General features: G+C 52.7%; 55 protein-coding genes and 1 tRNA gene (2 of these 56 running past the window's edge). 32 read left to right on the forward strand and 24 right to left on the reverse strand.

Going from position 1 to position 57,157, the window contains the following annotated elements; genetic code table 11:
* Positions 1 to 1,059 carry the 5' portion of a tyrosine--tRNA ligase gene (gene tyrS, locus HCH_RS28115; RefSeq protein ID WP_011399941.1) on the reverse strand. 144 nt of this gene lie to the left of the window's left edge, so the window shows 1,059 of its 1,203 coding nt (coding positions 1-1,059); the start codon lies at positions 1,057 to 1,059; its stop codon lies off the left edge, out of view.
* A 293-nt stretch (positions 1,060 to 1,352) separates the two neighbouring features.
* Here tyrS and HCH_RS28120 point away from each other — a divergent pair, with 293 nt between their 5' ends.
* A complete protein-coding gene (locus tag HCH_RS28120) occupies positions 1,353 to 2,705 on the forward strand; it encodes an OapA family protein (RefSeq protein ID WP_238384939.1) in 1,353 nt (450 codons plus the stop codon).
* Positions 2,702 to 3,808 carry an anhydro-N-acetylmuramic acid kinase gene (locus HCH_RS28125; protein ID WP_011399943.1) on the forward strand — a complete coding sequence of 369 codons (1,107 nt, stop codon included), beginning with the start codon at positions 2,702 to 2,704 and terminating at the stop codon, positions 3,806 to 3,808. Before HCH_RS28120 ends, HCH_RS28125 begins: the two co-directional genes overlap by 4 nt.
* 23 nt (positions 3,809 to 3,831) lie before the next feature.
* On the opposite strand, the gene HCH_RS28130 is transcribed toward HCH_RS28125, so the two are convergent.
* From HCH_RS28130 to argC, 5 genes are all read right to left on the reverse strand, one after another.
* Entirely contained in the window at positions 3,832 to 4,293 is a 462-nt protein-coding gene (locus HCH_RS28130; RefSeq protein WP_011399944.1) for a hypothetical protein, read from the reverse strand.
* 11 nt (positions 4,294 to 4,304) lie between these two features.
* Entirely contained in the window at positions 4,305 to 4,658 is a 354-nt protein-coding gene (erpA, locus tag HCH_RS28135; RefSeq protein WP_011399945.1) for an iron-sulfur cluster insertion protein ErpA, read from the reverse strand.
* Positions 4,659 to 4,762: 104 nt separating this feature from the next.
* A complete protein-coding gene (locus tag HCH_RS28140) occupies positions 4,763 to 5,272 on the reverse strand; it encodes a bactofilin family protein (RefSeq protein ID WP_011399946.1) in 510 nt (169 codons plus the stop codon).
* Positions 5,273 to 5,274: 2 nt separating this feature from the next.
* Positions 5,275 to 6,000 carry a DUF6776 family protein gene (locus HCH_RS28145; protein WP_011399947.1) on the reverse strand — a complete coding sequence of 242 codons (726 nt, stop codon included), beginning with the start codon at positions 5,998 to 6,000 and terminating at the stop codon, positions 5,275 to 5,277.
* Between the two features lie 167 nt (positions 6,001 to 6,167).
* The gene (gene argC, locus HCH_RS28150) at positions 6,168 to 7,199 is read right to left on the reverse strand and encodes an N-acetyl-gamma-glutamyl-phosphate reductase (protein ID WP_041598982.1); all 1,032 of its coding nucleotides are present in this window, start codon (positions 7,197 to 7,199) and stop codon (positions 6,168 to 6,170) included.
* Positions 7,200 to 7,424: 225 nt separating this feature from the next.
* On the opposite strand from argC, the gene HCH_RS28155 reads away from it, so the two are divergent.
* The 3 genes from HCH_RS28155 (at position 7,425) to hemL (ending at position 11,066) form a co-directional block, all read left to right on the forward strand.
* Positions 7,425 to 9,230, forward strand: coding sequence for a chloride channel protein (locus HCH_RS28155; protein ID WP_011399949.1), 1,806 nt, complete (start codon positions 7,425 to 7,427; stop codon positions 9,228 to 9,230).
* A 39-nt stretch (positions 9,231 to 9,269) separates the two neighbouring features.
* Positions 9,270 to 9,692, forward strand: a complete 423-nt coding sequence (gene hemJ / locus HCH_RS28160; protein ID WP_011399950.1) for a protoporphyrinogen oxidase HemJ — start codon at positions 9,270 to 9,272, stop codon at positions 9,690 to 9,692.
* A gap of 93 nt (positions 9,693 to 9,785) precedes the next feature.
* Entirely contained in the window at positions 9,786 to 11,066 is a 1,281-nt protein-coding gene (hemL, locus tag HCH_RS28165; RefSeq protein WP_011399951.1) for a glutamate-1-semialdehyde 2,1-aminomutase, read from the forward strand.
* Positions 11,067 to 11,188: 122 nt separating this feature from the next.
* Here the strand turns inward: hemL and HCH_RS28170 are convergent, their stop codons facing one another.
* Both HCH_RS28170 and mrcB read right to left on the reverse strand, forming a co-directional pair.
* Positions 11,189 to 11,674 carry a tetratricopeptide repeat protein gene (locus tag HCH_RS28170; RefSeq protein ID WP_011399952.1) on the reverse strand — a complete coding sequence of 162 codons (486 nt, stop codon included), beginning with the start codon at positions 11,672 to 11,674 and terminating at the stop codon, positions 11,189 to 11,191.
* A gap of 18 nt (positions 11,675 to 11,692) precedes the next feature.
* On the reverse strand, positions 11,693 to 14,020 hold the full coding sequence (gene mrcB / locus HCH_RS28175; RefSeq protein WP_011399953.1) for a penicillin-binding protein 1B: 2,328 nt from the start codon (positions 14,018 to 14,020) through the stop codon (positions 11,693 to 11,695).
* Positions 14,021 to 14,209: 189 nt separating this feature from the next.
* On the opposite strand from mrcB, the gene HCH_RS28180 reads away from it, so the two are divergent.
* The 4 genes from HCH_RS28180 (at position 14,210) to HCH_RS28195 (ending at position 17,510) form a co-directional block, all read left to right on the forward strand.
* Positions 14,210 to 15,784: an AAA family ATPase gene (locus tag HCH_RS28180; RefSeq protein WP_041600019.1), complete on the forward strand. Its 1,575-nt coding sequence runs from the start codon at positions 14,210 to 14,212 to the stop codon at positions 15,782 to 15,784.
* Positions 15,785 to 15,982: 198 nt separating this feature from the next.
* A complete protein-coding gene (locus tag HCH_RS28185) occupies positions 15,983 to 16,324 on the forward strand; it encodes a pentapeptide repeat-containing protein (RefSeq protein WP_011399955.1) in 342 nt (113 codons plus the stop codon).
* 15 nt (positions 16,325 to 16,339) lie between these two features.
* Positions 16,340 to 17,131, forward strand: coding sequence for a Crp/Fnr family transcriptional regulator (locus tag HCH_RS28190; RefSeq protein ID WP_011399956.1), 792 nt, complete (start codon positions 16,340 to 16,342; stop codon positions 17,129 to 17,131).
* A gap of 7 nt (positions 17,132 to 17,138) precedes the next feature.
* Positions 17,139 to 17,510 carry a Rieske (2Fe-2S) protein gene (locus HCH_RS28195; protein WP_011399957.1) on the forward strand — a complete coding sequence of 124 codons (372 nt, stop codon included), beginning with the start codon at positions 17,139 to 17,141 and terminating at the stop codon, positions 17,508 to 17,510.
* Here HCH_RS28195 and sfsA read toward each other — a convergent pair.
* Positions 17,496 to 18,221, reverse strand: a complete 726-nt coding sequence (sfsA, locus tag HCH_RS28200) for a DNA/RNA nuclease SfsA (RefSeq protein ID WP_011399958.1) — start codon at positions 18,219 to 18,221, stop codon at positions 17,496 to 17,498. The genes HCH_RS28195 and sfsA overlap by 15 nt on opposite strands.
* Positions 18,222 to 18,440: 219 nt before the next feature.
* Between sfsA and dksA the strand changes: the two genes are divergently transcribed.
* The 10 genes from dksA (at position 18,441) to pgi (ending at position 30,766) form a co-directional block, all read left to right on the forward strand.
* On the forward strand, positions 18,441 to 18,881 hold the full coding sequence (dksA, locus tag HCH_RS28205; RefSeq protein ID WP_011399959.1) for an RNA polymerase-binding protein DksA: 441 nt from the start codon (positions 18,441 to 18,443) through the stop codon (positions 18,879 to 18,881).
* 21 nt (positions 18,882 to 18,902) lie between these two features.
* The gene (gluQRS, locus tag HCH_RS28210) at positions 18,903 to 19,808 is read left to right on the forward strand and encodes a tRNA glutamyl-Q(34) synthetase GluQRS (RefSeq protein ID WP_011399960.1); all 906 of its coding nucleotides are present in this window, start codon (positions 18,903 to 18,905) and stop codon (positions 19,806 to 19,808) included.
* 155 nt (positions 19,809 to 19,963) lie between these two features.
* Complete coding sequence (locus HCH_RS34505) at positions 19,964 to 20,140, forward strand: hypothetical protein (RefSeq protein ID WP_041598984.1); 177 nt, start codon at positions 19,964 to 19,966, stop codon at positions 20,138 to 20,140.
* Entirely contained in the window at positions 20,130 to 23,096 is a 2,967-nt protein-coding gene (locus tag HCH_RS28220; RefSeq protein WP_011399962.1) for a sensor histidine kinase, read from the forward strand. The genes HCH_RS34505 and HCH_RS28220 overlap by 11 nt, the downstream gene beginning before the upstream one ends.
* Before the next feature lie 3 nt (positions 23,097 to 23,099).
* Positions 23,100 to 24,488, forward strand: coding sequence for a sigma-54-dependent transcriptional regulator (locus HCH_RS28225; RefSeq protein WP_011399963.1), 1,389 nt, complete (start codon positions 23,100 to 23,102; stop codon positions 24,486 to 24,488).
* Positions 24,489 to 25,476: 988 nt separating this feature from the next.
* Positions 25,477 to 26,850, forward strand: a complete 1,374-nt coding sequence (pcnB, locus tag HCH_RS28230) for a polynucleotide adenylyltransferase PcnB (protein WP_011399965.1) — start codon at positions 25,477 to 25,479, stop codon at positions 26,848 to 26,850.
* Positions 26,847 to 27,329, forward strand: a complete 483-nt coding sequence (folK, locus tag HCH_RS28235; protein WP_011399966.1) for a 2-amino-4-hydroxy-6-hydroxymethyldihydropteridine diphosphokinase — start codon at positions 26,847 to 26,849, stop codon at positions 27,327 to 27,329. The genes pcnB and folK (HCH_RS28235) overlap by 4 nt, the downstream gene beginning before the upstream one ends.
* Before the next feature lie 87 nt (positions 27,330 to 27,416).
* The gene (gene panB / locus HCH_RS28240; protein WP_011399967.1) at positions 27,417 to 28,211 is read left to right on the forward strand and encodes a 3-methyl-2-oxobutanoate hydroxymethyltransferase; all 795 of its coding nucleotides are present in this window, start codon (positions 27,417 to 27,419) and stop codon (positions 28,209 to 28,211) included.
* Complete coding sequence (gene panC, locus HCH_RS28245; protein ID WP_011399968.1) at positions 28,208 to 29,059, forward strand: pantoate--beta-alanine ligase; 852 nt, start codon at positions 28,208 to 28,210, stop codon at positions 29,057 to 29,059. Before panB ends, panC begins: the two co-directional genes overlap by 4 nt.
* A 33-nt stretch (positions 29,060 to 29,092) precedes the next feature.
* On the forward strand, positions 29,093 to 30,766 hold the full coding sequence (gene pgi / locus HCH_RS28250) for a glucose-6-phosphate isomerase (RefSeq protein ID WP_011399969.1): 1,674 nt from the start codon (positions 29,093 to 29,095) through the stop codon (positions 30,764 to 30,766).
* A gap of 15 nt (positions 30,767 to 30,781) precedes the next feature.
* Here the strand turns inward: pgi and folK (HCH_RS28255) are convergent, their stop codons facing one another.
* Positions 30,782 to 31,282 (reverse strand): 2-amino-4-hydroxy-6-hydroxymethyldihydropteridine diphosphokinase, encoded by a 501-nt coding sequence (gene folK, locus HCH_RS28255; protein WP_041598985.1) that lies wholly within the window; start codon positions 31,280 to 31,282, stop codon positions 30,782 to 30,784.
* Entirely contained in the window at positions 31,275 to 31,637 is a 363-nt protein-coding gene (folB, locus tag HCH_RS28260; RefSeq protein ID WP_041598986.1) for a dihydroneopterin aldolase, read from the reverse strand. Before folB ends, folK (HCH_RS28255) begins: the two co-directional genes overlap by 8 nt.
* Before the next feature lie 134 nt (positions 31,638 to 31,771).
* Here folB and plsY point away from each other — a divergent pair, with 134 nt between their 5' ends.
* On the forward strand, positions 31,772 to 32,356 hold the full coding sequence (gene plsY / locus HCH_RS28265) for a glycerol-3-phosphate 1-O-acyltransferase PlsY (RefSeq protein WP_011399972.1): 585 nt from the start codon (positions 31,772 to 31,774) through the stop codon (positions 32,354 to 32,356).
* Between the two features lie 13 nt (positions 32,357 to 32,369).
* Here plsY and tsaD read toward each other — a convergent pair whose 3' ends face one another.
* Positions 32,370 to 33,401, reverse strand: a complete 1,032-nt coding sequence (tsaD, locus tag HCH_RS28270) for a tRNA (adenosine(37)-N6)-threonylcarbamoyltransferase complex transferase subunit TsaD (protein WP_041600021.1) — start codon at positions 33,399 to 33,401, stop codon at positions 32,370 to 32,372.
* Between the two features lie 348 nt (positions 33,402 to 33,749).
* Between tsaD and rpsU the strand changes: the two genes are divergently transcribed.
* The 5 genes from rpsU (at position 33,750) to HCH_RS28295 (ending at position 38,708) form a co-directional block, all read left to right on the forward strand.
* Positions 33,750 to 33,965: a 30S ribosomal protein S21 gene (gene rpsU / locus HCH_RS28275; protein ID WP_011399974.1), complete on the forward strand. Its 216-nt coding sequence runs from the start codon at positions 33,750 to 33,752 to the stop codon at positions 33,963 to 33,965.
* A gap of 135 nt (positions 33,966 to 34,100) precedes the next feature.
* The gene (locus tag HCH_RS28280; RefSeq protein ID WP_011399975.1) at positions 34,101 to 34,544 is read left to right on the forward strand and encodes a GatB/YqeY domain-containing protein; all 444 of its coding nucleotides are present in this window, start codon (positions 34,101 to 34,103) and stop codon (positions 34,542 to 34,544) included.
* Positions 34,545 to 34,676: 132 nt separating this feature from the next.
* Positions 34,677 to 36,479 carry a DNA primase gene (gene dnaG, locus HCH_RS28285; RefSeq protein WP_011399976.1) on the forward strand — a complete coding sequence of 601 codons (1,803 nt, stop codon included), beginning with the start codon at positions 34,677 to 34,679 and terminating at the stop codon, positions 36,477 to 36,479.
* A gap of 123 nt (positions 36,480 to 36,602) precedes the next feature.
* Entirely contained in the window at positions 36,603 to 38,522 is a 1,920-nt protein-coding gene (gene rpoD / locus HCH_RS28290; protein WP_011399977.1) for an RNA polymerase sigma factor RpoD, read from the forward strand.
* Positions 38,523 to 38,631: 109 nt separating this feature from the next.
* Positions 38,632 to 38,708 (forward strand) — tRNA-Ile (locus HCH_RS28295).
* A gap of 223 nt (positions 38,709 to 38,931) precedes the next feature.
* On the opposite strand, the gene HCH_RS34025 is transcribed toward HCH_RS28295, so the two are convergent.
* From HCH_RS34025 to HCH_RS34510, 6 genes are read right to left on the reverse strand one after another with little or no spacing between them, the layout of a single operon-like run.
* A complete protein-coding gene (locus tag HCH_RS34025; protein ID WP_148212681.1) occupies positions 38,932 to 39,516 on the reverse strand; it encodes a hypothetical protein in 585 nt (194 codons plus the stop codon).
* Positions 39,506 to 40,177, reverse strand: coding sequence for a hypothetical protein (locus HCH_RS28305; protein WP_148212682.1), 672 nt, complete (start codon positions 40,175 to 40,177; stop codon positions 39,506 to 39,508). Before HCH_RS28305 ends, HCH_RS34025 begins: the two co-directional genes overlap by 11 nt.
* Before the next feature lies 1 nt (position 40,178).
* Positions 40,179 to 41,366, reverse strand: a complete 1,188-nt coding sequence (locus HCH_RS28310; RefSeq protein WP_011399981.1) for a nucleotidyltransferase domain-containing protein — start codon at positions 41,364 to 41,366, stop codon at positions 40,179 to 40,181.
* Positions 41,359 to 42,516: an SAVED domain-containing protein gene (locus tag HCH_RS28315; protein WP_041598988.1), complete on the reverse strand. Its 1,158-nt coding sequence runs from the start codon at positions 42,514 to 42,516 to the stop codon at positions 41,359 to 41,361. Before HCH_RS28315 ends, HCH_RS28310 begins: the two co-directional genes overlap by 8 nt.
* Positions 42,517 to 42,525: 9 nt before the next feature.
* Positions 42,526 to 42,897 (reverse strand): metal-dependent hydrolase, encoded by a 372-nt coding sequence (locus HCH_RS28320; RefSeq protein ID WP_041598989.1) that lies wholly within the window; start codon positions 42,895 to 42,897, stop codon positions 42,526 to 42,528.
* The gene (locus HCH_RS34510) at positions 42,897 to 43,073 is read right to left on the reverse strand and encodes a hypothetical protein (RefSeq protein ID WP_011399984.1); all 177 of its coding nucleotides are present in this window, start codon (positions 43,071 to 43,073) and stop codon (positions 42,897 to 42,899) included. The genes HCH_RS28320 and HCH_RS34510 overlap by 1 nt, the downstream gene beginning before the upstream one ends.
* 135 nt (positions 43,074 to 43,208) lie before the next feature.
* Between HCH_RS34510 and HCH_RS28325 the strand changes: the two genes are divergently transcribed.
* Positions 43,209 to 43,529, forward strand: a complete 321-nt coding sequence (locus tag HCH_RS28325) for a helix-turn-helix domain-containing protein (protein ID WP_011399985.1) — start codon at positions 43,209 to 43,211, stop codon at positions 43,527 to 43,529.
* On the forward strand, positions 43,529 to 44,446 hold the full coding sequence (locus HCH_RS28330) for an ImmA/IrrE family metallo-endopeptidase (RefSeq protein ID WP_011399986.1): 918 nt from the start codon (positions 43,529 to 43,531) through the stop codon (positions 44,444 to 44,446). The genes HCH_RS28325 and HCH_RS28330 overlap by 1 nt, the downstream gene beginning before the upstream one ends.
* 52 nt (positions 44,447 to 44,498) lie before the next feature.
* Here the strand turns inward: HCH_RS28330 and HCH_RS28335 are convergent, their stop codons facing one another.
* From HCH_RS28335 to HCH_RS28345, 3 genes are all read right to left on the reverse strand, one after another.
* Positions 44,499 to 45,662, reverse strand: coding sequence for a helix-turn-helix domain-containing protein (locus HCH_RS28335; protein WP_011399987.1), 1,164 nt, complete (start codon positions 45,660 to 45,662; stop codon positions 44,499 to 44,501).
* A 1-nt stretch (position 45,663) separates the two neighbouring features.
* Complete coding sequence (locus HCH_RS28340; protein ID WP_011399988.1) at positions 45,664 to 46,287, reverse strand: hypothetical protein; 624 nt, start codon at positions 46,285 to 46,287, stop codon at positions 45,664 to 45,666.
* A 225-nt stretch (positions 46,288 to 46,512) separates the two neighbouring features.
* Complete coding sequence (locus HCH_RS28345) at positions 46,513 to 47,241, reverse strand: glutathione S-transferase family protein (protein WP_011399989.1); 729 nt, start codon at positions 47,239 to 47,241, stop codon at positions 46,513 to 46,515.
* 159 nt (positions 47,242 to 47,400) lie between these two features.
* On the opposite strand from HCH_RS28345, the gene HCH_RS28350 reads away from it, so the two are divergent.
* Complete coding sequence (locus HCH_RS28350; protein WP_011399991.1) at positions 47,401 to 48,237, forward strand: helix-turn-helix transcriptional regulator; 837 nt, start codon at positions 47,401 to 47,403, stop codon at positions 48,235 to 48,237.
* Here the strand turns inward: HCH_RS28350 and HCH_RS34030 are convergent.
* A complete protein-coding gene (locus HCH_RS34030; RefSeq protein WP_011399992.1) occupies positions 48,187 to 48,492 on the reverse strand; it encodes a hypothetical protein in 306 nt (101 codons plus the stop codon). The two genes, HCH_RS28350 and HCH_RS34030, sit on opposite strands and share 51 nt — an antisense overlap.
* A 368-nt stretch (positions 48,493 to 48,860) precedes the next feature.
* Between HCH_RS34030 and HCH_RS28355 the strand changes: the two genes are divergently transcribed.
* From HCH_RS28355 to HCH_RS28370, 3 genes are all read left to right on the forward strand, one after another.
* Positions 48,861 to 50,135, forward strand: coding sequence for a M24 family metallopeptidase (locus tag HCH_RS28355; protein ID WP_238384941.1), 1,275 nt, complete (start codon positions 48,861 to 48,863; stop codon positions 50,133 to 50,135).
* Positions 50,136 to 50,396: 261 nt separating this feature from the next.
* Positions 50,397 to 51,824: an aldehyde dehydrogenase family protein gene (locus tag HCH_RS28365; protein WP_011399994.1), complete on the forward strand. Its 1,428-nt coding sequence runs from the start codon at positions 50,397 to 50,399 to the stop codon at positions 51,822 to 51,824.
* A gap of 36 nt (positions 51,825 to 51,860) precedes the next feature.
* Complete coding sequence (locus tag HCH_RS28370; RefSeq protein ID WP_011399995.1) at positions 51,861 to 53,162, forward strand: amidohydrolase; 1,302 nt, start codon at positions 51,861 to 51,863, stop codon at positions 53,160 to 53,162.
* A 26-nt stretch (positions 53,163 to 53,188) separates the two neighbouring features.
* Here HCH_RS28370 and HCH_RS28375 read toward each other — a convergent pair whose 3' ends face one another.
* Both HCH_RS28375 and HCH_RS28380 read right to left on the reverse strand, forming a co-directional pair.
* Entirely contained in the window at positions 53,189 to 55,162 is a 1,974-nt protein-coding gene (locus HCH_RS28375) for a BCCT family transporter (RefSeq protein WP_011399996.1), read from the reverse strand.
* Between the two features lie 208 nt (positions 55,163 to 55,370).
* Complete coding sequence (locus HCH_RS28380) at positions 55,371 to 56,270, reverse strand: LysR family transcriptional regulator (protein ID WP_011399997.1); 900 nt, start codon at positions 56,268 to 56,270, stop codon at positions 55,371 to 55,373.
* 132 nt (positions 56,271 to 56,402) lie between these two features.
* On the opposite strand from HCH_RS28380, the gene HCH_RS28385 reads away from it, so the two are divergent.
* Positions 56,403 to 57,157 carry the 5' portion of an SDR family oxidoreductase gene (locus HCH_RS28385; protein WP_011399998.1) on the forward strand. It continues 34 nt past the right edge of the window, so the window shows 755 of its 789 coding nt (coding positions 1-755); its start codon is at positions 56,403 to 56,405; its stop codon lies off the right edge, out of view.

Raw genomic sequence — 57,157 nt, forward strand, 5'->3', positions numbered from 1 at the left:
ATTCTTCACCAAGTCGGCTCTACGAAGAATATAAGATATGGAAAACTCCGTTTGGTCATCGCTTTCTTCTAAATGAACGACAGGAACGTTCTCTGGGATCTCTCCCAGCTTAACTTGATTGCCCGCTGATTTATGCGCACTCTGCGCAGCCTCACCACCATGAAAACGAGCAACAATCTCTTCAGCAAGCAGCCGTTTGATGTTTTGAGGGTTTTCTCCAGCGTTGACCTGCACTTTAAAATCTTCAATTTCCGCCATATCCCGAAAACTTAAGAGTTCGAAGTAGCGCCACATTAATTCGTCAGGAATAGAAAGCAACTTGCCGAACATCTCCCCAGGCAAATCATTAACGCCAATATAGTTACCTAGAGATTTCGACATCTTTTGCACGCCATCCAAACCTTCCAAGATTGGCATGGTCATGATCACTTGAGGCTCTTGATCGTAGTGCTTCTGCAGCATACGCCCCATCAATAGATTAAACTTCTGATCAGTCCCACCCAATTCAACGTCGGCGCGCAAAGCAACAGAGTCGTAACCCTGCACTAACGGGTAAAGAAATTCGTGAATCGAAATTGACTGCTCGCCGTGGTACCGCTTGTGGAAATCATCACGCTCAAGCATACGCGCAACCGTATACTGACCAGCCAAGCGAATCATATCCGCCGCAGAGAGCTTATCCATCCACTCACTATTGAAGCGAACTTCTGTTTTCTTCGGATCCAGAATTTTGAACACCTGCTCTTTATAAGTCTGAGCATTCTGGGCTACGTCTTCTTTTGTTAATGGAGGGCGGGTGGCGCTCTTGCCCGTGGGGTCTCCGATCATCCCTGTAAAATCACCGATCAGAAAAATGACCTGATGCCCCAGATCCTGGAATTGACGTAGCTTATTAATAAGAACCGTATGCCCCAAATGCAAATCAGGCGCAGTCGGATCGAAGCCCGCTTTAATCCTGAGCGGTTCTCCCCTTTTTAATTTCTCGATCAATCCTTCTTCTTGAATAATTTCTTCCGCACCGCGCTTTATCAGCGCTAAAGACTCTTCTACAGATGGCATTACAGACGCCCTATTTGCAACTTGTTACGCTATTAACACTTAGTAATCGATAATCATGACCCTTGTCACGAACGCAGCACCAGGCAACGGCTTTAATATGACCCGGGGGCGCGATAGTATAGCAGCATTTTTCGCCAGCCAAACTGTTTGATATATGCACAGTTTCCAAAAACGCTTATACTCACTAGTTAAAGTTTTTTACAAACATCTGGACTTAACCTTTGATGTTAATTAAGAAAATATTACCCAAGCTTTCACGGATACATTTCCTGGCGGTTGCGGCCGCAGGATCTATGCTCGGATCAGCGCTCATTCTTAGCCCATCTGAGCAAGCGGCGGCAGGCCGCATTACTTTAAACATTCCTTTAGATGGCCAGCCTTCCAGCCAAGTTGACTCCAGCAGCCCTCTCGCAGATTTACCTGAAGACAGCGCATCAGCAAAGATTAAACCGCTAGTTCCCTCAACAGTAGAGCAAGCCACAGAGACGCCCGCTCCTGCTGCAGCCGAACCCGAAATAGCGTGGAACGAGTTTGAGGTTAAAAACGGCGACAGCCTATCCGCTCTGTTTAAAAGAGCAGGCGCTTCCAGCGCCGAGCTGGCGCAGATGGTGAACGACATCCCTGGCAAAGAGTGGACTCAGATTTTTCCTGGAGAAAAGCTGGACTTTGCATTCAACGCGGAAAACAAACTTAGCGCATTGCGTATTCACCGTAGCCAGTTGGAGAACTGGCTGATCAACGCCACTGCTGAGAATAAATTCGAGCTGGAGAAAGTCGTACTTAAACCAGATGTTCAGACCGCCTACGCGGAAGGCGTAATTAAGTCAGCCCTGTTCATTGACGCTAAAAATGCTGGGCTACCTGATAGCCTTATTATGGATTTGGCGAACATTTTCGGCTGGGATGTGGACTTCGTTTTGGACATTCGCAGTGGAGACTCGTTCAAACTGGTTTATGAAGAGCTTTTCCTGGATGGCAATAAGATCTCCAATGGCAACATTCTCGCCGCCGAGTTCACAAACCAAGGCGAGACATTTACTGCAGTGCGCTATGAAGACCAGGAAGGCAAAACTGGCTACTTCACCCCAGATGGAAAAAGCCTGAAAAAGGCATTTTTACGCACACCAATAGATTTCGCCCGTATCTCTTCTCACTTCAACTTGCAACGTAAGCATCCCGTTCTCCACAAGTTCCGCGCACATAAAGGAACAGATTACGCAGCTGGGCGCGGCACCCCTATCAAGGCGAGTGGAGACGGCAAGGTGATTTTCGCGGGCCGCAAGGGAGGTTACGGCAATGTAGTGATTCTGCAACACGGCCAGTCCATTACTACGCTCTACGCTCACATGAAAGGCTTCGCTCGCGGCATCAAAAACGGCAAGCGCATTAACCAAGGGCAGGTTATTGGTTATGTAGGCAGCTCAGGCTTGGCGACAGGACCTCACCTGCACTATGAGTTCCGCGTCAACGGCGTACACAAAAACCCGGTAACAGTGAAGTTCCCACATGCGCAGCCTGTCGCCGGTAATGAAATGGCCCGCTTCAAGGAGCAGGCCCAAACGGCCCTGGCCCAATTGCAAGCCTACTCAGACAGTTATCAGGTCGCAAAGCGGGACAGCCTAAGTTCCGATAACGCAGACCTATGAAAGATCGGGAAATATTCGCCGGACTCATGTCCGGCACCAGCCTGGATGGCGTGGATACGGCCCTGGCGAGCTTCCAGGGCGAGCTTCCTGAAACCATCGCAACCTCCTTCACTCCATTCCCTTCTGATCTGAAATACAAGCTTCATCACCTTGCCGTCGCCGACAGTTGGCGTCCAGACGAGTTGTTCGCAGCCGAAAGTCAACTAACTCTGCTATATGCTGAAGCTATAAACGACCTACTTCAGAGCGCCGATATCGATAGAAGCCGCATTCACGCAATCGGCTGTCACGGTCAGACCATCAGGCATCGCCCAGCGATAAATTGGCCATATACATGCCAGCTCGGCAACCCCAGCCTCCTCGCGGAGAAAACCGGAATTACCGTTATTGCGGACTTTCGGCGTCGGGATATTGCTGCAGGCGGCGAAGGCGCGCCTCTTGCGCCAGCATTCCATATGCATGTTTTGCAGCATCGTTTTCCCAATTGCGCTGTCGTTAATATCGGTGGAATCGCCAACATCACTCAATGGTCGGAAAAAGCTAACGCAGTTGTTGGTTTTGATTGTGGGCCCGGCAATATTCTTATGGACGCTTGGTGCTCACAAGCTTTCCAACAGAATTGCGATCATGGCGGTCAAATAGCAAGGACGGGATCGATAAATCACGCATTACTGCAAGAAATGAAAAAGGAGCCATTCTTCTCTCTTTCCGCCCCTAAAAGCACAGGACGAGAGCTATTTAATCATGACTGGCTACAGGCGAACCTGCAAAAGACAGCATCCGTTGATGACAGAGATATTCTGGCGACACTAACTGAACTAACGGCCCAAACGATCTGCGAAGCCCTAAACACTAATACCCTCACGCACCTGTTTGTTTGCGGCGGCGGCGCGCACAACCTCTTTTTGATGGAAAGACTTAGCCGCCACCTCCCTGGTATTTTGGTAAAGGGAACAGACAGTGCAGGCATTGACCCGGATTTCATGGAGGCAATGGCTTTCGCCTGGCTGGCGATGAGAACATTAGCCAGATTACCCGGCAACATCCCAGCAGTGACTCGCGCTCAAGGGGAGAGAATATTAGGGGCGATTTACCCCGCCTGATAGCCAGCGCTGATTAGCATAGACTAGAAGTCCACGTATCCTTTCTCTTTCAGCTTTTTCTCTTCCGCGGGACCATAAGGCACGATCTCAATGAAGGGAGGCAACGCGCTACGGTCAATATTATGAATGCGCAAATAAGTGTTACACACTCTCACGTCAATGACGCGAAAAGCATCCAGTTGCGCAGCTTTATCCACGATAGATTTGAACTCCGGGTAGTTCATTTTGGCGAAATACTCGACTTCCGGTCCATGCAGGACAAAAGCGATAGGACTGCCAAGAGAGTAGCCGTTCTCGCCCTCCAGCAGTTTAGAAGCCCGTTCAAACAACTCGGCAATTTCTTCCGGCGTATGGAGCTCTATCTTCGCCAGATAGCTCAAAGAATCCGTTGCGATAGCGGGGCTGGTTTCCGGCCTTTCCGCTGCTGGTAGCGAGAGGGAGAAAACAGTCAGCCACAGTAACGTTAAATAGCGGCTGAACTGCATATATCTGACCCTTATATAGAGAAGGAGCTGCCGCAACCACAAGTGGTCGAAGCATTCGGATTCTTAATAACGAACTGCGCGCCTTCCAATCCTTCACGAAAATCGACTTCCGCACCGACAAGGTATTGATAGCTAAGCGAGTCCACAACTAAACGCACGCCGTCTTTTTCAACAATCGTGTCGTCTTCGTTTACTGCTTCGTCAAAGGAGAAACCATACTGAAATCCTGAACAGCCGCCCCCCGTGACGAACACACGCAGGCTCAGCTCATCGTTCCCCTCATCCTCAATCAGAGACTTCACCTTCGCCGCAGCGTTATCAGTGAAGATTATAGGGGTTGGTTCATATGTCTCAGCGACGTTCATAGCTCCTCCCGCCGCAACTCTCGTTGCAAGCGCTCTATACTCGGCAATTAAAAGTAGGATACAACGTGAATTATCTATTTATCCTACTTAATCGGTCAACTATATCAATGACTGGCCAAGTTAATCAGCTCAGGTTGATCGCTGGCGTCGCCCTGAGGCTTACCTGCTTTTTTATCTTCTTTCGCCGCTTTCTTCTGTTCGGATTTATCCGTAGCCGTGACCGTGGCGGCTGAAACGCTCTCTTTGCTATGAACCAGGTTTCCGTTCACTTCCGCGCCCATCGCCATTTCAATCAAATTGTAATACACGTTGCCAGTGATAGAAGCTTTCGGCGCCAGTTCGATATGCTCCGAGGAGTAAACATCGCCGTTCACTTTTCCATTGATTATGATGTGCGGCGCAATGACGTCTCCGTTCACTTCGCCGACATCGCTGACTCGCACAATGGCGTCTTCATCTGTCGTGTCGGCCTTAATCTTGCCAAGTATCTTACCGTCAATATGCAGCCCCCCAGTAAATTGCAAGTCGCCCTTGATTTCAGTACTGCGAGAAATCAGCGTATCGAAGTGCCCGCCATTAACGTTTTTTGATTTGGTTTTCTTTTTCCCGAACATTCTTACTCCCCGACCTTCCAATCGAAGGTTCTTTCTATTTTCGTTGCTTTTTTCCCGGTTGATTGCGCCACCACCTGAATCTGCTCAGGAACGAAGCCTTCCGGCAATTCCATTTCTCCAGCAATATCCTGGAAATAACGAAATCTGAACTTAACCCCCAACTCCTCGGCTCCGTCGACGTCCCGCAACGGCAATATCTCCTTTTCGCCACCTTTCACCCCGATCAGGTTTACCGCCACAACGCCCTGGATGTAGGTTTTGTTGTCAGCCACTTGCGTTAATACAAGTTTATACTGAAACCTCCGATTTTCCCGTGTAGGACGAATTTCCATCCGTTGAACCTGCAAACCAGTATCTTCATCGGAGGGAGCCATGATGTTTTTGTAGAAAGCGATATCTTCACGTAATTGCAAATTCGCGCTTTCCAATTCACGAATAGTCTTCAGTACATCGGTGCTGGCGGCCTGATCGATCGCTTTTCCCCTCTCCAGGTTAGCCACCTGTTGCGCCAACTCAGTGGCGCGCCTCTCAGCTATGACCAACATCCGGTTGAGTTCTTGATTTTTAGAGCCAAGCTTTTCCTTTCTCAGGTCAGAGAAATACCACCCCATGGCGATGCCGCCGGTAATGCTTATAATTATGGCCAGCCATGCCAGAGCCCGTTTTTTAAGCGTTTCTCCCGGGCGGTAAGGTACGACGACCAGTTTTTCGTTTGCATTGGTAGACATTGACGATTGATACCGATTCTGAAGTGTCCATAACCTTACGCGCCATCTTAGTATTCTCTACTAACTCATTGTCGGCAAAGTTATTTTTTGTGAATTTAGGTAGCAAGCCAAACACTGTCACGCATTTGGCTTGAAATACGCCTCTTCAGTGGGCGCTCAGAGCAAGATCAAGGCAATGCGGCGATGAGATTCAATCCCGCCGTCTCCGGCAACCCCAGCATAATGTTCATATTTTGTACGGCCTGGCCCGCTGCGCCCTTCACTAGATTATCGATCACTGAGAGCACAATCACCACGTTAGATTCAGGTTGTCTATGCAACGAGATGCGACACAAGTTGGAGCCTCTTACTGAACGCGTCTCAGGCAGGCTTCCGAATGGCATCACATCGACAAAAGGTTCATTCTCATAAAACGACTCAAACAGCGCTTGCAGATCGTCACTATCCTGCTTCAGTTCCGCATACAAAGTGGCTTCTATGCCTCGTATCATAGGCACGAGGTGAGGCACGAACGTCAGACCGACCGGCGCTCCAGCCGCCAGGCTGAGCCCCTGTTTAATTTCCGGCAGATGACGATGCCCTGATGCGCCATAGGCTTTGAAGCTCTCGCTGACTTCACACAGTAAATTAGCAACTTTGCCTTGCCTACCAGCGCCGCTCACGCCGGATTTGGCGTCCGCGATCAGACGTTGCGTATCCACCAGCCCCTTGCTTAACAGAGGCAAGAAGCCCAACTGGACTGCAGTAGGATAACATCCTGGGTTAGCCACGAGCCGAGCGGATTTGATCGCCGTCCTGTTCATCTCCGGTAAGCCATAAACGGCTTCAGCCAGCGCTTCAGGCGCAGTGTGAGGCAACCCATACCAACGACTCCACAATTCCGCGTCACGGATGCGGAAATCCGCGCCCAAGTCCACCACCCGCGTTCCTTTGGCCAATAATTGCGGAACCATTTCCAAAGCGACGCCATGGGGGGTGGCGAAAAACACCAAGTCGCACTTTGACAGCGCTTCGACATCAGGAGCGCTAAAGCATAAGTCTGTGAAGCCGCGTAAATTGGGGAACATTTCCGCAACAGGAACGCCGGCGTCTCCTCGCGACGTTACTACCGCCACTTCCACTTCAGGATGAGCCAACAGTAACCTGATCAACTCAACGCCGGTATATCCAGTGCCGCCGACAATGCCAATTTTAACCACGAGCTTACTGACCTCCGCTAAATGCCGAACCAATTTTCCCCGCACAGCCGCAGCTGCGTCGGACAATACTCTAATAAATTCGCTATACTAGCAGCTTTCCAACACCCGCGCAGAGTCAGCTTTCCTGAATTGCGGGCGGCGCTATTACATTCCACCCTCTGGCTGTAGCCATGGCTGCATCACCTGCCGAGCAAACTCAGCAACAAGTTTGAATGGGAGAGGTTTGTGCTCAAACCAAACGGGAAGAAAACGCAAAAACAACAGGTTTCCGCGCTGGCTCTCAAACTGGACTTGCTCTTTCAGTCTTTTCGCCGCCGCGTCGCCAGCTATGAGGCGCTGCCGCAACTGGCGCTGTTGGGCTTTCTATCCGGGTTGGCCACCGGCGTAGTGATTCTGCTGTTTCGAGCAGCGATTGAACTTCCTCTCGGCTACCTTCTGCCTGGCGACAGCGCGGAGAACTTCGAACAATTAACGCCCCTAATGCAGTTCTGCCTGCCGATTGTCGGGGCGCTTATTCTCGCCCTATGGCTGATGCGCCTGGGCGTGCAACAGCGCAAAGTCGGCGTCACTCACGTCATGGAGCGACTGGGCTATCATCAGGGTTATATTTCCCTTCGCAGCGGACTACTGCAGTTTTTCTGCGGCGTCGCCACCTTGGCGACCGGGCAAAGCGCAGGCCGGGAAGGTCCAGCCGTGCACCTTGGCGCCACCAGTTCCAGTCTGTTGGGCCAGTGGATGGGGCTACCCAACAATAGTATCCGCATGCTGGTGGGTTGCGGCACCGCTGCAGCGGTGTCCGCCTCCTTCAACACGCCTATCGCCGGCGTCATCTTTGCGATGGAGGTGGTCATGCTGGAATACACCATCAATGGCTTTACGCCGATTATTCTGGCGGCAGTGACCGCCGCCGTCGTGTCTCAGCCTATCTATGGCAATGACCCGGCATTCATTGTTCCAAACTTCAGCCTGAACTCTCTTGTGGAACTGCCTTACATTGTCGCCGTCGCCATATTGATCGGCATGTGCTCGGCTCTGTTCGTCAAAATCATCAGTCAAACCATGGAAAAGGTGAAGACGCCTATTCTTTGCCGATTATTGGCGGCAGGGTTCTTGACCGGCTTGGCCGCATTGGCCTTGCCTCAGATCATGGGCATTGGTTACGACACTGTAAATGACGCTATCGCCGGCAATATCGGCTTTCTACTGCTTCTGGCTATCGCGCTGGCGAAGCTCTTAGTCACCGCTACTACCATTGGTTTGGGTATGCCTAGCGGGATTATAGGTCCCACCCTGTTCATCGGAGCCACTCTCGGGGGGGCGCTCGGCGTTCTGGCGAACATGCTAATGCCAACCCTTGCCTCGGAGCCAGGGTTTTACGCTGTGCTGGGCATGGGAGCGATGATGGGCTCCGTTCTACAAGCGCCTTTGGCCGCTATCATGGCGGTAATCGAGTTGACGCGAAATCCCAACGTCATTCTCCCTGCGATGCTGATCATCATCGTGTCCAGCTTGATCGCTTCCCACTACTTCCGGCAGCGCTCGGTGTTTCTAACCATCCTGCAATTACAGGGGTTGGATTATCGTGCGGAGCCGCTAACTCTGGCTCTGCGACGCGTAGCGGTCGGCGCCATTATGGAAAGAAGCATCAAACGCTCACAACAGAAATTAGTCTGGGGAGAGGCGAAAGAACTGCTGCGCACAGAGCCGCGCTGGATCATCATCGAGAGTGAGGGCGGCCCGCGCGCCATTCTGCCGGCTGCGGATTTGGCCCGCTATCTGACGGAAGAAGAAGGCAAGCCCGAGTTTAACGCCGGAGAAGCGTCCCTGGATTTGCTCAGTATCCCCGCCCAGCGACGAGACGTCGCGTCTCTGCATGTCCAGGCTACGCTGGAAGAGGCGCTGGACCGACTAAACGCGACCGGGGTAGAAGCCCTCTATGTCGAACGCACGACCGCCCCATTGATCAAACCCATTATAGGCGTGATCACTCGCGCGGACTTAGAGTCCTACTATCAATATAAAAGCAAATAAACATTTACTTATGCGATCAAGCAGAACAAGGAGCACAGCATGCTTTGGATAAAAGCCTTTCATATTATCGCCATGGTGTGCTGGTTCGCTGGCATTTTTTACCTGCCGCGCTTATTCGTCTATCACGCCATGAGCGAGGATGAAATCAGCAAGGAGCGCTTTAAAATCATGGAGCGCAAGCTCTACCGGGGCATCGCCACGCCATCCATGGTCATAACGGTAGCACTGGGTCTGTGGTTGTTATCATACAATTTCTCAGGTTATCTGGCCCAAGGTTGGATGCATGCAAAACTGACGATGGTCATCGCCCTGATCGGCTATCACTTTTACTGTGGTCATCTGTTAAAAGTATTCAAAGAAGACCGCAACCAACGCAGCCATGTCTTCTATCGCTGGCTCAATGAAGCCCCTGTGCTGGTGCTGGTCGGCGTAGTCATCATGGTGGTGGTGCGTCCTTTTTAAGCGCAGGATTTCCGGCATTTGCATTCCCCATCCGGAGTTCCCACAATGCGCAGAATAATTTGTCCTTTTTAAGCCATAGATACAGGAACAGGCATGACTATCTCAGAAGAACTTTTCAGCCGGGCCCAGCAACATATTCCCGGCGGCGTCAATTCGCCGGTGCGGGCGTTTCGCGGTGTCGGCGGAGCCCCGGTATTCTTCAGCAAAGGCGAAGGGGCGTATCTGTATGATGAGGACGGCAAGCGCTATATCGATTATGTCGGCTCCTGGGGCCCGATGATTCTGGGGCACGCCCATCCCGACGTGCGTCAGGCTCTGGAGCGCCAACTTGCCAACGGCCTGGGTTTCGGCGCCCCTACCCGCATTGAAATCGATATGGCGGAGAAAGTGTGCGAGCTGGTTCCCTCCATTGAAATGGTGCGAATGGTGAACTCCGGCACTGAAGCCACGATGAGCGCCATTCGTCTGGCGCGGGGGTTTACCGGAAGAGACAAAATCGTCAAATTCGAAGGCTGCTATCACGGCCATGCCGATTCGCTATTAGTGAAGGCGGGTTCCGGCGCACTGACTCTTGGCATTCCCGACTCACCAGGCGTTCCCGCCAGCGTGGCTGAGCACACTCTCACTTTGACTTACAACGATGCAATCATGGTCAGGGAGGTTTTCGCCCGCCACGGGGATGAAATCGCCGCGATTATCGTTGAGCCTGTCGCCGGCAATATGAATTGCATTCCACCTGAACCCGGCTTTCTGGAGACGTTGCGCGCCGTCTGTGACGAGCATGGCTCTCTGCTGATTTTCGATGAAGTCATGACCGGCTTCCGCGTTGCTCTGGGTGGAGCCCAGCAGGTTTATGGCGTCAAACCCGACCTGACCACGCTAGGCAAGGTCATCGGCGCAGGTCTGCCGGTCGGCGCATTTGGCGGCCGCCGCGACGTCATGTCGCATATAGCGCCACTGGGACCGGTTTATCAGGCTGGCACGCTGTCTGGCAACCCTCTGGCGATGGCCTGCGGCTTGACTATGTTGAACAAGATCAGCGAGCCGGGCTTTTACGACGCACTGGCCGCCAAAACTGAAGCCCTGGCGAAAGGATTGCAAGAACGCGCGCAAGCAGCGGGCGTCCCCCTGACCATTAATCAGGTTGGCGGCATGTTCGGCTTCTTTTTCAGTGAAGAAAAGAAAGTTTCCCGTTTTGAACAAGTCACCCGTTGTGACCTGGAGCGTTTCCGCAAGTTCTACCACGGCATGTTGGATAAGGGCGTGTACTTGGCGCCATCCGCTTATGAGGCGGGGTTTGTCAGCGCTGCGCACTCCGACGAGGACATCCAAGCGACGCTGGATGCCGCCTCCAGTCTGTTTGCTTCAATGTAATTCTTGCGCGGCGGAGAGATCCGCCGCTATTTTCGATTCAATCCAGATCAACCAGATCAACCAGATCAAAGGATAAACAGCTAGCGTTTACCCTTTCTTATTTACGCCAAACAAACGCCGGCTTATTTGCCTTGCGCCTGGCGCGCTTGATCCAGCGAATACATAGCGGATTCCTTGAAAGCTTTATCGTCTCCCGCCAGAGACAGCGCCTTCAGACACAATTGCTCAGACTTGGCGTAGCGCTGCTGATCATAGTGCAGGCGCGCCATCATCAGATAAACATCGCCCGCCTTCGGCGACATACGTTGCGCCCGCTCCACCATCAGCATCGCCTGATCATAGCGCCCTTCGCGAGCGGCGGCCTCGGCATTCGCCAACATCTGACGAGCCGCCGGCGTGGGCTCCACCCGGGAAATACGCACCGGAGGCGATACGGGCCGCCCCGTACGATCAGGTTGCTGCGGCGCAGCAGTTTCGGTTGCGGGCGTTGACGGCTGCGCCGTCTCTTGACCAGTCTCCGTCGTCGTATTGCTGCGATAGGGGTTCACCCCACATCCGGTCATCACCGCCAAGACTCCCAGCACACAAACTCTATTCAGCAGTCGCATAATTATTATTCCCCGGTATTAACCATCCCACCAGCTACGCAGCCAACGCTGCAGTGCATTATCTCGTCCGACGCAGACGGCCTCTTCGACAGGCGCGCTACCACGCTGGAAAGGCATGGCGACAGAACCGTCACACCCTTCGTCCGACTTTTTACCTGTGGCGCTATCCACCCACACCCATTCCACCGTCTCCGGCGTGGTGGGAATGAAGGACACTTGGGGCAGTCGTTGATACAGGTTCATCCAGACTTCCAAAGCGCCGGAGGCTCCTGTCAGGCGAGTCACGCTGTTATCGTCCTTACCCAGCCACACAGTCGTCTGGTATTGGCCATTAAAACCGACAAACCAACTGTCGCGGTAGTCATCGGTGGTGCCTGTTTTACCCGCTACAGAGTAGTCTTCCGGAAAGCGCTGATATACGCGTCGCCCTGTGCCTTCGCGCATGACGTCGAACATGGCGTATTGGAGCAAATAAGTCGCTGCGGGATCAACAACCTGATGAGTATCAAAGGGATATCTTGTCAACAACTCACCATCGGGTTTTGTCACTGCGCGAATTGCCCGTAAAGGCGTATCGAAACCGGTGGAAGCCAGGTTTTGATAGAGATGAGCGACCTGAAGCGGCGTCAGATTCAATGCTCCCAACAGCACCGACGGATAAGGCGCCGCATCCGTCTCCACGCCCAGCTTGCGCACCTGGTCCAATACCGCCGGTACGCCCAGCTCCAGCCCCAAGCGAACGTTGGCCAAGTTCAGGGAATGCGCCAGGGCGTGCTGCAAGGTCACCTCGCCGTGGGTTTGTTTGTCATAGTTTTGCGGAGACCACACATCGCCATTCTCAAACTTGATGGAAAACGCCTCGTCTTTAATCGGCGACGCCAATGTGTACTTGTCTTTCTCCTGCAAAGCCGTGAGCGCGATGACCGGCTTAATCAAAGAGCCAATCTGCCGCTTCGCCTCAAGCGCGCGGTTAAAGCCGGCGAATTGCGCATCTTTGCCGCCGACGAGCGCTACCACCTCTCCACTATCCAGCGCGGTGGTCACCAAAGCGCCTTGCAGCCCCTGGTTGGCCTTATTGCGCTCCAACCCTTTCACCGTTTTACTCAAGGCCGACTCAGCCTGGGTTTGAACCAGAGGATCAAGGGTAGTGAAGATCCGCAGCCCTTCTGACTGCAGATCCTCTTCACGATAGTCTTTATCCAACTGCTGACGGACCAGGTCCATAAAAGCGGGATACATGCTGTCGGAATAACGCGGCTGCGCCACCACACCCAAGGGGCGGTTCTTAAAGCCGACGCTTTGCTCATTAGAGATCACCCCGCCTTCCGCCATCATCTGCAGCACCAAATCGCGGCGCTTTTGCGCACGTTCAGGATGTTTACGCGGGTTGTAGTAAGAAGCGCCTTTAACAATTGCCACCAGAAGGGCGGATTTCTCCGGCGTCAAATCCTGTACCGGTACACCGAAGTAGAACTGACTGGCCATTCCGAAGCCGTGTATAGCTCGTGCGCCAGCCTGCCCCAGGAATATCTCATTACAATAGGCTTCCAGAATTTCATCTTTCTCGTAATGCCATTCCAGCAGCAAGGCCATAATAGCCTCGTTGAACTTGCGCCAGATGGTCTGGTCGCTGGACAAGTAAAAGTTTTTCACCAGCTGCTGCGTCAAGGTGCTGCCGCCCTGCACCACGCGCCCAGCGCGGATATTCACCCAGGTCGCCCGCATTATGGATAGAGGCGATACGCCGTAGTGGGAGTAGAAATTCTTATCCTCTACCGCCACCAGCGCCTTTTTCAGGCTATCTGGGACTTCCTTGAGGTTCACCAACAGGCGGTCTTCATGCTGGGCGGGATATATGCCGCCAATGAGCACGGGCTCAAGTCTGGCCCAGTTCGTATCCGTTCCGCCGGCGCTCACGCGGCTAATGCCCTGTCCATCGAAGTCCAGGCGGAACTTCTGTGCTTTCTGGTCCCCATCGGGATATTTGAACGAACGGCTGTACACTTCCAGTGCGCTGGAAGGCATGGAATAGGTTCCCGGCTGTCCAGGGCGATCCGTGCGCCGGTACCCCAGACTCTTCAATTCTTCCTCAACCTGCCCTCGGGTGTAGTTCTGACCAGGGAAGAACTCCATGGGACGCGCGAACACCTGGGCAGGTAGCTGCCAGCGTTTACCCTCAAACTTCTCTCTTACGGTCGCATCCAGATAAATGGTCCAAATCACCAGTAAGACGGAGAGAACCAAAGTCACTTTAAAAAGGATGGAAAGGATGCGTCTTTTTGGTGCGGTCTTTTTCTTGCCGGGCCGCTTATTTGCAGGCTTGCGGGCTGTTTTAGGTTTCGACATGGGAATGTAGATGGTTTAAGCTCTAGTCTGCTGGCGCGGCTGCCTTTTATTCTCGTTGAAACGCGTTGTTTCAGGATGTTAGATGTGCGCCAGATGATTGTTTTTCGGGCGGTCGCGGCGGTTATCATAACCAATTTCAGCAATCAGTGGCATGAAACCCTCGCAATATTAAATAAGAAGGAGCGACGCGTGAGCGAGAGCTTAATCAAAGCGCTGCAGGATCCGGCAGTCTATGGACATCCCGTCACACAGTTTCAACTCGTCGAAACACATATCTCCTGGGTCATCCTGACCGGGCCATACGCCTACAAAATCAAGAAACCCATGGATTTCGGCTTTCTTAATTTCACAGATCTGGAGCGCCGCCGCTTCTATTGCGAGGAAGAACTACGGCTCAATCGTCGCCTTGCTCCTGAGATTTACCTGGGGTTGGTCAGAATTACCGGCTCAGAGGCGAAACCCTCCATCGACGGCAATGGCGACGTAATCGAATATGCAGTCAAAATGAAGCAGTTCAACCCCAACGATCTGCTCAGCAAACTACCCAATGATTCAGATAAACTGCCCCGCTATCTGGACGCCCTCAGCCAGCAACTCGCAGATTTCCACATGCAAGAGTCCGCCGTCGCCGACAGCAGCAGTGAATTTGGCGATCCCGAACAAGTTTTTGCGCCAGTGCAACAAAACTTCGACCAAGTCCGCCCGATGTTGTCTGACGCGGCGGAATTGCGACAACTGGAATACATCGAAGGCTGGGCGCAAAGTACTTACGAGCGCCTGCGTCCATTTCTGCAGTCACGCAAAGACAAAGGCTTTGTGCGGGAATGTCACGGAGACGTGCATCTTGGCAACGTAACCTTGTTTGAAAACAGGGTCACTCTGTTCGACTGCATCGAGTTTAACGAAGACTTTCGCTGGACAGATGTTTACAACGACCTCGCCTTCCTGATGATGGATCTGGAAGATCGGGGCATGAAGCACCTCTCCTACCGGTTTCTGAATAAATATCTGGAAATTACCGGCGACTACGCCGGCGCTGAGTTACTGCCTTTCTATAAGTCATATCGCGCAATGGTGAGATGCAAAGTGGCGCTGTTTACCCTTGGCGCGCCGGGATTGAGCGAGGAGGCGAAGGCGGAGCAGGTGCGCAAATACCGTAAGTACCTGGAATTGGCGGAAAGCTATATGGATGTTCCCACACGCTTTTTACTCATTACCCATGGCGTTTCCGGCACAGGCAAGTCCACCATCACCTCCCGTTTGCTGGAGCGGTTGAGCGCCATTCGCCTACGTTCGGACGTCGAGCGTAAGCGCCTGTTCGGTTTTTCTCATCTCGACAGCACTGGCGCCTCCGGCAGTGACCAAGGCATCTATAACAAAGACGCCTCAATTAAAACCTACTCCCATCTCGCTGACACCGCCCGCGCCCTGTTGCACTGCGGGGCAGCAGTGATCATTGACGCCACTTTCCTCCGTTATGATCAACGTCAACAAATGGAAAAAGTCGCGGAAGAGGAAGGCGTTCCGTTCGCAGTAGTGGACTGCCGGGTGCCTCTGGATGAAATCGAGCGCCGTCTAAACCGTCGCAAGGAAAAGAACGACGACCCCGCTGAAGCCGGTGTGGAAGTCATGCACAAACAACTCACCCGGGATGAACCCTTCCAGGAAGACGAGCTGCCTCACGTGTTAGTGGTTGCTACCGATAGCTCAGAGGACATTCAGACTCTGACCGAAAAGTTAGTGCAACGTCTCGGCGCAGCTTAAGCTGCGCTGACTCAACCCATATCCATTGCTATTGCGTCGTTTTATCGTTCCGTTTTGTTACGGAAGACTACATGACTTGACTTAAACCTCTGTCTATACTGCGATTATGCGTCGTTATTGTCACGGCGCCCCGATTAGCGTTTACTCAGGGCGGCCTTATCCGCCAAGTCGCAGAATTCTTTCCGGAGGTGCAGGTCAATGGAACGGGTCAAGATAATAGATCACTCTCTTTATCAACTACTTCGTTCTGAAAAGGTCGATGAGTTCAATAAGCAGAAACAGTCCACCCCTGTTCCCAGCTTTGAACTCTGCGACTTTCGCGGCCTGGATTTGCGAGGCCTTGACGCATCGGGCCTGGATCTTAAAGGCGCGTACTTTCGAGGAGCGGATCTGCGCGGCATCGACTTCCGCAAAGCGGATCTGGAAGGAGCCAGCATCGCCAGCACCAAAATATCAGGCTGTTACTTTCCTGAAGAGCTGTCTCCAGACGAAATTGTTATGTCAGTCACCCATGGCACGCGCCTACGCTACCGTCGTTGAACCGGAACCGGACCTATGTTTTTACTTGGTGAACACGTGGCCTCCGTCGAAGGCCTGCTCGAATATGTAAACAGCTCCGCGCGCAGCCTGCAAAGATTGCTTCCTCCCAGCCCGAACAATATAGAACTCTACCCCGGCACAGATTTGTTCACGCGCATTCCCCGCGGCCACTTGTGCCTGGTGCGACGCGGGATGCTCTCGGCCGTCATGGACAACCGGGTCGCCTATATCCTTCAACCCGGAGATGTCGCTGGTATTGAAGGCGGCATTAAAGCGGCGACTGTCAGCTATGTGTGTGAAGACCCAGTAGAGCTGGATTGCTTTTCTCCCGTCGCTTTTCAGGAACTGATGAAAGAAAACCAGCAACTCTCTAACACATGGCAAAGCTATGTCGTCGGTCTGATGACCCTTTTCAGCCACTCCTACGGCGATATCAGTAAAGAACAACACCGCCCTCAGGCCGGGTTTACTCGCTACAAGCCGGGGGATGTCATCATTCGCCAGGGTGAAGAAGCAGACAACGTCTACACCATGATGAAGGGCGATGCGAAGGTCTTTATCGATGAACAGGAAGTCGGTGAAGTGCATGAAGGGGAAATTTTCGGCGCTATCGCCGCGCTGACCAACGCCCCTCGCAACGCCACCGTTGTGGCGGGAAATTCATGCACTGTCATGGCGGTGCCAAAAACCCAGTTCGTCAGCCTGATTCACGCTCACCCGGAGACCTGTTTCCATTTATTGGAAAATATGGCTCGGACCATCAACGATCTGAACCGCCGCCTGACTGGCGATTCCGCTGCGCTCTAGCTATTTCATGGCGTCACGAAAACTGCTGGGCGGCGTACCGGCGCGCGAGCTGGATCAGTTGGCGGACGGCGCCTGCCGCGGCTTCCAGTTAGCCGACAACAGTGTCTTTGTGGTTAAGCAACGCAACGCCTTGTTCGCCTACGTCAACAGCTGCCCGCATTTGGGCATAGAGCTGGAATGGATGCCGGACCAGTTTCTCGACCAAGCCCGGCAATTTATCCACTGCGCTACACACGGCGCGCTGTTTTTGATCCACTCTGGAGAGTGCATCAGCGGCCCGTGCCAGGGACAATCTCTTCAACGACTGGAAATGGAGCGCGCTGACGACGAATGGCGCTTCTATATCTGCCCTGTTGACGCAGATTTAGAACGCTTCTGAATCAAACGGCGTTACCTCTAATTTTTGAGTCAGTCTTATTTCCCCTGGCGTAATCTCCGATTTATACGCCAACACTTCCACGCCCGCCTCTATAGCTTCCGATAGCAAAGCCCCGTAACGAGCATCAATGTGAGTGGCGGGACTCACTACGGAAATACCGCTATGGTTGACGCAAAATACCAGTGCGGCCCGCTTTCCATTTCTCACCACAGACATCAGCTCCTCCAAATGCTTTTGACCGCGGGTACTCACGGCATCGGGAAAATATCCACGCCCATGCAAGCAAAGAGTGACGTTTTTCACTTCTACATAACAGTCGGGAAGCTCGGAGGAACCGGAAAGCATCCAATCAGCCCGGCTGTTCTGATCCCCGAACTTCACTTCAGCCTTCTTTAAAGGATATCCCTGCAATTCCTTGATCACGCCGGCGTCAACCGCCTCACCCACAAGTTGGTTCGGACGCGCCGTATTCACGCACGCGAACTCTCCGGCTGGGGTCTCCACCAATTCCCAAGTATGTCGATACTTGCGGGCGGGATTGCCGGAGTCGCTGTAGTACACAAGACTTCCGGGCTCAGCGCACCCCGTCATCGCCCCCGTGTTCGGGCAGTGGATGGTCAGCTCAGCGCCATCGGGAAGCTGGATATCCGCCAGAAACCGCTTGTAACGTTTCAGCAATCGTCCGGGCGTTGGAACTATATCGATTTTCAAAAAATGACTCCTTATTTGCACTGATAAACACCGAAAATAGCAATCGCATTAAATTGGACTACTTTGAAATAAATAAGGGTTGGCGATCAGTTCAGTTATCTGCTATGTTTCGCTCGCTTAAATCCTGACAAATCGCGAATATTAGCAAATATGAGTCCAGTGCGGGCGCGGGAGCCTACACTACTTGGTATTGAGAAGTGACTAGACGAGGCAGAAGATATGCCAAATGAAAAAGCGGGTAGCGCTGGTAAGTTCACGAATTTTACTCCGTATGAAATTGGTGACAACGAAGAATACATGAGCCCTGCTCAGCTGGAGCATTTCAAACAGATCCTGCTGGACTGGAAACAAGAGCTCATGGAAGAAGTAGACCGCACCATGCACCATATGCAAGAAGACGCGGCCAACTATGCAGACCCCAGCGATAGGGCGACTCAGGAAGAAGAATTCAGCTTGGAACTGCGCACTCGCGACAGAGAGCGTAAGCTGATCAAGAAAATTGACCAGACTATCGATCAGATTGATCGGGAAGATTACGGTTTTTGTGAATCCTGCGGCGTGGAAATCGGCATTCGCCGTTTGGAAGCCCGCCCAACCGCTACGCTGTGCATTGACTGCAAAACGCTGGCGGAAATTCGGGAAAAGCAAACCGGCATCTAATCCGGCCTCGCCCGCGTCTTTATGCAGGCAGTCTCTTCGGATATCTATCGAGGGCGCTTCGCGCCCTCACCCACAGGCCCTCTTCACTTCGGCTCGTTGGTCGGCGCACTGGCCAGCTATCTTGACGCGCGCAGCAGACAAGGCATCTGGCTCGTTCGTATCGAAGACATCGATCCTCTACGGGAAGTCCCCGGCGCCGCTGACAGCATTCTACGAACACTCGAAGCGCACGGCATGCTGTGGGACGAAAGCATTATCTATCAATCTCACCGACTTTCCGCCTACAGCGAGCTGCTGGCGCAATTGCTTGCAAACGGCCACGCCTATCCCTGCCCTTGCAGTCGCAAAGAGTTGTCTGAGCGCCACGGTCGCCATCTGGACGCCTGCCGCTTACGTCAAACGCCCCCAGGCGCCGAGTACGCCTACCGATTCGCTGTAACAGACGCAGAACACAGTTTTAACGACTTGATACAAGGCGCCGTTCCCTACCGCCTGCATGGAGAGTTGGATGATTTCGTCATCCGGCGCAAAGAAGGCTTTTTCTCCTACCAACTGGCGGTCGTTTGCGATGATTTGGCACAAGGCGTCAGCCATATCATTCGCGGTTCCGACCTGCTCGACTCCACGCCATTGCAGTATCAAATGTATCAGGCGCTGGGTAGAGCGTGTCCGCAAGTCGGACACTTCCCGGTTGTCGTCGACGCTTCCGGCGCCAAACTCAGCAAACAGAACCTGGCCCCTGGGCTGGATAACCGGCAAATCATGAACAATCTCCGAGCCGCCGCCACAGCTCTGTTAATTGATAACATAGAGCTGATGCAAGCCGAAACGCCTCATGAGCTCTTACCGCAACTAACGCTGCGCTGGTCCCGCGACAAGATTCATGGACTGCGCAGCGTTCCTCTGCCTGACATCGCCAGCGCATAAAGCGCTTAAAAGCTGTTACCCTGTTTTCACCCGCTTATATTTAATAAGTGCGCGAAAACAACTAATTGGGAAGCCAAAAAGGTATTTTGCATGCTCCCGTTTCCTCCAGTAACATGGACAAACCTAGTCTTCCGGGTATTTTGGTAACGCGGTCTATGTATATCTATCGCTTGGTGTTTCTGCTGATTTTAGGCGTCTATATATTTTCACCAGTGATCATGGACTGGTGGATCGCGCCGGGTAGCGCCTGGTACAGGCCTTACATTATCTGGTTCCTGCTGATTGTCGTCGCATACTGGTTAGAGCGAAAGCGGGGACCGAATGAATTTTAGCGCCTGGAGCCTGTTCGCCTACGGCGCCTTGTATCTAAGCGCATTGTTTGGCTTGGCTTACATCACTGAGCGCGGCTGGATACCATTGCGCTGGGTCCGACACCCCGCTACCTATGTTCTATCGCTCGGCGTCTACGCCAGCGCTTGGGCGTTTTACGGCTCCGTCGGTCTGGCCTACGAATTTGGTTACGGCTTTCTGGCTTTCTATTTAGGCGTTTGCGGCGCGTTTCTCCTTGCGCCAGTGTTGTTGATTCCGGTTCTGCGAGTCACCAAATCCTATCAACTTTCTTCAGTGGCGGATTTATTCACCTTCCGCTACCGCAGTCAGGCCGCCGGCACCATCAGCACGCTCTTCATCAGCTTTGCTTCGCTGGCGTTGCTGGCGCTGCAGTTTCAGGCGCTCGACAATTCTCTGCATGTCCTGGCGCCTTTGGAAGATACGCGAATTGTAAGCCTGCTGTTCTGCGCCATGATTATTTTCTTCGCTATCTTCTTCGGCGCCCGAGGGCAAACTCGCGCAGAAAGACACCCCAGCCTGATCGTGGCTATCGCGCTTGAAGGCGGCCTCAAACTCGTAATCATTCTGGCCCTGGCCATATTAATCGCCTATCAGGTGTTCGGCGGCTTTGGAGAAGTGAATAACTGGCTGCAAGAGAACGCGCAGCGCATCAGCGCTATGGAGCGCCATTTGGAGGAGGGCCCCTGGCGGGCGATGCTGCTGATCTTCTTCGCCTCCGCTTTGGTGATGCCGCACATGTTTCATGTCACCTTTACGGAAAACCTGAATCCCAATGCGCTTTACAAAGCGAGCTGGGGACTACCGGTTTATCTGCTCCTGATGAGCCTGCCCATTCCCATTTTCATGTGGGCGGGCATCAAGCTATCCGTTCCCACTACGCCGGAGTTTTTTATTCTCGGCCTGGGCCAGGTGCTCAACGCCCCCTGGATTAGCATCGTCGCCTTTCTTGGCGGACTGACCGCCGCCAGCGGCTTATTGATCGTGACCTGTCTGGCGCTGGCCTCGATGATGCTCAACCACGTTATCCTCCCGGTGTATCAGCCATTGTCCCGCGGCAATATCTATTCCTGGCTGACCTGGGTAAGACGCGGTTTGATTTTGTTTATCCTCGGCTCCGGCTACCTGTTCTCTCTGTTCCTGGACAACCGCTTCTCCCTCTCCGAGCTGGGCATACTGGCGTTTTCCGCCGGCCTGCAACTATTGCCAGGAGTCATGGCCGTCATTTATTGGCCCCTGGGGAACCGCAACGGCTTCATCAGCGGCTTATGCGCCGGCGTAAGCCTGTGGTTCGTCACCATGCCGCTGCCTATCCTGTTCGGCGTGGACGTGTTCTCGGTCAATCCGTGGCGCGACAGCTACAGCTTTAATCCCGATGACTGGCATTACTATGTGATGGCGTCTCTAACGCTGAACATCTTCGTTTTCGTCATGGTCAGCCTGTTTACTGACGCCTCCCAGGCGGAAGCGCGTTCGGCCCAGGCTTGCTCCGTCGATACACTGATGCGTCCATCAAGACGCGAACTGGTCGCCACCAGCTCGGAGCAATTTAAGGATTTCCTGACGGAGTCCCTCGGCCGCCAGGCTGCGGAGAGGGAAGTCAACCACGCCCTTGCTCAGTTGCAGTTGCATGAAGTCGAATACCGCCCCTACGCGCTACGCAGATTGCGAGATCAGATTGAGGCCAATTTGTCAGGGCTGTTAGGCCCCGCCCTGGCGCAGGATATCGTCAAACAGAATCTCAGCTTCAAGCCAGCCACCAGCGTTGCGCCCGCTCAGGACATTTACTTCGTTGAGAGCAAACTGGAGGAGTACCATAACCGTCTCAGCGGTCTTGCCGGCGAATTGGACACCCTGCGCCGTTACCATCGGCAAACCCTGCAAAATCTGCCGATCGCCACCTGCTCTTTAGGCGCCGACCTTGAAGTCTTGATGTGGAATCACGCGATGGAGCACCAGACAGGGATTCCCGCTCCACAGGTCATCGGTTCGCACATCAGCGCCATCGCCAAGCCCTGGTCCACCCTGCTGTTCAGCTTCGCCAATGCGGAAGAACGCCATGTCTCTAAAAAGCGCCTGGACATTAATGGCTCGCCGCACTGGTTCAATCTGCACAAAGCCGCCATTGAAAGCGATGGCGCATCCGGCGCCGGGCAAGTGCTGCTTTTGGAGGATTATACGGAAACCCAATTACTGGAAGATGAGCTGGTCCACAGCGAGCGCCTCGCCTCTGTAGGCCGTCTTGCAGCAGGGGTCGCTCATGAGATTGGCAACCCGGTAACGGGCATCGCCTGTCTCGCCCAAAACCTCAAACTAATGACCAGCAATGAAGAAGTATTGGAGACCGCAGGCCATATTCTTGTGCAGACCCAGCGGGTCTCTAGAATTTTACAAACCCTGATGAATTTCGCCCGCTCAGGCAATTACACCCAATCCGCCCAGCATGGGCCGACGGAGTTAAAACGTTGCGTCGACGAAGCGATACACTTACTCTCCTTATCCACTAAAGAGCCACAGGTGCTCTACGTCAACGAAGTGGACGAAACGGTAAAGGTAACGGGCGACGGACAACGTCTTGTGCAAGTGTTCGTCAACTTGCTCAGTAACGCCCGCGACGCCTCCGAGGCTGAGGCCAGCATCTGGGTGAGAGCCACGCTGCAACAATATTCCATCCATGTTGAAGTGGAGGACGAAGGCAGCGGCATTAGCGGCGACCAGATAGATCACCTGTTCGAGCCCTTCTACACCACCAAAGGCCCCGATAAAGGCACTGGTTTGGGGCTGTCTCTGGTGTACAGCATTATAGAAGAGCACTACGGCCACATTCGGATAGAAAGTCCGGCGGATAAAGAATCCGGTAAAGGAACCCGGGTCATTATCGAGCTACCGGCTTATCAGTCCGACTCAGAAAGTATCTCTGCAGAGTTAACGGAAACTTAAGCTATGGCTTTAATCTTGATTGTAGAAGACGAGAGCATTATCCGCTCCGCCCTGACGCGACTCTTACAACATAACGGATACGCCGTCGCTGAAGCGGATTCCGTTGATCGCGCTCTGGAAGTTGCGGAGCAAAGCAAGCCGGATTTGATCATTTCCGATCTGCGTCTCCCGGGTCGTCCCGGCACCGACTTGATTCAGGCGACCGACACACCCGTATTGATCATGACCAGCTACGCCAGCCTGCGTTCCGCGGTGGACTCCATGAAGCTGGGCGCAGTGGACTATATCGCCAAACCTTTCGACCACGACGAGATGCTGGCGTCAATAAAATCCATACTGGACCGACGCCCCGCCAAGCCCTCGCCACCCAAGCTCGAAGCGGAAAACGCCTCAGCGCGGGCAGACATCAAGGACCTGATGTTCGGCGAATGCACGGAAATGCTGAAGCTGTTCGATTTGATCGGCAAAGTCTCTCCGACTGACACCACCGTACTGATTCAAGGCGAGTCAGGCACAGGTAAAGAGCTGGCCGCACGCGCCCTGCATATGTTGAGCCGACGACGGGAAGGCGCTCTCATCTGCGTCAACTGCGCAGCGATTCCTGAAACACTGATCGAATCAGAATTATTCGGCCATGAGAAAGGCGCATTTACCGGCGCAGTGGGCGCGCGCAGCGGCTTGATTGAGGCTGCGGACGGCGGCACCTTGTTTCTCGACGAAATTGGCGAGCTGCCACTGGAGGCCCAGGCGCGCTTGTTGAGGGTGCTCCAGGAAGGCGAGATTCGTCGGGTCGGCTCCACTCAATCCAAACGCGTTGACGTACGCCTCATCGCCGCAACGCACCGCAATCTCAAGGCCATGACGAAGGTAGGCGAGTTCCGGGAAGATTTATTTTACCGGCTCAACGTCATGCAGCTTCGCATCCCGCCATTGCGCGACCGGGAAGACGATGTCATCGGCCTGGCGAAAATGTTACTGACCAAGATGGGCGAGCGCATGGATAAGCCCAATCTTAAGTTCGATAAGGACGCCCTCACCCTCATTCGCCGGTATCAGTGGCCAGGTAACGTGCGAGAAATGGAGAACGCCGTTGAGCGCGCCGTCATCCTTTCAGACAGCGATCACATTGGGAAGGATTTACTGGCGATTGACCTGGAGGGGGAACTGGATATCCCCGAAGGCATGCTAAGCATGGATAACCCCGCCAACTCCAAAGGCGCAGATAAAGGCACGGATTTGTCATTAGAGGACTATTTCCAGCACTTTGTCCTGGAAAACCAAGACACCATGAGCGAAACCGAGCTGGCGCGCAAATTGGGCATCAGCCGTAAAAGTTTGTGGGAGCGCCGCCAACGCCTGGGTATCCCACGCACCAAAAAAAGCGCAAAGTAACACTTTCCCCAATCAGCCCGGTTCCTCCGGGCTTCAACTCCCCCACATTTTCCACCCCACGCCCAAAATCGTCCCTTATTTGATCACCTTGCCGTCAGAGACGTACAATTATTGCTCACTTCCTTAAATTGTTACGCTAAGTTGACTTGCATAATCACTAATGTGGGCCATAATTTTGATTAAAAAACAGTCTAAATGCGCTTCGCGCCCCTCTTTGTGACACCAACTGTGGTTGAGTTGTTACCCGGCGTTACTTTGGGGAACACCACGATGCCCTTTCAGTGGGCATTGGTAACACTCAGGTAAGCAAAAACACTTACGACTTTTGAACACTTTCAGCTACATTGCTGTTTTATAATGTTTTTTTAATTCTCTGGCACGCCCCATGCTCTCTTACAGTGCAAAATAAAAATAAAAATGCACCGAACTGCACAAATAAAAATAAAAAAGCAGAGTGAACAAAAAGAACAACCCAGAACAAAAATAAAAATACGGGTGGCGAACTGATTGTTTTGGATGCCGAGCTTTTTAGTGGTATTTCAAGGTATGGGTAGGGTGTCTAGTATTAAGAAGAACCACGACAGTGGACGTTCTAGACGTTAACAACACTATCCAAATCCCTATTATCACTCGAAGTATTCAAAGCGTTCCGTTTGTAACTAATCCTCTAGGCTCTAATTGTGGAGCGACCAATCGTTTGGGACCAAGACAAAAATAAAAATAAAAAATCGTCTAACCTTCTTCTCAGTGGGGGAAAGCAATATTGCTTTCCCCTTAGTTATTCTCCCTTCTTCGTATTTTTTCCTTAAATTTCCGTCTTTTGTCGACTAATGCCCCATCAACGCTATGCTTAAAGCATATCGGGTCCGAGTGCCTTCTAGCAGCATTCCAAGACGCATGAGGCACGGCTTTTGCTGTCGCAATATCCGTTACAAAAGAGTACACTCCGGCCCTCGAAATCATTGGTATTGATAGACACAAGATCGTCATGCTGAAAAAGTTAATGGGCCTGATAAAACCGGGACGCAAAGAAGCCGGCGCAAAACCTTTGAAACTGCGAATCATCCCCCGCGACAGCCATACAGTCTCACGCAAGCAGATCAGCCCTGCGGCGTTGAAAGTTCTTTACCGCCTGAACAGCGCCAACTATGACGCATTTTTAGTCGGCGGCGGCGTCCGCGACTTATTACTGGGCGAGCAACCCAAAGACTTCGACGTCGCCACCAGCGCAACTCCTGAACAAGTACGAGAGCAGTTCAACAACTGTCGTCTGATCGGCCGTCGCTTTCGCCTCGCTCATGTACGTTTCGGTCGTGAAATAATAGAAGTCGCCACATTCCGCGCCGGCCATCAAAATGCCGGAGAGGATGATGGCGACGCCGTCACCAGCGACTCAGGCCAGATCCTGCGCGACAATGTCTATGGCAACCAGGAAGAAGACGCGCTGCGCCGCGACTTCACTGTTAACGCGCTTTATTACTGCGTCAGAGATTTCAGTATTTATGATTACGCTGGCGGCATCGAAGACATCGAGCACCGGGTTCTACGTCTCATCGGCGACCCGGAAACCCGTTATCGGGAAGACCCGGTGCGAATGCTGCGCGCGGCCCGGTTCGCAGCAAAACTGGATTTTTCAATCGAAGAGCGCACCGCCAGCCCTATTCTGGAACTGGGCCCACTGTTGCTTAACATTCCCTCTGCGCGCTTGTTTGAAGAAGTACTGAAGCTTTTCTTATCGGGTAAAGCTGTACGCACATTCGAAATTCTGCGCCAATTCGACTTATTCAAGTTTCTGTTTCCAGAGACGGACCGCTTGCTGGAAAACGAACACCCACATGCGGAGAAACTGATTCTGCAGGCGCTGCGCAACACGGATAAGCGAATCGCCCAGGACAAGCCGGTGACCCCTGCGTTTTTATACGCAGCCATGTTGTGGTCTCCAATGCAAAGACTGCAGCAACGCTATCAAGACGACGGCTTGCCGCCTATGCAGGCTATGCACAAAGCGATCGACAAAGTGCTGGCGCAGCAGGTCAAACACACTGCGCTGCCCAAACGCTTCAGTCAGCCCATGCGCGAAATCTGGGAATTGCAGCTTCGTCTGCCTCGCAAACAAAGCAAGCGTTTGCAAGGCTTGGTGGAACATCCCCGCTTCCGCGCAGCCTACGACTTCCTGGTCTTGCGTGAACAAAGCGGCGAAGACCTGCAAGGGCTCGGCGAATGGTGGACGCGCTATCAGGAAGCCGATGACCAAGGGCGCAGTAAATTGCAGCATCAAGGCCCTAAAAGGGATGGCGCCGGCGGACGCAGACGCCCACGCAGACGCCCACGCCGCACCAACAACAGTGCTCCGTCGCAATGACAATCTGCTATGTCGGCCTGGGTAGCAACCTAAGCCAGCCTGAGCAACAGCTGCGCCAAGCGCTAAGCGCATTGAAAGATATATCCGGAGTTCAGTTGTTGCAGGCGTCCAGCCTGTATCGCAGTGCGCCACTCGGCGCGCCTGACCAGCCCTGGTATGTCAACGCTGTCGCGCAACTGGAAACCAGTCTGGAGCCTCTCGCCCTGTTGCGAGAGCTGCAAACGATCGAGAACAGTCAGGGGCGCGTACGCCAAGGCGAACGCTGGAGCCCCAGAACTCTGGATTTGGATTTGCTCTTATTTGGCGAACAGACCATAGACAGCGAAGCACTGACCGTTCCTCACTACGCAATGCACGAGCGTAACTTCGTTATATTTCCCTTGGCTGAAATTGCGCCGAGCTGCGTTATTCCGGGCATCGGATCGATATCCGCGCTGCTTGCGACATTGCCGCAAGAAGGCATTGAGCGTATGGAGTAAGGCGAAACGACGCCTCAACGCATCCGGGACTTTATTCACGCCAAGTTTCCATTTAGTCTATTGCCTCCAACAGTACAGGATGATTGCATGTCCATCACTCTGAGCACCCTCCTGGACCTTAAGAAGAAATCCGAGAAATTCGCGGTAATGACCGCCTATGACGCCACCTTTGCCTACGAAATGGACCAGGCTGGCGTTGAGGTGATTTTGGTCGGCGATTCGCTCGGCATGGTTTTACAGGGTCACGACAGCACCATTCCAGTTCGCCTGGAAGACATGGTTTACCATACGGCGTCAGTCAGACGTGGCGCGCGTAACGCATTTATCATCGCCGACATGCCTTTTATGAGTTACGGCACGCCAGACCAGGCTATGGCCGGGGCCAAACAGCTTATGCAGGCGGGCGCGCACATGGTGAAACTGGAAGGCGGAGCCTGGCTTTGTGACGCCATCGCCCACCTATCCCGCCAGGGCGTTCCGATATGCGCCCATTTGGGGCTAACGCCGCAATCCGTCAACAAATTCGGCGGTTATAAAGTGCAAGGGAAAGAAGCAAGCCAAGCGCAGCTGATGTTGGACGACGCAAAGGCTCTGGAACAGGCAGGCGCCGACATACTATTGCTGGAATGCGTTCCCACCAAGCTCGCCAAGCAATTGACGGAGGAAGCCTGCGCGCCGGTCGTCGGCATTGGCGCTGGCCCATATACAGACGGTCAAGTGCTGGTTATGCACGATCTATTAGGAGTTGGCGCAGGCAAAAAACCGAAGTTCGTTAAAAACTTCCTTGCCGGTTCCGATTCTATTCAAGCAGCGTTTAAAGGTTATGTGGAAGCCGTTAAAAGCGGCGCATTTCCGGCGGAGGAGCACAGCTTCAACATATGATCACCATCCACAGGGTTAAAGACCTGCGCGCCGCAATCCGGCAGCAGCGTACGCAAGGGAAACGCATTGGACTGGTGCCCACCATGGGCAATTTGCATGCGGGGCATGTCAGTCTTGTCAAACAGGCCAAGGAATTGTGCGACTATGTGGTGACATCCATTTTCGTTAACCCGTTGCAATTTGGGGCCAACGAAGATCTGGACAAGTATCCGAGAACTCTGGACGCAGACAAAGAAAAGCTGGTCGCCGCCGGCAACCACCTTTTGTTCACCCCGGAAGTCAGCCAGCTGTACCCCGAGGGCCTGGAGCGCCACACCAAGGTCATCACACCGGGGCTGAGCGAGCTTCACTGCGGCGCCAGCCGCCCCAGCCACTTTACCGGCGTGACGACAGTCGTATCCATGCTGTTCAACATGGTGCAACCGGATGTCGCCATATTTGGCGAAAAAGACTTTCAACAATTAGCGGTCATCCGCAAAATGACCCGTGACCTGTACCTCCCCATCGTCATTGAGAGCGGCCCAACCCTCAGGGAAACGGACGGTCTGGCGATGAGCTCACGCAATGGCTACCTTTCAGCCGAACAACGCCAAACGGCGCCATTGCTGTACAAACTCCTGCAGGAAAGTGCGGAGCAGATCGAAAATGGCGACAAGGACTTCGCCGCGATAAGCGCAGAAGCCAACAATAGACTGACAAAAGCCGGCTTCGTTCCTGACTACTTCAATATCGTGAACAGCGACACTCTGTCTCCGGCTGTCCCCAGCGACAGTGATATCACGATACTTGCGGCGGCCTATCTGGGAACGACAAGGCTTATCGACAACATCAGCGTACACCTAGGTTGATATCCATCATCAATCCCAAGGAAATTCAAAACAATGCAAGACACGCCTCAAACGCTTAACGATAAGGCTAAAGAAAGTTGGCGGGCGTTGCAGCAACATGCTGCAGACACCGCCAACGACCATATTCTGGACTACTTTCACAGTGATCCCTCCAGAGTCCAAAGCTACTCTCTTACCGCGGCAGGACTCACTCTGGACTACTCCAAGAACAGAGCAAACTCCATCACTCTGGAAAAGCTGGTAAAACTGGCCGAAGACGCGGGGATGAAAAGGTCCATCGACGCCATGTTCGCTGGCGAACCGATCAACCATACGGAAGGTCGCGCGGTTCTTCATACCGCTCTGCGCGACAGTTCAGATACGCCAGTACTGGTGGATGGCCAGGATATCAAACCTGAAATCCGCAGCGCTCTGGCGCAAATGGAGCGATTCGTCAGTAAGGTGCATCGCGGCGAATGGTTAGGTTACAGCGGCAAGCCAATCAATGATGTCGTCAGCATCGGCATCGGCGGTTCCTACCTGGGACCTCGCGTTGCTGTGGAAGCACTGCGCCCTTACTGGCAGGAAAACATCCGCTGCCACTTTGTCTCCAATGTAGACGGCTCTGATATCGCCTACACCTTGGAGAATCTGAATCCAGAGACCACATTGTTCATCGTCCAGTCCAAGTCTTTCACGACTCAGGAGACACTGGCGAACTCCATGACTGCTCGCGAATGGTATTTGCGCGAAGGCGGCTCTGAAGCGGGACTGAGCAAGCATTTTGTCGCAGTTTCCAGCAACGTGCAGCGCGCCCGCGATTTCGGTATCGATGCGGAAAATGTCTTCCCAATGTGGGACTGGGTGGGTGGACGTTACTCTTTGTGGTCCGCTATCGGGTTGCCCATCGCGCTGCAGGTTGACATGAAAGCCTTCAGAGAGTTGCTCGCTGGCGCAGAAGCCATGGACCAGCATTTCAAAACAGCGCCGCTTGAGCAAAATATGCCGGTCTTGATGGGCATGCTGGGCATCTGGTATCACAACTTCCTGGGTGCGGACAGCTACGTTATCCTGCCCTATGACCAAACGCTCGAAAATCTGCCTGCGCATCTCCAGCAGGTAGATATGGAAAGCAACGGTAAGGGCGTCAATCGCGCAGGAATTGGCGTTGACTACGCCACTGGACCTATTATCTGGGGCGGCGCCGGCACTAACGGTCAGCATGCCTATCACCAGTTACTGCACCAAGGCACACGCTGGACGCCGGCGGATTTCATCCTGCCGCTGAAAACCCACAAACCCGCCGGACGCCATCACGCCATGCTGGCCTCCAACTGTTTCGCACAAAGTCAGGCGTTGATGTGCGGCAAGTCTCTTGAGAAGGCCCGACAGGAACTGCTCGACGCAGGCATGTCATCAGAACGAGCGGAAGAGCTGGCGCCTCACAAAGTGATTCCCGGCAACCGTCCCAGCAACACATTGGTGATGGACGAAATTAATCCACACACTCTCGGCGCACTGATCGCCTTGTATGAGCAGAAAGTTTTCGTGCAGGGAGTTATCTGGAATTTGAATTCTTTTGATCAGTGGGGCGTTGAGCTGGGCAAACAACTCAGCGACAGCATATTGCCCATGCTGCTGGATACCGGCGCGTCGACGGATGCGCTTGACCCGTCCAGCGCCGCGCTGGTTGAGAGGTTTCGTAGAGCCAACGGTTCCGGGAGCTAATCCTCCCGGTCACCGCTAGAAGGTCCGATCGCGCCAGCTAAAGGCGACTCTGTGCAGTTGCTGGGTGCGATCGTACTTTTCCCACAACTCCGCATAGGAGACGTTTAAGGCTGGGTGGCGCTCATTCGGCTCAAGTTCCGCCAATGGCAACAAAACATAAGCGTTCTCGGTTATTTCACCCCGCGGAAGCGAAATCCCCTCCACTTCCCCCACAACATCCCCATAGGTAAGGATATCGATATCCAGGGTACGCCCAGAGTGTTTGGACTCCAATCCCGTTCGCCCGCTACTCGCTTCAATCTGTTTCAAGGTGCGCTGCACTGCGCCAACCGGCTCCTCTGTGTGAAACGCAGCCACCAAATTGATGAAGGCGTCGCCGGCGAAGCCAATCGCTTCCGACTCGTAAACGGGCGATAAACGCAGGTCCTGAAAGTGCATATCCAACGCGTCCAGCGCCAGAGCAATGTTCTTGTCCGGGTCGATATTGCTGCCAATACCAACAACCACTTTAATCACTCTTGCGAGCTCCTCTTTCAATTCTTACTCCCACGCTGCGCGCTTCTGCGACAGCGCCAGGCTTTCGGATCGTCAGGCGCAACCAGGGCGCGCCAAACTCTTTCTGCAGTAATTCAGAAAATCGCTCCGCCAGAGTCTCAATGAGCTGAAAGCGACTGGCTGCGGCGTATTCACGCAAACGCTCGCTGACGGCTGCATAATTCAAGGTGAGATCAAGGTTATCCTCACGCGCTGCGCCAGAAATATCGCATCCCAGCTCGATATCAACAAAAAGCCGTTGTTGATATCCCTTTTCAAATTCGTAAACGCCGATTATGGCGTCTACCTGCAAACCTTCAATAAGTACTGTATCCATGGCACCTAACATTCGCCCGTCATCTAAACGCCAGGGAAGAAGCGATCCCTAGCGACCAAAGGGGTGTAGACAAGCAGCCTCTATTATGGCTCATAATCTACTCAGTCTGATCTATTTTAAGCCGCAGGGGACCCATGGAGCATCCTTTTCAACTTCTCATGGCGACATCCATCGCCTACCTGCTCGGCTCCATCATGGGCGCCTATTGGGTTTGCCGTTACTTCCAACTCCCCGACCCTACAGAATCAGGCTCCGGCAATCCCGGCGCAACCAATATATACCGGCTCGGCGGCCCTGTTCCCGCTACGCTTACTTTATTCTGGGACGCGGCCAAGGGCGCCGCCGCCGTCTGCATCGCAGCAATGCTGGGGCTCTCGCCTTACGAACAAGGCGTCACCGCAGTAGCGGCGATTGTCGGCCATATGCTGCCAGCATTCCATCATTTCAAGGGAGGCAAAGGCGTCGCTACGGTTCTGGGAGCAGGGCTGGCGTTGGCCTGGCAGACAACCCTCGCTTTGACGCTGGTGTGGGCGGCGGTGGTATATTGGAAGCGTATATCGTCTCTCGCATCACTGACGGCTGCGCTAATGGCGCCCTGGGTCGCGTGGCGACTTAATCCCGAGCATCTTGCGCTATTCCTTATACTATCGCTGTTCATTCTGATCCGTCACAGAGAGAACATCATCAATCTGGCTAAAGGCAAAGAGCGCTCGCTTTAGACTCTTGCTGAATTCAGCCTTTTATCGAAGGCAACTCCACCAAAGGCCACCGTGGCGTGGCGAGAACACTCAGGTCTCCCCTTTGTCCGACAGCCAAACGCTGATGGCCCGCGTAAGCGATCATCGCGCCGTTATCCGTACAAAATTCCGGCCGGGCGTAATACACCAGCGCTTTCTCACCTTTGACCATTTGTTGCAGTTTTTCACGCAGACGGCGATTGGCGCTGACTCCACCAGCCATAATCAACCGCTTGAGACCTGTTTGCCTCAGCGCTCTACGGCACTTGATCACCATGGTCTCCACCACAGCCTCTTGAAAGCAGGCCGCGACATCTGCGCGCAAATTGTCGTCAACGCCACCGCTGGCTTCCGCTTCCTGAAGGGTATTCAACGTAAACGTCTTGAGGCCGCTAAAACTGAAATCCAAACCAGGACGGTCCGTCATCGGTCGAGGAAACTTAAATCGCTGCAGATTCCCCTCCTCCGCCAGTTTGGCGACTTGAGGACCGCCGGGGTAGTCCAGGCCTAGCATTTTGGCTACTTTATCGAAGGCCTCCCCTGCGGCGTCATCCACAGATTCCCCCAACAGCTCATATTCGCCGACGCCATCGACCCGCACCAATTGCGTATGGCCGCCAGAGACCAAAAGGGCGACAAACGGAAATTCCGGTGGGTTCTCCTCCAGCATCGGAGCCAGCAAATGCCCTTCCATATGATGAACGCCAATAGTGGGAATACCCAATGCGTACGCCAGCGCCGAAGCGATAGCGCCTCCCACCATTAATGCGCCAACCAAGCCTGGACCCGCTGTATAAGCGATAGCGTCGATATCGCTTTTGCCGACGCCTGCCTGGTTTAATACCTCTTCGATCAAAGGAATCACTTTCCGCACATGATCGCGAGAGGCCAGTTCCGGCACTACACCGCCATAATCAGCATGCAGCTTGATCTGACTGTACAGCGTATGAGCCAACAGTCCGCGCTCTCCGTCATACAACGCAATTCCGGTCTCGTCGCAGGATGTTTCTATGCCCAGTACTAACATGTTCCGTTCCGCCATCATCAAATCGCCGCACAGGTCGGCCACCATACTTATCGGGGCGCTCTTGATTCTCGTCTACGTCAGGACAGTACAATAAAAGCCAGCTAAGCGCCCAGACGTCTGACAGCAGCGACCAGCAGGGCCGCTCGCCCAAGCCGGGCATCTTATAGCCATCGTGGCAACTATTCCATTCCAAATCGCCTTTAAATTGAGCGCCGCTCGCACAGATTTGTTAGAATTTATACAGGCCAACACCTTTACAAGGACAACCTAACGGGATTACAATGCGCGCCCTATTTGTGTTGACACAATTTTAACCAATTCGGTTTTTACAGATCATAGAGAGGGGATATGCCTTCCGTAAAAATTAAAGAGAACGAGCCATTTGACGTTGCACTTCGCCGCTTTAAGCGTTCATGCGAAAAGGCAGGAATCCTTTCAGAAGTACGTCGTCGCGAGTTCTACGAGAAGCCGACTTCAGAAAGAAAGCGCAAGTTGGCTGCCGCTGTAAAACGTCACGCGAAGAAAGTTCAGCGCGAACAAAGACGTTTCGAGCGCCTGTACTAATCGAATTACGCCCGCGTTGATCTGGTCTTAATACTGTTGAGGCCAGGTTGTTGGCGTTAATACGACTATTACAAGTCTCGCATTTTCCAGTTTTAGTACGTTTATATATCCAATACGGACAGAGACAATTCGATCATGTCATTGAAAGACAGTTTAACCGAAGCCATGAAATCGGCCATGCGCAGCAAGGAAAAAGACCGCCTTGGAGCCATTCGTTTGATTTTGGCGGACATTAAACGAATCGAAGTGGACGAGCGCATTGAAGTTGATGATGCTCGTGTTCTCGAAGTACTGGATAAGATGGCGAAACAACGCAAAGACTCCATCTCTCAATTTTCCGCCGCTGGCCGGGACGATCTGGTCGCTAAAGAACAGCTTGAGCTGGACGTCATTCAGGGCTTTCTGCCTGAAGCGCTCAGCGAAGAAGAACTTGATCAACTTATCCAGACTGCGGTAAGCGAATCAGGCGCGGAGTCGATACGCGATATGGGCAAGGTAATGGCGATCCTGAAACCACAAGTTCAGGGACGTGCGGATATGGCGGTCATCGGACAGAAAGTTAAAAAAGTTTTGTCCTGATCCCTTCTGCGACTATCTTAATCACCCAGAAGCTTTTCTATATTACGGCGACCTGTTTCAGGACTTCGCCAGGTCAGAGTGGTTGCAGGCGTCGCCCTGCAACTAGACTTTCTTACTTGATAGATTAAAGTCATGGCCAGTCTGATCCCTCAAGCATTTGTCGACGACTTACTTTCTCGGGTTGATCTCGCAAGCCTCATCGCCGAGCGGGTAAATCTCAAGAAATCCGGCGCAACCTATCAAGGGCGCTGCCCCTTTCATGACGAAAAGTCTCCTTCCTTTCACGTATACAACGAAAATCACCCTGCGCATTACCACTGCTATGGCTGTGGCGCTCACGGGGACGCCATCAATTTTATCAAGGAAACAGAACACCTTTCCTTTAATGAAGCCGTTGAACAATTGGCGAAACGTTGTGGCGTGGAAGTGCCTCGCGATAAAGTGGCGGAGCAAAAGGTCAGTCAAAACAAGTCTTTGTATGACGCATCCTCACATGCGGATTCGGCATTTCGACAGGCGTTGGGAAATCATCCGCAACGCGGAGTCGCCCAGGAGTACCTGAAACGCCGAGGCATATCTCCTGAAATGGCGGATTTATACGGGATAGGCTTCGCGCCAGCGCAGCGCCAATTTCTTAGCGGCACCAGCGACCGCAGTCTGGTCAAAGCGCTCAGCACGCTACGCTTAGTAATAGAAAAGGAACAAGATCGCTTCGACATGTTCCAAAACCGCCTTATGTTTCCCATCCGGGATACCCGGGGCAGAACCATCGCTTTCGGCGGTCGTACACTTGGCAATGACCGCAGCAAATACATCAACAGTCCCGAATCTCCCATATTTCACAAGAGCAACGTGCTGTATGGACTGTGGGAAGCGCGCAAACAATCACGCAAGCTTGAACAGCTGATTGTGGTCGAAGGTTATCTTGACGTTATTTCTCTGGCCCAATTTGGCGTGGTTAATGCTGTCGCCGCCATGGGAACCGCCACCAACGAGGACAATTTAAGTCACCTGCTGAACACCAGTCAGGATATTGTCTTCTGCTTCGATGGCGACAAAGCCGGTTTGGCGGCTGCCGATAAAGCGCTTAATAACTTGCTGCCCATGTTTCAGGATGGCTACAAGGTCAGCTTCTTAATTCTCCCGGAGGGCGAGGACCCTGATACATTTGTCAGGAACGAAGGCGCGGATGCATTCCGCGAGCGAATCGCCAATGCTACGCCTCTTTCAGAGTATTTTTTCCAGGCCATGAGTCGGGGCCTGGACCTGTCCATTGCGGAAAATAAAGGCATTCTATCCACTCAGGCCCGCGCAGCGCTAAAAGTTATTAATGCGCCAGTTCTCAAGGATGCTCTTTATCAGCGCCTGAATGAACTAACGCGATCTTCCCGCTGGGGAGACCGCCAAGGCAAACATGGCGGCGACTGGAAGAAAGGCGATTGGAAAGGCAAAAAAGGATTTTCATTTCAGAATCGGGACGAGCCTCGTGAAGAGCCCATCCCTGTGCCTAACCGCATTGCGGCCCGCGCCTGCCTTGGCCTGTACGTCAAACCCTCCTGGGCGAAGGAAATCTCAAACACCCTTAATTATGAGATAACTCAGGACGATGAAAGGGCGCTGACTTATTTTCTGGAGTGGCTGCTTAAGGAAAAAATCGAGTCAGCGGAGGATCTACTTTACCGGTTAACCGTTGATCCACACCAACAACGACGCTTCAAAAACTTGTTCAATTCTTTAGAGCATATTTTCGGCACAGAAGAAATTGAGGCGGGAGCCCAGGAAAGTTTGTTGGTGCTCAAAAGAAAATATTTCGACAGATCTTTTGACAAAATTCATCAGGATTTATCAAGAGACCCTAAAAACAAGGAGTTACACGAAAAATTCAGAACAATGTCGAGCGAAAAAATGGCGATGATCGCCACACCGAAATCTTAATCTTGTGTGGACTTGAAAATTTTTAAGTCGTCTCCACATAGGGTTTCTAGCGCGCAAACAGTATACAGGCTATAATAGCTGTTTGTTTTTCTCCCATTAAGCCACCGAATTCGTAGGGTGACTATGTCAGGCAATTCCCGAAAATCTCGATTGAAAGAACTCATCGCCCGCGGCAAAGAACAAGGTTACCTAACATACGCAGAAGTTAACGACCATCTGCCAGAGGATATAGCAGATCCGGATCAGGTGGAAGACATTATACGCATGATTAACGACATGGGTATCATGGTCTGCGAAGAAGCTCCAGATGCGGATACCTTGTTGATCACCGATGGTGATTCCACTGATGAGTCTGTAGCAGCGGAAGCTGCCGCGGCGCTTGCCTCCGTCGAAAACGATGTAGGTCGCACGACTGACCCGGTGCGTATGTACATGCGTGAGATGGGTACGGTTGAGCTGCTGACTCGTGAGGGTGAGATCCAGATCGCCAAGCGCATCGAAGAAGGTTTGCGCGATGTGATGGCCACGCTGGTTTACTATCCTGGCACGGTTTCCAACATTCTTGCCGCTTTTGACGCCACACAGGGCGAAGATGGCGGTCGCGTCTCCGACGTCATTACAGGGTTCCTTGACCCCGTTGAAGATGGCGTCATTCCTGAAGCTAACGATGAAATAGAGTCCGACGACGTCGACGAAGACGAGGATGAGGACGAAGAAGCAGAAGAAAGCTCAGGCAAGGACGACGCTAAAGCAAAAAAAGACCTCGACGAGGACGAGGACGAAGAAAGCGAGGGCGACGACAACAGCGATAGCGACGACGACAACGACAGTGGCCCCGACCCTGAAATTGCACGCGGCCGCTTTGCTGAATTGCGCGAAGCCTTCAACACGCTGAACGCCGCCATCGACAAGCATGGTCGCGCCAGCCGTGAAGCACAGGAATGCTTTGACGAGGTCAGTCGTATTTTTGCTCCCTTCAAGCTGGCGCAAAAGCAGTTCGACGAAATTATCAATACGATCCGCGTTACTAACGACAGTGTCCGTAAGTACGAGCGCGAAATCCTGAATATCTGTACCCGCGACTGCAAAATGCCGCGCAAGAACTTCATCAAGATGTTCCCCGGCAATGAGACCAACCTTGAATGGGTCAAGGGTCTGGGCGCCAGGAGTGAGGAATGGGCCAAAACGGCTCAAACTAAAGAAGAGGAAATCACTCGCCTGCAACGTCGCATTGTCAGCATTCAGAATGAAGTTGATCTGCCTGTTGCGGACATCAAAGAAATCCACCGTCGCATTTCCATTGGCGAAGCGAAAGCACGTCGCGCCAAGAAGGAAATGGTGGAAGCCAACTTGCGTCTGGTTATCTCCATCGCTAAAAAGTACACCAACCGTGGTCTGCAGTTCCTGGACCTGATTCAGGAAGGCAATATTGGTTTGATGAAAGCGGTAGACAAGTTTGAATACCGCCGCGGATACAAGTTCTCCACGTATGCTACTTGGTGGATTCGTCAGGCGATCACGCGTTCTATCGCTGATCAGGCCCGCACTATCCGTATTCCAGTGCATATGATTGAGACCATCAATAAGCTGAACCGCATTTCCCGTCACATGCTGCAGGAAATGGGCCGTGAAGCGACGCCGGAAGAACTGGCGAAGAAGATGGACATGCCGGAAGACAAAGTACGTAAGGTCCTGAAAATCGCCAAAGAGCCCATCTCAATGGAGACGCCAATCGGTGACGACGAAGATTCGCATTTGGGCGATTTCATCGAAGATTCTCACGCAGAATCTCCGATTGATTCAGCGACAACTGAAGGCCTGAAAGAATCTACTCGCCGCGTATTGGCAGGTTTGACCGCAAGAGAAGCCAAAGTACTGCGTATGCGTTTCGGTATCGAGATGAATACGGACCACACTCTGGAAGAAGTCGGCAAGCAGTTCGACGTCACCCGTGAGCGTATCCGTCAAATCGAAGCCAAAGCCCTGCGCAAACTGAGACACCCCAGCCGCTCAGATCACCTGCGCAGCTTCATCGACGATTAATCGAAAGCTAGCAAAATACTGGCGCCAACTATATCTGAAAGGTATAATTGGCGCCCTCTCTTCCCCGGACCTCTAAATTCGGGACTTCTGAGAAATCAGAAACAATGTAGGGCCTATAGCTCAGTTGGTTAGAGCAGCGGACTCATAATCCGTTGGTCCCAGGTTCAAGTCCTGGTGGGCCCACCAATTTCCCCTTTAAAAACAATGTGTTACATCGGAACAAAAACTAGCCACACAGCGTTTAGCGCAATTGTGTCCACAAAGTGTCCATATAGATTGTAATTATGGGCACTGATTACCACCCCTCCCTCAATGCCCACCTAAAAAGTTGTGCTTGTGCCATACTTGATATGTTGTTAATGGCAAGGGCTAACACTGATGTCTTACACTTGTACCTATACCATCCGCTTTAATATGACAGATGACGCAATAGAAGAGTTCGACATTCCTGCACATAGCTTGGTAGGCGTTGAGGGCGACCAATTAGAATATCTAGTAGAGATTGAGGTTGAAGACCCCGAACTGTCTTCGGAAAGTGCTGTGGACATTGCCTGCGAAAAGTTATCCAACACCACCCCGTTATCAGTCCGACAATAAGTAACGGAAGATAGCCAAATGCTTCACCCATAACCCCGGTACCACTTATAGTGAACTCCTCTGGCGCAAAATTTATACTTGGCCACCAACCGATCAGATTAAGAATGCCAGGAAGCATCAAAATACCTAACGAAAATATGGCTCCCTTCCTTCTATTCAGAACGTATCCCGCCGAAAGAGCTAACGGCAGTAATACGAAAACGAAATAGGCGGTTATAAAAAATGCAGGAACAAGTGCAGCTTGAGCAGGAGACCAATAACTTTCGACAATCTTGCCGGAGCCATCAAACTCAAGAAAATTTGATGAAGATAATCCATATCCCTCTAGTGATTGCTGGATGTTATAAGCGGCCCCGTAGAACATCTGAATATACGGCTTGATAAACTCATTGATCACTATATACCCTCAACTTACCTTGACTTTCTAATGAATCCAAAATAATTCTAACTTCCCGAATCATTCGGCTTTTAAACGGTGATTTCGCAATTTTCTTGGATTCAGCAGGATGGCAGCGTAAGGCCTTTTTCCCGCTTCCGCAGGCACATTTTTCATGAGGCCTGTAACCGTCTACTAACAAACCAATCACGCCGCGCAGTACAGAGTTCACATTTTTTGTATTGAAGAGGTCTAGGTAGTACTCCAAATAGCCTTTTGCACCGTGACTCCTCTCTCCATACGGCATTTCTTGAAACTTTTCCCAATAACAATAACTGTACAAGTACGGGATCAGCAGGTTATCGACAAAACCAAGAAGGCTTGGGTCATTACTAAGCACTTCATTAATATCCAGCGGAAGTGCAAGACAGAAACTCCCATCAATGTTGACATGAGTAAAATCCTTGTTTATTCGACACCCAGCCTCCCAAACCACTGGATGAGCGTCAGGAAACTCATGGGGAATAAACATCTCAACATCGAATACGTCGGAAATTTCGCGGCCTCCAAATGAGGCCTCAAAAGCCACTGATCCGGAGACAGTTACACCAAACTTTGACTGATTCGTCTCGCTCAAACCTGGGTAAAATTGAATCAGCTCTTGAATCTGCTCCTGAAGCAACCTAACTGTTCCTCCAGGGTTTTGGGGCTGCCGATATGCTCACATTCCTTACTGGTGGAGGAACCACTTTTGGTGTGCTATTGGGTAGGTATTTGTTAGCAATTGCATTATCAAAGAGACCTTCCATTTTCTTCTTAAAAACAGCATCACCAGATTTGGCTGCACTAACAAAGTCCTCTTTAAGCATTTCTACCCATTGAAAAAAGGCTTTTGCCCTGGCATTGCCATCTTCATGCCATCTGTCAGCAAAATTCTCATCGGGGTTAACAGGATTTCCGATATACCAGGTTCCGTCAGGCAATCTGTGGATGATCTTTTGGTTGGAAAAATTTGCACTTACTTCTCGTCCATGCAGTAAAGGAATATGAGCATCAAGGCTTAATATGATATTTTGCAATGCCTGCAAAACATCACTTTCATTCTGGTAAAGGTGTACTGCGATCGTTGTAATGATCATTGAGATTGGTGCGCATTTCCAGTTAGCTCGATCGCTAAACCTTACATCCCTATGTCGCTTTAGTAGCTGTATTGCACGTTGCAACGGCGTCCTTACCAGAAGATCGGGCACATCTTCAATAGAGGCATAAGTATCTTGAAAATTTAATGAAATAGACCGCTTCTGACGCAGCGCATCGCGTTCGAATGCTACTCGGTTTCGATGCTTGAACCATTCCGCATACCCTTTTGGGTCGCTGGAACACCATTCGTACCCATCGTCGATCTTGCTGGTAATTGAAATCGTTGTTTGAGACACACCCGTCGGGGACAGCACAGATGGAAGCACATCCATATGAAAGCCGACACCATCTTGTTCTGCATAGTTCAATGTCCAACACCGCTTACCCTCTTTATCCAGCATCTGCCGATAACGCTCGTGTTCTTTTAATCTGTTACCCACCAGATGTTTGGTCTCTTCTGCATCAGAAGATGTAACTGCAGCGCCTAATTCACAAACAAGGTCTATATCGTAGTCCTGATCTTTATGGTCCTTATAGGGGCGAATCACCGTGCCAAGCCGGAAAGAACCTTGAGGGTATATGCACACCCCTTCAATCTGACCATTATATTCTCCACTTTCCAACCAAGTGCCGACCGCTTCATATCGAGAAACAGCCTGCTTATATTTACTTGGTGGTATATCAAGTGCTTCTGCCGCTTTTTCCAAGAAAATACTGTACTGCTTACTCATCAAAACCATCCTCCAAACCAATGTCGACAGCCTTAATGAAGCCATCACGTTTTTTACTCTGATCATAAATACGAAGTGAAAGATCGGCCTTCGGCATATGAACTCGTCCGAACTCAATTGCGGCAGAAACCGGCATCGCTGGAAATACATGGAGAACTTTCCGATCACCAGCAAGCCTTTTAATCTGATCGAGAACAACTCGGATCTTATCGCGCAACATAATTAGCTGAGCTTCAGTGCGTATCAGATCACGATGAGGAGAGTCAACAGTCAATGTCCAGATGGAAACATCATCACCAAGGACACGATAAATTCGATCATTGTTGATTGAGGCACTTAGCGATAGGTTAATCGCTATTTTTTCACCTGGTTTTTTCGGCACTTCAAGGATAAAGTGCAATTCAGACTCATTATTCTGCCATTTCCATGTTTGTGGCTCTCGGTGCCTTTGGAATACTCTTATTTCTGGAATATCGGTAAGGAGCGATCCTAGTTTCATCAGCAGTGGCTGTGGGGCAAGGCCAAAAATGGACAAGTGCGATATAGCTCCGGAAGTGATCCCTGGCTTTACCTTTTCGTTAAAGGCTTTCGCAAGGTGTTTGCTTTCCAAGTCCCAATAGAAGTCGTCGTGATCCTGAAAATTGCTGTTTTTTAAACTGATTTCCAATGGTAGGTTACTTGCTGGATAGTAATCAGGAATCATAGCCGCCGCTGTATTTTCAAAATGCAGTACAGCGCCTTGATCACCAATATTGGCGCCATATAGGAGTAGGTGAGATTTCATGTTTTGCTCAACCGAAGTCACCAACTCAACTCGATGCTCATGTTGCCTTTTCATACCCTGGAGCAACTGAACAGAGAACGTGTCCCCATCTAAATCATCATCAATCAGCTTGTGGCAGCCATGACAAACAAGCATCAGGTTGTCGATACTATTGATATCTTCCTCTGCGATGCCTTCATTTCCTCGTGGCCCATCATCGCTGAATGACCAAATATGTGCTTTCTGTGCAATGTTTGCTTGCAGATTGGTTGCTTCGTTTTTCCAAAGCGGCTTATTACAACCGCGAAACTGGCAACGGCCAGCCGCAACACCCCAAAGCATGTTTTGCACCTGTGGCTTAATGTTTCTGGCTGGCTTAGCTCCCATAATCACACCTCAACCAAGCTTGCCTAATACCGGTAACGAGCGTGGTGTTGCGGCATCACACAGCAAGTGGCTAACGTAGGCACATCCAGCAATCAACCCCAGACCTCTGAGGCATTTCTGTACCCCGTCATCAGGATGCCAGTCATACATTTGCTTTAGCCCAAACCCCAAGGTTATCAAAACCAATATGCTGTGGCAGAACTGACGATGATGTGGGTTGCCGAGTGAAGGTTCCAGAATATCTGGAACCTTTCCGAATAGGGCTCCCAACGCTATGCCAGTACCTGGATGGTGACTTACTTTGTGTTTTTTCTGGTCCGCAAGCACAACGGTTAAGCCAACCGCTGCACCCACGGCCAAATGCGTCTTACCACTGGCCATTATTTTTTCTCCTTACGGACACCTTTAAATGGTGTTTTGTCAGTCGTTTTAACATCCATAAAGCGGCCAGTATCAGCATCACGCTTTACCCAGTGGCCACTGGGAGTCTGAGTTTGAGAGCGATCACGAACTGCACCATTGCGGTGGCCATCGCCTTTGGGAGGATTTGTTGCCATTTTTCTTCCCCTAAAATATAAACATACAAAAAGTTCAATATACAGAACCTAATATATGGTCCTTAAATTATCTTTTCAAGCATTTTTTGTATGTCTATAATGAACTTTTAAGATTTAGCCTAAGGAGACAATTCTGTGGCCAACCTATTAGGAGCAAAAATCAAAGAGCTCCGCAAGAAAAAAGGCCTTACATTAGAACAACTTGCGGAAAAAACTGGGTCCGGCAAGAGCTACATTTGGGAGATTGAAAACAAGGGGGTAAAACGCCCGTCAGCAGAGAAACTTACCCTGATTGCTAAAGCATTAGATGTAACAACAGAGTTTCTTGTCGATAATTCACAGGCTGAAATCACCGAGGATCAGGAAAAAGAGGTCTTTTTCCGCAAACTGGGTGGATTGGATAAAGGTGACCGAGACAAGATCATGGATATGATAGATGCCTGGAGCAAGAAATAATGTCTGAAGAGAAGCGCCCCCTGAAAGAAGCGAATAGGCTTACCAAGCTTTTAGACATGGGCCTTTCTGATTCTGATCGCTTTCCTGTTGATGTGAAAAGGGTTGCGCTGGAGTTAACCCCCTCATTTAATCCAGACCCAATAACTGAAGTTCAAGGTGGCAGCATCGGAAAAATTGATGGCGTACTCGCTCGGCATGAAACCAAGAATGAATGGGCAATTTTCTATAATACCGATGTTGAACATCAAGGTAGACAAAACTTCACCTTGGCGCACGAGCTAGGACACTATATGGTTCATCGGCACAACCGAGCGTCAGGACGCTTCGAATGTGGTGAGAACGACATGCTAGGCAAAGATCAAACAACCGTTGATATTGAGGCTGAAGCAAATGCATTTGCCGCCTTTTTATTAATGCCCGCACACGATTTCCGAAAACAGGCAGACAATCAACCCTTCTGCTTTGACCTAATGTCTCATTGCGCAGATCGATACGGAGTGTCATTAACTGCTGCAGTACTAAGATGGCTGGAGTTTACAAAAAAGAGAGCCATTGCATTGCTATCAGAAGAAGGCTTTATGCATTGGTCAAAATCGAGCAATAAAGCCTACAAGTCGGGCAGGTACTTCCCAACAAGGAAAAGATGTATTGAAATTCCAGAAAACTCAGCCGCTGCCAGGGAGTGCTATGACCCAAACGCTAGGAATGGGTTACAGCACGGCCCTGGAATATGGTTCTCTGATGAAGAGGTCATTGAGCACAGCATCTACTCCGAGGAATATGGAAAAACGTTAACGGTGTTGATCCTTAGTGACACTGTGGTTTACACAACAAAAAGCGAAGATAACGAAGAGGAAGCCCTGCTCACGGATACCTATTCAAACTTCATTAAGAATGGGCAACTTCCTTATAAATGATTTAGATTGCTGAGCGACAGGAAAAAGCTGCCACCCAAGTAGCATGAAAAATCTATGTAACTAACTTCAAACTTGGCCGAGGTCTTTGAGTCCGATCTACTTGAGAGTTGCCGCTCAAAGCATTCAACATTAAGCCAAAGGTAAGCTCATCCAGCTCTTCCGGCTGAACCAGCAGCTCCCTAGCAACATCACTTTTTGATATGCCGTCTTCACGAAGGCTAGCAAATACCTTTTTGAGTACTTGCGATGTTTCAAAAGGTGAAGGTTCCGGCTCGTGATCCCGTCCTAATTTGGCCAAATCAATACATAGCGTTCGATAGGTCCAATCGGTTGTCAGGTTGAGCGAATGAAGCCGATAGTTAAGTGCGGCAGTAGACACATTCCAGTATTTTTTATGGGAGATGAGGCTTTTTAAAGTCGCCGATCTCGGCGCATTGGCCAGAACACTCCTACGCGGCATCAAAAAGGCCGACGCAAAGGCATTTGCTTCTTTTTCCGCTTCTTGCCCTTGGGGAGCACCGTGACGATGCATAACCAAATGGCCGAGTTCATGTGCCGCATCAAAACGGCATCGTTCCGCTGTTTTCTTGGTGTTGAGAAATACAAAAGGAATGTCGCCATACCACATGGAAAAGGCGTCAACTTCCCTGGCATCAACAGATAGCGAGAAGACACGCACCCCCTTAACTTCAAGCAATGCGATCATGTTTTTGATTGGCAGCTCACCTAAATCCCAGTAGCGGCGCAACATTTCAGCAGCAGCTTCCGGGTCATTGCTTTGGCTCCCGCTTGGGTACTGGTCTCCTTCAGACGATTGCTGACCTTTATCCGTTTTTGACCTTTCATCCAAAGAGATTCTGTAATCCTCAGGAAAATCTGGCGTAGGCAAATCAAATTTGTTTTCGATCCATTGGTTCAAAAGTAACGCAACAGATCCGGCAGAAAGCGCGATATCTCTTTGGGCAGCAGTCATTTTGGTAAGCGCACGAAAGCTAGCCACCTCAACGGGTAGCTCTTCTACGTCATCAGCAAAGAAAAATTCGACCGGAAAACGGAGTGCGCTCGCGATCTTTTCAACAGTCTGGCTTTCAGGCACGGTTTGACCGCTCTCATAAGCAGTAATCGACCGATCTGTTACACCCACTTCTTTCGCCAATGCCCGCTTTGTTAGCCCTCGGCGCTTTCGCGCGAGAGCAAAACGAGTATTGTTAAACATGTTATGCCTTCTTCTTGATAGGTACTTCTATATCTGGCAAATCAGGTGCTTGAATTTCGATTGAGTCATCATTCAACGGCATGCTCGGTAAAATAATGCGTTCTTTCCAGCCATTGATCTTGCCATTAGATATGCTGGATGGCAGTGAGAGCTCGCAACGCACCTCATCAGTAGCCAAATGCATCAGCAATACCCACGTTGTAAGGCCTTGAATATCTTCAATTGCAGGTAATAGCTCACTGAACATGTCCAGCTGATTGTTGGTCTCAACGGCTTCAGCCGTATTTACACCCTTAGGGCACTTATTTGAAGGCGTCGCCCCGATCATGCCGGTTGCTTCATCGCCAGTAGTAACGACAATGGCCAAACCTGCTTTCTGATTCACAGAGAGTTCGTAGTTGCCTTTATCCTCTTTAATCCAACCATGGGATATAAGCTGCTCTCTCAAAACTGCAACGACTTCTGCCCACATGATGATCCCGCGAGCGATTCGAGGGTGATTACTCGTGGTGCGAGACCGTGCAAGGTAACCTTGCCATACGGACTCTGTGAGTGCAGTCATCGGAATACCCAGCTGGGATAACCGATCCAGGGCATTTTCTTCAGTATGTAGTTGGTCGTTCATTCAGCCGTCTCCGGGATAAAGCTTCAGTCTTCCGGTTTTTATACCTCAAATGAGGTTAAAAAACAAGAAGAGCCTTCATCCTACCCCCTGGATCTACTGGTAGATTACACGGCTCCCACATGTAACACCCCATATGCCGTCTGAATGGCGTTTTTCAGCACCCACTTGGATAGTCCAGTTTCTTCCTTCAGAACCCGATACGCCTCCTTGCGGGACCTGGTATGGTCAGCATAGCGATCGTCGGTAAAGAACTGGAGTGCCGCAGCCTGGGCGCGGTAGCGTCTGATCAACTGCTCCGGCTTTTGACGGCTTGGCGCCCAGTACTGGAGTTAAATCCGGCTCTGCTTTTTGCATGGCTCGCTGATATGCTGGCCGTGCGCCGATACGTTGCAGGTAGGCCAAGATATTTGGGTATTGTGAGAGGTCGTAGGGTTTAAACAGTCTCATCGTGGTGAGTGAGAAGATGATCATGATATCTGCGGCGGTCAGGGTGTCACCGGTGAGGTAGTCTGATTCGCCCAGTTTCTTTTCCATCATGGATAGCATCAATTGGAAGCGTTCTTTGGCCATCGCCAGAGGAGCGTTGTTACCTGAGGCGTCGACGCGCTCCAGCGATAGCATTCTTAATATAAGCGCCTGAAACGTTCCGTTGGCGAAGTGGAGCCAATACAGATAGTCGGTGTAGCCGGGCGCTCCTGGCTTAATCGTCATGCCGCCGCGGCCATAGACCTCCACCAGATATTCTATGATGGCCCCGGACTCGCCGAGCACAAGGTCGCCGTCAGTAATGACCGGCGCCACGCCGAGGGGATGCAGGGATTTATAGTCCGGCGGAGCCATCTTGTTATCCGCACGGCGTTGATAACATTTCAGTTCGTAGTCGAGCTTAAGTTCCTCGCAAAGCCAGACGATTCTCTCCGACTGGGAGAGACCTAAATGATGTATAGTCAGCATGTCCTTCGTTTTCCTATATGTCTGTTGAGATAAGCTTGATCTGATGATACAGAAGTATATTTGCGACACCTGCGCCGAGACGTTCATAAGCTGTGCTCAAACGATCAATGCGTTTTAGGCGCTTGAGCGCAGACATATAAAACCTATCCCGCGGACCGAATGAACACAGACACTTCTATTAAACGGACAGTGATCTCCAGAGAAGGCGTTGGGACCACAGCGTCGATCCTTACGCGAAATGATCTGTTCATAGGAAAATTCGTCACCGATTACCCAACGTTTATCTTGGTGAAGCGTGGGAAAAAGACTTTGTACTCAGGGGAGCGACGCGTCGCCCTGCTTCCAGGCGACGCCGTCGCTATCGCAGCAGGCGCCGCCTGCGACGTTCAGAATGAAACAGACGAAGGTCTGTTCGAGGCCGATTGGATTGTTTGCGCACGTAACATTATTTGCGGAATAGAGCCCAGGTTTCCAAAGCATAAAAAAGTGCAAAGCATTGTTTCCCTGCAAGGACTGGGAAAAGAGTTCGCCCTCACCTTCGAGCGTGGTCTGCAAGCTATAAAGGAACCGCAGGCAACACCAGATTTAGTTGCAGAACATCGAGTGTGCGAACTTTTACAATGGTTAGCGAATGCGGGATACGTCTTTAGATCCAATGAGCGAGCGGATATTCAGCGAAAAGTACGTTTACTGATTGGCGCGGAGCCGGACAAGAAGTGGTCCTCGCAAGATATTGCCGAATCGCTGGCCCTGAGCGAGGCGACGCTTAGACGCAAACTGGCGAAAGAAGGAAATGCATTCAGCGAGATACTTGTGGATGTTCGGATGTCTTTAGCCTTGTCATTGCTGCAGTCAACCGACGCCGCCATCGCCAGTATCGCCTATCAAGTCGGGTATGAGTCAGCTTCGCGCTTCTCTGTGCGATTCAAGCAACGTTTTGGCTTCTCACCAACGGCTATCCGAAACGGGAAGGCGACTGGACAGGGAAGTTTGTAAGTCACTCCCCCGTCTCAAGCCAAAAGCCAAATCACCAATCGGGCTCCCCTCCTCGCCATCGTTCAGCACCCGTACGCCCCAGAGTTTGTCGCTGTCAGGAATCGGGCCCGGCTCTTTGTATTCGCCGGCGCGAACGTAAACGGTCTCCCCCGCCACCGCTGTGGCGGCCGCTTTTTGCAGCGTCTTCCAGGGGCCGGTTCCGCCTTCTGAGGTCAGATGACCATCGTTGGCGTCGTCGCCGGTCGGGGCTGACATAGCGCGCCCCCGAGACAATCTCAACCTCTTCAGGGCCTGAATCGCCGCCATTGCCAGGCGCATCGCTGGCAGCGTCGCCCACGCCCTCACTTCCTCCGCCACAGGCGCTCAACGTGAAACACATCAAAGCCGCCAAGCTCAGTTTCTTATTTTTCATCAAACTTCCCCATAAAAACTCCGTTAGAGGGGCAGTCTAGTGAATCGAACTCCTCCATCGGATAGTTGATTGGATCTCGGCTGATTGTATGTCCTGCTTTCCTCATAAATTGAATTCTCCCACATTGACTTCTACAGTGGGGGTAAGAGGTATGCCGGAGGAAAGGACAAACAGGCGCGAATCTGGGTCATCGATATTTGCAGGAGGAGTTATGATGGATAACGTCAGCGGTCGTTATTTCAAAGACGCCGAGTACCAACGTCGACGCACTCAGGTGAGAGCCGGCATGGCGTCGCGGGGCCTGGACGCCTGCCTGATCGCCAGTCCCGAAAACATTTATTACCTCACCGGCTTGGATCATCAAGGTTACTTCGCCTGCCAGTTATTGATCCTGCCCGCTAACGGCCAGCCTGTACTCATCACCCGCGCCATGGAGAAAGCCACTGTGCGCGACCAGGCGCCGGACGTCACGCATATTGGCTATACTGACGGCAGTGAGCCGCCTCCCGGAGACGATGAAGTCGCGATTTCCGAAGACACTTGGTCTATGACTATGGGAGCGCCAACTCGGGACGCCACCCGTAAACGCCCCAATCTGATGCCGACCGCCGCGGTGAGAGAGACCGTTAAAGCCTTGCATGACACGGGGCTGGGACAAGGCGTCATCGGCATCGATATGAACAGCACCTTTCTGCCCTACTCCATTGCGGAAGGCGTCATGAACGGCGTTCCTGATGCAGAGTGGCGGCAACTGGACAACCTGGTGGACGACGTACGCATCGTTCAGTCCCCTGCAGAATTAGAACTCACGCGGGAAGCCGCCGCCATCTCCGACTCCATGATGCTCTCCGCCATCGCCGCCGCAGGACCTGGGGTGAACGCCCGGGAAATCATGGCTGCAATTTATGACGCCATGTTCCGCCGCGGCGGCACTTATCCCGGATTCGTGCCCCTGGTGCGCTCAACCCGCACTCTGGCTCACGAGCACGGCACGTGGGAGGACATGGCGCTGGAGCGGGGCGACCTGTTGTTTCTGGAAATGGCGGGCTGCGTGCGCCGCTACCATGCGCCTATCGGCCGCTTCGTATTTGTCGGCGAAGCGCCCAAGGAAGCGCAACGGGTCAATACTATTTGCCGAGAAGCCATGCTGGCCGCCGCAGACGCCATCAAACCCGGCGTACGGGCCGGAGATGTATACGAGACCTGGCAGGCTGTGCTGGATCGCAACAATCTGGCGCACTATTCCCGTCATCACTGCGGTTACTCCATCGGCATCGGCTACCCGCCAAGCTGGTCCGGCAGCGGCGTGCCTGTGGGGCTTCGTCGTAATTCCGACTTACAGCTGCGGGAGGGCATGACCTTTCACCTGATGAGCTGGCTGCTCAACTCCGGCCTCGGCGACGCTTTCTTATCCGACACCGTGGAAGTCACCGCCAGCGGCTGCGAATTTTTAACCACAGTCAGCCGCGAAGTGTTGTATCGTTAACAAAAGTTGCGGACGCCTTCGGCGTCCGTTGACAGACCACAGGGAAGAAAGCAACGGCGGCTCATGACAAGTCCGCCGGAAAATGGAGACGTCCGTGAACGCTACGCCTCAAGGCTACAGCCAAAATCTTACTCAGTTCCCGCCCCAACCGGATTGGGAATGCAGCACTGTCCGTTTCTTCACTTCTATTGACACCACCCACTCAGACATCGACCGCTTTACAGAAGTAAACGGCGGAATGGCAAAGCAGGAGGCCTCGCAATGAGCATGATTGAAGTCTACAACCCCTTCACCCGTGAACTGGAGTTCTCGCAACCCTCAGAGTCCTTCGAGGCGGTGAGCGCACGCATTAACGACGCACAAGACGCCTCCTATTACTGGCGCAGATTTAAGCCGGAGGAGCGCGCCGAGCATGTGATGAGCGCCCTGGACTACTTCCGGCGCCATCGCGGCGATATCGCCAGGAGCATCACCCGGGAAGTCGGTAAGCCTCTGAAGGCCGCGGGAGAAGAGCTGGATTTCATGCTCGAACGCGCGGAGTACCTCTGTCGCTTCGCCAAAGACGGGGCCTTGCTGCCAAGCCGGCATCCCGAGTATGACGACGCCAGTTTTGAAGGCCGCATTGAGTGTCGCGCCAAAGGCGTGGTCTACATCATTACGCCCTGGAACTACCCTCTGTTCTGCGCCATCAACGGCGCTGTCTGCGCCCTGCTGAGCGGCAGCGCCGTAGCGCTTAAGCACACCACCGCCCCGTCCGTCGGCGCTCACTTTGAAAAAGCCTTCGGCGTCATGGCCGGCATTGAGAACCTGCTCGTCAATGTCACCGTGGATTTCGATGTTTCCGCACGCATCATAGAAGAAGCCGACATCAACCATGTGGTTTTCACCGGATCGGTAAAAGGCGGGCGCGCCATTCAACAAAGCGTCGCCAAACGCGCGTTCAACGACGTAGCTGATCCATTCATCGCCTGTTCTCTGGAGCTCGGAGGCAGCGACGCCGCTTATATCGCCGAAGACGCAGATCTTGATGACGCCGCTTTCTGGGCAGTGAGAATCGGACGCCTGCACAACTCGGGACAATCCTGCTGCGCCGTCAAGCGCATCTATGCCCACGCCAGCATCTACGACGCTTTTCTGGACAAAGCGCTAGCCATCATGGAAGAGCAGAAATGCGGCGATCCTATGGAGGAGTCAACAACCTTGGGCCCCCTGCATGGCGGCGAGCCGACGGTGAACAATCTGCTGGCGATGACGCAGGAAGCGCAACGGGACGGAGCCCGGCTATTGTCTGGCGGCGCCACAGAGCGCATCGGCGTCGTCAATTTCCTCAAACCTACGTTGCTGGCTGACGTAAAGCCAGACATGCGCGTCTTGCAGGAAGAAACCTTCGGCCCTGTTCTACCGGTGATGTCTGTCAGCAACGATGATGAAGCCATTGAACAAGCGCTGAATAGCGCCTATGGTCTGACCTCTTCTATCTTCACGACGTCCCGGCAGCGCGCCGAGCAGTACATCACGGCCATGGAAACCGGCACTGTTTTCGTCAACCGCTGTAATTTCGTGGATGCGCGCCTGGGGTGGATAGGCCAGCGCAGTTCCGGCAATGGCTCACTGGCGCTGGCGCCGGAAGGACTTCAGGCCTTCAGCGCCCGTAAATCCGTCAATCTGGACCCAAGCAAGCTGCGCTGATGCGCCGCCTTTCCTATCACCATCAATGAGGCCCCTATGAGCGGTTTTCCCGATTTCCCAAACTCAGCGCAGCAGGAAACGCTGAGCGCCATACGACGCAGTTTTCATCGCGAACCTGAACTGTCCTGGACCGAGTTTCGCACCAGTGCGCGTTTATGCGCGGAACTGACGGAACTGGGTTTCAAGATTCAGTACGGCAAGGACTTGTATGGCGAACGCACGCCCTCCAATCCGCCCGAAGCGGAGGTCTCGCGACAGGCTTATGCTCGCGCCGAAGCCGCCCTGGGGAGAAATAATTCTTATCTCACCGCTATGGCGGGCAATCGCACTGGACTCTGCGCCACCCTGGAGGGAGGCCACCCTGGTCCGGTGTGGGGGTTCCGTTTCGATATCGACGCCTTACCCATCCAGGAAAGCCGCGACCACTCGCACCCTCCCGCCGCGCAAGGGTTCGCCTCGGACAACCCCGGCGTCATGCACGCCTGCGGCCATGACGGACATCTGACCATCGGACTGGGACTCGCGCAGCGCCTTGCCGCCACGCGAGAACAATGGTGCGGCCGGGTTCACCTGTTTTTCCAGCCCGCAGAGGAAGTCGGCGGCGGCGGGGTCGTCTTCGCGGACCTGCCGCAATTACATGAGGTAGAGCGCTTCATGACCCTGCACCTGGGTATCGTCGACGCCTATCAGATCATCTGTGACGCCACCTGGATTTGCGCAAAGATCTACGACGTCCGGTTTCGAGGACGCGCCAGTCACGCCGGCAATGCGCCGCAGGATGGACGCAACGCCTTATTGGCCGCTTGTCAGGCGGTCCAGGGGTTATACGCCCTGCCGCGACATAGCGGCGGGTTGTCGCGAATCAATGTCGGACGCTTCCATTCCGCCAACGCCCATAATGTCATTGCTGACGATGTGTATTTCCGCTATGAAGTGCGCGGCGCCAATAACGATGTCGCCGATTATATGGCGCAGCAGGCGGAGCAAGTATTGGGCGGCGCGGCGATGATGAATGGCGTGGAATATGAGAAAACCACCTTCGCCGAATTCTCGGGTTGGCCTAACAGCCCGGAACTGGCGGAAAAAGTGGAGAAGGTTGCGCGCGATTTGGGGCTGCCGGAGGAATTACTGCAACGCCCTTATCTGGTTCCCGCCAGCGAAGACGCCGGCTACATGGTGCGGCGGGTGCGGGACCAGGGCGGTCTGGCCACCCATCTGATATTGGGTTGTCCGGTAGGAGACGGACACCACAGCTGCGCATTTGATTTTGACGAGCGTTTGCTGCCCTGGGGCGTGGAGCTGTTTTATCGGATGGTGGCCGACGGCGAGAAGGAATAACCTCGCCGTCGGCGCAGACAGTGCGATTAACGCAGCAGATGCAGGAAGTGCATGTGTTTGTGGTACTGGTCGATGATGTCGTTGATTACCGCGACTTTGCTCCAGCCCATCACATCGTAGTCCTGCCCGCCTTCGCGCAAATGCACTTCGGCGCGGTAGTAGCGCACCTCTTCCGGCGCGTCCTCAATGGACTCTTCCGGTTGAATGAAGTTCGGCTTCACATGAGAACGACTGCGCACCTCGTAAACGAAGTCCACCTCGTTGCCCAACAACACTGTCAGTCGCACGCGATGGCGTTCTCGGTCCTCTTCCACATGCGCGTCCAGTTCATGCTCCCGCAGCTCTTTGCAAACGGACTCACAGGCGGGCTTGGCGATGCTTCCCAAAAAGCGATTGACGTTCTCCTTATCCGGGTAGTCGACAATATTGGACAAGCGGTCGCGCCAGTTTTCATCATGCACCATGGGCGCCGCCGGCTGCACATTGAGCTGCAGACTGTCCCGTTTGAATGCGTCAATGCGCAGGGCTTTGATCAGACCATAAGTGGCGATCAGCAACACCACAGCGAACGGCAGCGCGCTGGCGATGGTCATGGTCTGCAATGCGCCCAGGCCGCCCGCCGCCAACAGCACCGCGGCGACCACGCCCTCGCCGCCGGCCCAATAGACTCGCTGCCACACAGGCGTATCGTCACGCCCATTGGAGCAGAGCATATCCACCACCATGGAACCGGAGTCCGAGGACGTCACGAAGAACACAATCACCATCACTGTCGCCAATAGCGACAATATGCCTGAGAAAGGGAATTGCTCGAGAAACGCAAACAACGCAATGGTGACGTCGCTGGACACCGTATCTCCCAGTGACGTCAGGCCGTCATTAAGAATCATATTAATGGCGGTGTTGCCGAAAAAGGTCATCCACATCAGGGTGAACCCCGTGGGAACGAACAGTACGCCCATGGCGAATTCGCGGATGGTGCGTCCACGGGATACCCGCGCGATAAACAGCCCCACAAACGGCGCCCAGGACATCCACCAGCCCCAGTACAGAATCGTCCAGCCACCGATCCAATCGGTTTTCTCATAAGCGAACAAATTAAAGGTGTTGCGTACGATATCGGAAGCATAGGAACCCAGGTTCTGCACAAACGCTTGCAGCAGAAACACCGTGGGTCCAGCCAGTAGCACGAAGGCCAACAGAAGCACCGCTAACGCCATATTCAATTCGGACAGGCGGCGAATGCCTTTGTCGAGCCCGGTGGTGACGGAAAGTATCGCCAGGAACGTCACGAAGACAATCAACACCACCTGCGTCGTCAAACCCACAGGAATATCAAAGAGATGATTCAAGCCGGAATTCACCTGCAACACGCCGTAGCCCAGAGAGGTAGCCACGCCAAACAGGGTGCCGATGACGGCGAAGATATCCACGGCATGGCCGATAGGGCCGTATATTTTCTCACCAATCAACGGATACAGAGCGGAACGCAGCGTCAGCGGTAAACCGTGGCGATAGCTGAAGAACGCCAGGATCAGCGCCACAATGGCGTATATCGCCCAGGCATGCAGGCCCCAGTGGAAAAAGGTGATTTTCATGGCTTCGCGAGCCGCCTGCACTGTACCGCCGTCGCCGACTGGCGGCGACAAAAAGTGCATCACCGGCTCCGCCACGCCGAAGAACATCAGGCCGATGCCCATACCGGCGGAAAACAACATGGCGAACCAGGTGATGTAGGAATAATCCGGAGTGGAGTGATCTGGACCCAGTTTGATCTCGCCATAACGGGACAACCCGAGAAAGCAGACAGTGATCAAAATGATCGCCACTGTCAGCACGTAAAACCAACTGGCGTTGGCGACAATGGCCGCCTGCAGCTCAGTGAACAACTCGCTGGCTTTCTCAGGGAAGAGCGCCGCAAAGGCCACCAGCAATACAATCAGTCCAGAGGAGGTAAAAAAGACAGGGGGATTTAAACGCGCTTTCGGGCTCCCATTCATAATGTGTCCTTAAGTCGTCGTGCATTTGATTCGATAAGGTCGCAGGACGCGCATCCCACGAGCCTTAGAGTTACCTAGCAATCGCAGTGCGTCAGAGTCAGGTCCAACGTCTTCCGCGATCATGTAGACAGGTTGTTCAACAACCAATTACGCGTGCCTAAACAGGCGCTTTACCCTGCCTAGTATACCTCATCGGGCGCGCCTATGCTCAGACGCAGACCGTCTTGACCAGTTCGCCCACCCAATCAATGAAGACGCGCACCCGCCGTGACAGTTGCCGCCGGTGGGGATACATCGCATAAATCTGCATGGCTTCCGCTCTGGCGTTCGGTAGCACTTCCACCAGATCTCCTGACTGCAACAGATGCCGCACATCGTATTCCGGCGCCTGCAGCAGCCCCATGCCCGCCAACGCGCAGGCTACATAGGTCTCCGCATTGTTCACCGTCACCCAGCTGCGCATCTCCACATAATGCAACTCCCCATCCTGCACATATTCCCAGGGCTCAGCGCGTCCGGTATTGGGTGAAGCAAATCTGACCGCCCGGTGCTCGCTCAAATCATCCGGGGTCTGCGGTGCGCCGTAACGCGCCAAATAGGCAGGACTGGCGCAGTTCACCAACTCCATTTTTCCGAGAGGTCTGGCCACCAGACTGGCGGAACCGGGATCGCCCACCCTCACGACGCAGTCGACGCCTTCCTGAATCAGATCGACAGTACGATCCGTCGCCCCCAGCTCCAGCTCAATTTCTGGATAGCGTTCAAAAAAATCCGGCAACGCCGGCGCTATTACCCGAGAGCCAAAGCGACTGGGAACATCCACTTTCAATTTCCCGCTTACCCTCGCCCCAGGCTCGCGAAACATGCTTTCAATCTCTTCGATTTCCGTCAGCAAGTGACGGCAGCGCTCCAACAAGGCGGCGCCATCATGGGTCAGGCTGACGCGGCGAGTGGTGCGATGAAGCAAGCGTGCGCCGAGGCTGGCCTCCAGTTTCTGCACTACGGAAGAGACAGTGGAGCGAGGCAGCTCGCACAAGTCCGCCGCCCGGGTAAAGCTACCGGTTTCCGCCACCCGGGCGAACACCTGCAATGCGTCGATCCTATCCATACCCGCCCTCTATTATTCGCAATTAATGGACAGATTATGCAGCAGCGCCGCCATTATGCGAAACACGCGCACAGATAGAATGCAATCAGGTCAGGCGTTCGTCTGACCCCTTCATCCACAGAGGAGCATGACATGAGTACGCAATCCCTTACCTCGCACACTCTCAAAGATAAAGTCGTTCTCGTTGGCGGCGGCGCCAAAAACCTGGGCGGCCTGTTGTCTCGCCACTTTGCCGAGGCTGGCGCCAGCGCAGTCGTTATTCATTACAACAGCGACGCCACTCATCAGGCGGCGGAAGAAACGCTCGCAGCAGTTAAGGCCGCTGGCGCTAAGGCGCTGATGGTTCAAGGAGATCTGACCCAGGTATCTGAGGTCACCCGCCTGTTTGACGCAGCCATTGAGACTTTCGGCCGCGTCGACGTGGCGGTGAACACCACAGGCATGGTTATCAAGAAATCGCTGCCGGAAATCAGCGAGTCTGACTATGACAAGATCTTCGCCATCAACTCCAAAGCCGCATTTTTCTTTATGCAGGAGGCCGGCAAAAAGCTCAGTGACGGCGGCAAGTTGTGCACGATCGTCACGTCTCTACTGGGAGCATTCACAGGCTATTACTCTATCTACGCCGGCAGTAAGGCGCCCGTGGAGCACTTCACCCGGGCAGCGGCCAAAGAGCTGGGCGAGCGCGGCATCTCCGTCACAGCCGTAGCGCCGGGTCCAATGGAAACGCCTTTCTTTTATGGCCAGGAGACGCAGGAGTCCGCTCACTATAACCAGACGGCGGCCGCCTTGAGCCCCTTCACCCGCACTGGTCTGACCGATCCCCAGGACATTGTCACACTGGTGCGCTATCTGGTTACGGAAGGTTGGTGGATCACCGGGCAAAC

Origin of the sequence: Hahella chejuensis KCTC 2396, assembly GCF_000012985.1 — a bacterium.
Taxonomy (GTDB): Bacteria; Pseudomonadota; Gammaproteobacteria; order Pseudomonadales; family Oleiphilaceae; genus Hahella; species Hahella chejuensis.

Coding starts and splice junctions, on each gene's coding strand:
- HCH_RS28355 (WP_238384941.1), top strand. CDS start 48,861: ATGATGGATAACGTCAGCGGTCGTTATTTCAAAGACGCCGAGTACCAA.
- hemL (WP_011399951.1), top strand. CDS start 9,786: ATGACTATCTCAGAAGAACTTTTCAGCCGGGCCCAGCAACATATTCCC.
- HCH_RS28170 (WP_011399952.1), bottom strand. CDS start 11,674: ATGCGACTGCTGAATAGAGTTTGTGTGCTGGGAGTCTTGGCGGTGATG.
- pcnB (WP_011399965.1), top strand. CDS start 25,477: ATGCTGAAAAAGTTAATGGGCCTGATAAAACCGGGACGCAAAGAAGCC.
- HCH_RS34510 (WP_011399984.1), bottom strand. CDS start 43,073: ATGGCAACAAATCCTCCCAAAGGCGATGGCCACCGCAATGGTGCAGTT.
- folK (WP_011399966.1), top strand. CDS start 26,847: ATGACAATCTGCTATGTCGGCCTGGGTAGCAACCTAAGCCAGCCTGAG.
- HCH_RS28145 (WP_011399947.1), bottom strand. CDS start 6,000: ATGTCTACCAATGCAAACGAAAAACTGGTCGTCGTACCTTACCGCCCG.
- HCH_RS28340 (WP_011399988.1), bottom strand. CDS start 46,287: ATGAACGACCAACTACATACTGAAGAAAATGCCCTGGATCGGTTATCC.
- HCH_RS28280 (WP_011399975.1), top strand. CDS start 34,101: ATGTCATTGAAAGACAGTTTAACCGAAGCCATGAAATCGGCCATGCGC.
- HCH_RS28350 (WP_011399991.1), top strand. CDS start 47,401: ATGAACACAGACACTTCTATTAAACGGACAGTGATCTCCAGAGAAGGC.
- HCH_RS34030 (WP_011399992.1), bottom strand. CDS start 48,492: ATGTCAGCCCCGACCGGCGACGACGCCAACGATGGTCATCTGACCTCA.
- HCH_RS28345 (WP_011399989.1), bottom strand. CDS start 47,241: ATGCTGACTATACATCATTTAGGTCTCTCCCAGTCGGAGAGAATCGTC.
- HCH_RS28190 (WP_011399956.1), top strand. CDS start 16,340: ATGTTTTTACTTGGTGAACACGTGGCCTCCGTCGAAGGCCTGCTCGAA.
- hemJ (WP_011399950.1), top strand. CDS start 9,270: ATGCTTTGGATAAAAGCCTTTCATATTATCGCCATGGTGTGCTGGTTC.
- plsY (WP_011399972.1), top strand. CDS start 31,772: ATGGAGCATCCTTTTCAACTTCTCATGGCGACATCCATCGCCTACCTG.
- HCH_RS34505 (WP_041598984.1), top strand. CDS start 19,964: ATGTATATCTATCGCTTGGTGTTTCTGCTGATTTTAGGCGTCTATATA.
- tsaD (WP_041600021.1), bottom strand. CDS start 33,401: ATGTTAGTACTGGGCATAGAAACATCCTGCGACGAGACCGGAATTGCG.
- HCH_RS28330 (WP_011399986.1), top strand. CDS start 43,529: ATGTCTGAAGAGAAGCGCCCCCTGAAAGAAGCGAATAGGCTTACCAAG.
- HCH_RS28380 (WP_011399997.1), bottom strand. CDS start 56,270: ATGGATAGGATCGACGCATTGCAGGTGTTCGCCCGGGTGGCGGAAACC.
- rpsU (WP_011399974.1), top strand. CDS start 33,750: ATGCCTTCCGTAAAAATTAAAGAGAACGAGCCATTTGACGTTGCACTT.
- HCH_RS28320 (WP_041598989.1), bottom strand. CDS start 42,897: ATGGCCAGTGGTAAGACGCATTTGGCCGTGGGTGCAGCGGTTGGCTTA.
- HCH_RS28335 (WP_011399987.1), bottom strand. CDS start 45,662: ATGTTTAACAATACTCGTTTTGCTCTCGCGCGAAAGCGCCGAGGGCTA.
- mrcB (WP_011399953.1), bottom strand. CDS start 14,020: ATGTCGAAACCTAAAACAGCCCGCAAGCCTGCAAATAAGCGGCCCGGC.
- folB (WP_041598986.1), bottom strand. CDS start 31,637: ATGGATACAGTACTTATTGAAGGTTTGCAGGTAGACGCCATAATCGGC.
- dksA (WP_011399959.1), top strand. CDS start 18,441: ATGCCAAATGAAAAAGCGGGTAGCGCTGGTAAGTTCACGAATTTTACT.
- HCH_RS28195 (WP_011399957.1), top strand. CDS start 17,139: ATGGCGTCACGAAAACTGCTGGGCGGCGTACCGGCGCGCGAGCTGGAT.
- HCH_RS28120 (WP_238384939.1), top strand. CDS start 1,353: ATGCTCGGATCAGCGCTCATTCTTAGCCCATCTGAGCAAGCGGCGGCA.
- HCH_RS28185 (WP_011399955.1), top strand. CDS start 15,983: ATGGAACGGGTCAAGATAATAGATCACTCTCTTTATCAACTACTTCGT.
- HCH_RS28365 (WP_011399994.1), top strand. CDS start 50,397: ATGAGCATGATTGAAGTCTACAACCCCTTCACCCGTGAACTGGAGTTC.
- HCH_RS28130 (WP_011399944.1), bottom strand. CDS start 4,293: ATGCAGTTCAGCCGCTATTTAACGTTACTGTGGCTGACTGTTTTCTCC.
- HCH_RS28140 (WP_011399946.1), bottom strand. CDS start 5,272: ATGTTCGGGAAAAAGAAAACCAAATCAAAAAACGTTAATGGCGGGCAC.
- panC (WP_011399968.1), top strand. CDS start 28,208: ATGATCACCATCCACAGGGTTAAAGACCTGCGCGCCGCAATCCGGCAG.
- panB (WP_011399967.1), top strand. CDS start 27,417: ATGTCCATCACTCTGAGCACCCTCCTGGACCTTAAGAAGAAATCCGAG.
- HCH_RS28370 (WP_011399995.1), top strand. CDS start 51,861: ATGAGCGGTTTTCCCGATTTCCCAAACTCAGCGCAGCAGGAAACGCTG.
- pgi (WP_011399969.1), top strand. CDS start 29,093: ATGCAAGACACGCCTCAAACGCTTAACGATAAGGCTAAAGAAAGTTGG.
- HCH_RS28375 (WP_011399996.1), bottom strand. CDS start 55,162: ATGAATGGGAGCCCGAAAGCGCGTTTAAATCCCCCTGTCTTTTTTACC.
- gluQRS (WP_011399960.1), top strand. CDS start 18,903: ATGCAGGCAGTCTCTTCGGATATCTATCGAGGGCGCTTCGCGCCCTCA.
- rpoD (WP_011399977.1), top strand. CDS start 36,603: ATGTCAGGCAATTCCCGAAAATCTCGATTGAAAGAACTCATCGCCCGC.
- HCH_RS28220 (WP_011399962.1), top strand. CDS start 20,130: ATGAATTTTAGCGCCTGGAGCCTGTTCGCCTACGGCGCCTTGTATCTA.
- HCH_RS28125 (WP_011399943.1), top strand. CDS start 2,702: ATGAAAGATCGGGAAATATTCGCCGGACTCATGTCCGGCACCAGCCTG.
- HCH_RS28310 (WP_011399981.1), bottom strand. CDS start 41,366: ATGAGTAAGCAGTACAGTATTTTCTTGGAAAAAGCGGCAGAAGCACTT.
- erpA (WP_011399945.1), bottom strand. CDS start 4,658: ATGAACGTCGCTGAGACATATGAACCAACCCCTATAATCTTCACTGAT.
- HCH_RS28315 (WP_041598988.1), bottom strand. CDS start 42,516: ATGGGAGCTAAGCCAGCCAGAAACATTAAGCCACAGGTGCAAAACATG.
- HCH_RS28225 (WP_011399963.1), top strand. CDS start 23,100: ATGGCTTTAATCTTGATTGTAGAAGACGAGAGCATTATCCGCTCCGCC.
- dnaG (WP_011399976.1), top strand. CDS start 34,677: ATGGCCAGTCTGATCCCTCAAGCATTTGTCGACGACTTACTTTCTCGG.